Annotated in this window: 47 protein-coding genes, 1 tRNA gene and 1 pseudogene (1 of these 49 only partly in view); 26 read left to right on the top strand and 23 right to left on the bottom strand. The window is 73.1% G+C overall.

Annotated elements, in window-relative coordinates:
• Positions 1-184 precede the first annotated feature (184 nt).
• On the bottom strand, positions 185-1,720 hold the full coding sequence (locus ACFWMZ_RS13860) for an ankyrin repeat domain-containing protein (protein WP_383175264.1): 1,536 nt from the start codon (positions 1,718-1,720) through the stop codon (positions 185-187).
• 132 nt (positions 1,721-1,852) lie between these two features.
• Here ACFWMZ_RS13860 and ACFWMZ_RS13865 point away from each other — a divergent pair, with 132 nt between their 5' ends.
• On the top strand, positions 1,853-2,233 hold the full coding sequence (locus ACFWMZ_RS13865; protein ID WP_383175267.1) for a chorismate mutase: 381 nt from the start codon (positions 1,853-1,855) through the stop codon (positions 2,231-2,233).
• A gap of 73 nt (positions 2,234-2,306) precedes the next feature.
• On the opposite strand, the gene ACFWMZ_RS13870 is transcribed toward ACFWMZ_RS13865, so the two are convergent.
• Positions 2,307-2,495 (bottom strand): CsbD family protein, encoded by a 189-nt coding sequence (locus ACFWMZ_RS13870; RefSeq protein WP_383175270.1) that lies wholly within the window; start codon positions 2,493-2,495, stop codon positions 2,307-2,309.
• A gap of 323 nt (positions 2,496-2,818) precedes the next feature.
• Here ACFWMZ_RS13870 and ACFWMZ_RS13875 point away from each other — a divergent pair, with 323 nt between their 5' ends.
• The 5 genes from ACFWMZ_RS13875 to ACFWMZ_RS13895 all read left to right on the top strand — a co-directional run bounded on the left by ACFWMZ_RS13875 (position 2,819) and on the right by ACFWMZ_RS13895 (position 9,490).
• Positions 2,819-2,944, top strand: coding sequence for a hypothetical protein (locus ACFWMZ_RS13875; RefSeq protein ID WP_383175273.1), 126 nt, complete (start codon positions 2,819-2,821; stop codon positions 2,942-2,944).
• Between the two features lie 50 nt (positions 2,945-2,994).
• Entirely contained in the window at positions 2,995-3,735 is a 741-nt protein-coding gene (locus ACFWMZ_RS13880; protein WP_383175276.1) for a Clp protease N-terminal domain-containing protein, read from the top strand.
• 113 nt (positions 3,736-3,848) lie between these two features.
• Positions 3,849-6,437, top strand: coding sequence for an aminopeptidase N (gene pepN, locus ACFWMZ_RS13885; protein ID WP_383201610.1), 2,589 nt, complete (start codon positions 3,849-3,851; stop codon positions 6,435-6,437).
• A gap of 258 nt (positions 6,438-6,695) precedes the next feature.
• Complete coding sequence (locus tag ACFWMZ_RS13890; protein WP_383201611.1) at positions 6,696-8,078, top strand: pyridoxal phosphate-dependent decarboxylase family protein; 1,383 nt, start codon at positions 6,696-6,698, stop codon at positions 8,076-8,078.
• Entirely contained in the window at positions 8,075-9,490 is a 1,416-nt protein-coding gene (locus ACFWMZ_RS13895; RefSeq protein WP_383201613.1) for a lysine N(6)-hydroxylase/L-ornithine N(5)-oxygenase family protein, read from the top strand. Before ACFWMZ_RS13890 ends, ACFWMZ_RS13895 begins: the two co-directional genes overlap by 4 nt.
• A gap of 76 nt (positions 9,491-9,566) precedes the next feature.
• Here the strand turns inward: ACFWMZ_RS13895 and ACFWMZ_RS13900 are convergent, their stop codons facing one another.
• Complete coding sequence (locus ACFWMZ_RS13900) at positions 9,567-11,384, bottom strand: bifunctional metallophosphatase/5'-nucleotidase (RefSeq protein WP_383175490.1); 1,818 nt, start codon at positions 11,382-11,384, stop codon at positions 9,567-9,569.
• 327 nt (positions 11,385-11,711) lie between these two features.
• Between ACFWMZ_RS13900 and pyk the strand changes: the two genes are divergently transcribed.
• Positions 11,712-13,160: a pyruvate kinase gene (pyk, locus tag ACFWMZ_RS13905; protein WP_383201616.1), complete on the top strand. Its 1,449-nt coding sequence runs from the start codon at positions 11,712-11,714 to the stop codon at positions 13,158-13,160.
• 46 nt (positions 13,161-13,206) lie between these two features.
• On the opposite strand, the gene ACFWMZ_RS13910 is transcribed toward pyk, so the two are convergent.
• On the bottom strand, positions 13,207-13,995 hold the full coding sequence (locus ACFWMZ_RS13910) for a helix-turn-helix domain-containing protein (RefSeq protein ID WP_383201619.1): 789 nt from the start codon (positions 13,993-13,995) through the stop codon (positions 13,207-13,209).
• A gap of 81 nt (positions 13,996-14,076) precedes the next feature.
• A tRNA-Leu gene (locus ACFWMZ_RS13915) sits at positions 14,077-14,160 on the bottom strand.
• 102 nt (positions 14,161-14,262) lie between these two features.
• Between ACFWMZ_RS13915 and ACFWMZ_RS13920 the strand changes: the two genes are divergently transcribed.
• Positions 14,263-14,916 carry an ANTAR domain-containing response regulator gene (locus tag ACFWMZ_RS13920; RefSeq protein WP_383175294.1) on the top strand — a complete coding sequence of 218 codons (654 nt, stop codon included), beginning with the start codon at positions 14,263-14,265 and terminating at the stop codon, positions 14,914-14,916.
• Between the two features lie 84 nt (positions 14,917-15,000).
• Here ACFWMZ_RS13920 and ACFWMZ_RS13925 read toward each other — a convergent pair whose 3' ends face one another.
• The 7 genes from ACFWMZ_RS13925 to ACFWMZ_RS13955 all read right to left on the bottom strand — a co-directional run bounded on the left by ACFWMZ_RS13925 (position 15,001) and on the right by ACFWMZ_RS13955 (position 24,727).
• Entirely contained in the window at positions 15,001-15,717 is a 717-nt protein-coding gene (locus ACFWMZ_RS13925; protein ID WP_383175297.1) for an ABC transporter ATP-binding protein, read from the bottom strand.
• The gene (locus tag ACFWMZ_RS13930) at positions 15,714-16,637 is read right to left on the bottom strand and encodes an ABC transporter ATP-binding protein (RefSeq protein ID WP_383201622.1); all 924 of its coding nucleotides are present in this window, start codon (positions 16,635-16,637) and stop codon (positions 15,714-15,716) included. The genes ACFWMZ_RS13925 and ACFWMZ_RS13930 overlap by 4 nt, the downstream gene beginning before the upstream one ends.
• A 5-nt stretch (positions 16,638-16,642) precedes the next feature.
• Positions 16,643-18,403, bottom strand: a complete 1,761-nt coding sequence (locus tag ACFWMZ_RS13935; protein ID WP_383175303.1) for a branched-chain amino acid ABC transporter permease — start codon at positions 18,401-18,403, stop codon at positions 16,643-16,645.
• 5 nt (positions 18,404-18,408) lie between these two features.
• A complete protein-coding gene (locus ACFWMZ_RS13940; RefSeq protein WP_383175306.1) occupies positions 18,409-19,338 on the bottom strand; it encodes a branched-chain amino acid ABC transporter permease in 930 nt (309 codons plus the stop codon).
• Positions 19,339-19,442: 104 nt separating this feature from the next.
• Complete coding sequence (locus tag ACFWMZ_RS13945) at positions 19,443-20,687, bottom strand: branched-chain amino acid ABC transporter substrate-binding protein (protein ID WP_383175309.1); 1,245 nt, start codon at positions 20,685-20,687, stop codon at positions 19,443-19,445.
• Positions 20,688-21,838: 1,151 nt separating this feature from the next.
• Positions 21,839-22,312: a PaaI family thioesterase gene (locus ACFWMZ_RS13950; RefSeq protein WP_383175312.1), complete on the bottom strand. Its 474-nt coding sequence runs from the start codon at positions 22,310-22,312 to the stop codon at positions 21,839-21,841.
• A gap of 138 nt (positions 22,313-22,450) precedes the next feature.
• Complete coding sequence (locus tag ACFWMZ_RS13955) at positions 22,451-24,727, bottom strand: FdhF/YdeP family oxidoreductase (protein ID WP_383175315.1); 2,277 nt, start codon at positions 24,725-24,727, stop codon at positions 22,451-22,453.
• 183 nt (positions 24,728-24,910) lie between these two features.
• Between ACFWMZ_RS13955 and polA the strand changes: the two genes are divergently transcribed.
• Both polA and ACFWMZ_RS13965 read left to right on the top strand, forming a co-directional pair.
• On the top strand, positions 24,911-27,637 hold the full coding sequence (gene polA / locus ACFWMZ_RS13960) for a DNA polymerase I (RefSeq protein ID WP_383175318.1): 2,727 nt from the start codon (positions 24,911-24,913) through the stop codon (positions 27,635-27,637).
• A 484-nt stretch (positions 27,638-28,121) separates the two neighbouring features.
• Complete coding sequence (locus ACFWMZ_RS13965) at positions 28,122-29,855, top strand: lytic transglycosylase domain-containing protein (protein WP_383201625.1); 1,734 nt, start codon at positions 28,122-28,124, stop codon at positions 29,853-29,855.
• 558 nt (positions 29,856-30,413) lie between these two features.
• Here ACFWMZ_RS13965 and hrpB read toward each other — a convergent pair.
• Entirely contained in the window at positions 30,414-32,951 is a 2,538-nt protein-coding gene (gene hrpB, locus ACFWMZ_RS13970; RefSeq protein ID WP_383201628.1) for an ATP-dependent helicase HrpB, read from the bottom strand.
• 46 nt (positions 32,952-32,997) lie between these two features.
• A complete protein-coding gene (locus tag ACFWMZ_RS13975; protein WP_383201689.1) occupies positions 32,998-33,834 on the bottom strand; it encodes a class I SAM-dependent methyltransferase in 837 nt (278 codons plus the stop codon).
• Between the two features lie 384 nt (positions 33,835-34,218).
• Here ACFWMZ_RS13975 and rpsA point away from each other — a divergent pair, with 384 nt between their 5' ends.
• Positions 34,219-35,739 carry a 30S ribosomal protein S1 gene (gene rpsA / locus ACFWMZ_RS13980; protein WP_383175327.1) on the top strand — a complete coding sequence of 507 codons (1,521 nt, stop codon included), beginning with the start codon at positions 34,219-34,221 and terminating at the stop codon, positions 35,737-35,739.
• Positions 35,740-35,855: 116 nt separating this feature from the next.
• Here the strand turns inward: rpsA and ACFWMZ_RS13985 are convergent.
• Positions 35,856-36,152 (bottom strand): annotated as a pseudogene (locus tag ACFWMZ_RS13985) (sheath polysaccharide-degrading enzyme); the annotation flags it as partial.
• Positions 36,153-36,585: 433 nt separating this feature from the next.
• Here ACFWMZ_RS13985 and ACFWMZ_RS13990 point away from each other — a divergent pair.
• The 3 genes from ACFWMZ_RS13990 (at position 36,586) to ACFWMZ_RS14000 (ending at position 38,936) form a co-directional block, all read left to right on the top strand.
• The gene (locus tag ACFWMZ_RS13990; protein ID WP_383175497.1) at positions 36,586-37,503 is read left to right on the top strand and encodes a PAC2 family protein; all 918 of its coding nucleotides are present in this window, start codon (positions 36,586-36,588) and stop codon (positions 37,501-37,503) included.
• 156 nt (positions 37,504-37,659) lie between these two features.
• Positions 37,660-38,265, top strand: coding sequence for a dephospho-CoA kinase (coaE, locus tag ACFWMZ_RS13995; RefSeq protein ID WP_383201631.1), 606 nt, complete (start codon positions 37,660-37,662; stop codon positions 38,263-38,265).
• 308 nt (positions 38,266-38,573) lie between these two features.
• Positions 38,574-38,936 (top strand): tetratricopeptide repeat protein, encoded by a 363-nt coding sequence (locus ACFWMZ_RS14000; RefSeq protein WP_383175333.1) that lies wholly within the window; start codon positions 38,574-38,576, stop codon positions 38,934-38,936.
• Positions 38,937-38,988: 52 nt separating this feature from the next.
• Here ACFWMZ_RS14000 and ACFWMZ_RS14005 read toward each other — a convergent pair whose 3' ends face one another.
• On the bottom strand, positions 38,989-39,258 hold the full coding sequence (locus ACFWMZ_RS14005; RefSeq protein ID WP_383201634.1) for a DUF6343 family protein: 270 nt from the start codon (positions 39,256-39,258) through the stop codon (positions 38,989-38,991).
• A 59-nt stretch (positions 39,259-39,317) separates the two neighbouring features.
• The gene (locus ACFWMZ_RS14010) at positions 39,318-39,857 is read right to left on the bottom strand and encodes an RNA-binding S4 domain-containing protein (protein ID WP_383201692.1); all 540 of its coding nucleotides are present in this window, start codon (positions 39,855-39,857) and stop codon (positions 39,318-39,320) included.
• Between the two features lie 32 nt (positions 39,858-39,889).
• Here ACFWMZ_RS14010 and ACFWMZ_RS14015 point away from each other — a divergent pair, with 32 nt between their 5' ends.
• Complete coding sequence (locus ACFWMZ_RS14015; protein WP_383201637.1) at positions 39,890-41,245, top strand: M20/M25/M40 family metallo-hydrolase; 1,356 nt, start codon at positions 39,890-39,892, stop codon at positions 41,243-41,245.
• The gene (locus tag ACFWMZ_RS14020; protein ID WP_383201640.1) at positions 41,242-42,780 is read left to right on the top strand and encodes a YfcC family protein; all 1,539 of its coding nucleotides are present in this window, start codon (positions 41,242-41,244) and stop codon (positions 42,778-42,780) included. The genes ACFWMZ_RS14015 and ACFWMZ_RS14020 overlap by 4 nt, the downstream gene beginning before the upstream one ends.
• Here ACFWMZ_RS14020 and ACFWMZ_RS14025 read toward each other — a convergent pair.
• Positions 42,773-43,342, bottom strand: coding sequence for a 2'-5' RNA ligase family protein (locus ACFWMZ_RS14025; RefSeq protein ID WP_383201643.1), 570 nt, complete (start codon positions 43,340-43,342; stop codon positions 42,773-42,775). The genes ACFWMZ_RS14020 and ACFWMZ_RS14025 overlap by 8 nt on opposite strands.
• Before the next feature lie 126 nt (positions 43,343-43,468).
• Here ACFWMZ_RS14025 and ACFWMZ_RS14030 point away from each other — a divergent pair, with 126 nt between their 5' ends.
• Positions 43,469-43,654: a hypothetical protein gene (locus ACFWMZ_RS14030; protein WP_383201646.1), complete on the top strand. Its 186-nt coding sequence runs from the start codon at positions 43,469-43,471 to the stop codon at positions 43,652-43,654.
• 31 nt (positions 43,655-43,685) lie between these two features.
• Here ACFWMZ_RS14030 and ACFWMZ_RS14035 read toward each other — a convergent pair whose 3' ends face one another.
• Positions 43,686-44,120: a hypothetical protein gene (locus ACFWMZ_RS14035; RefSeq protein WP_383175351.1), complete on the bottom strand. Its 435-nt coding sequence runs from the start codon at positions 44,118-44,120 to the stop codon at positions 43,686-43,688.
• A gap of 32 nt (positions 44,121-44,152) precedes the next feature.
• Positions 44,153-44,626 (bottom strand): ATP-binding protein, encoded by a 474-nt coding sequence (locus ACFWMZ_RS14040; RefSeq protein ID WP_383175354.1) that lies wholly within the window; start codon positions 44,624-44,626, stop codon positions 44,153-44,155.
• Between the two features lie 125 nt (positions 44,627-44,751).
• Between ACFWMZ_RS14040 and ACFWMZ_RS14045 the strand changes: the two genes are divergently transcribed.
• The 5 genes from ACFWMZ_RS14045 to ACFWMZ_RS14065 all read left to right on the top strand — a co-directional run bounded on the left by ACFWMZ_RS14045 (position 44,752) and on the right by ACFWMZ_RS14065 (position 48,306).
• Positions 44,752-45,612 carry a helix-turn-helix domain-containing protein gene (locus tag ACFWMZ_RS14045; RefSeq protein WP_383175357.1) on the top strand — a complete coding sequence of 287 codons (861 nt, stop codon included), beginning with the start codon at positions 44,752-44,754 and terminating at the stop codon, positions 45,610-45,612.
• A complete protein-coding gene (locus ACFWMZ_RS14050; protein ID WP_383175360.1) occupies positions 45,612-45,854 on the top strand; it encodes a DUF397 domain-containing protein in 243 nt (80 codons plus the stop codon). The genes ACFWMZ_RS14045 and ACFWMZ_RS14050 overlap by 1 nt, the downstream gene beginning before the upstream one ends.
• Before the next feature lie 174 nt (positions 45,855-46,028).
• Entirely contained in the window at positions 46,029-46,841 is an 813-nt protein-coding gene (locus ACFWMZ_RS14055; protein ID WP_383175363.1) for an SAM-dependent methyltransferase, read from the top strand.
• A gap of 212 nt (positions 46,842-47,053) precedes the next feature.
• Positions 47,054-47,686, top strand: a complete 633-nt coding sequence (locus ACFWMZ_RS14060) for a uridine kinase (protein WP_383175366.1) — start codon at positions 47,054-47,056, stop codon at positions 47,684-47,686.
• A gap of 122 nt (positions 47,687-47,808) precedes the next feature.
• The gene (locus ACFWMZ_RS14065) at positions 47,809-48,306 is read left to right on the top strand and encodes a VOC family protein (RefSeq protein WP_383201649.1); all 498 of its coding nucleotides are present in this window, start codon (positions 47,809-47,811) and stop codon (positions 48,304-48,306) included.
• On the opposite strand, the gene ACFWMZ_RS14070 is transcribed toward ACFWMZ_RS14065, so the two are convergent.
• From ACFWMZ_RS14070 to ACFWMZ_RS14080, 3 genes are all read right to left on the bottom strand, one after another.
• Positions 48,252-49,685 carry an MFS transporter gene (locus ACFWMZ_RS14070; RefSeq protein ID WP_383201695.1) on the bottom strand — a complete coding sequence of 478 codons (1,434 nt, stop codon included), beginning with the start codon at positions 49,683-49,685 and terminating at the stop codon, positions 48,252-48,254. The genes ACFWMZ_RS14065 and ACFWMZ_RS14070 overlap by 55 nt on opposite strands.
• 108 nt (positions 49,686-49,793) lie before the next feature.
• The gene (locus ACFWMZ_RS14075; protein WP_383201652.1) at positions 49,794-50,354 is read right to left on the bottom strand and encodes a methylated-DNA--[protein]-cysteine S-methyltransferase; all 561 of its coding nucleotides are present in this window, start codon (positions 50,352-50,354) and stop codon (positions 49,794-49,796) included.
• A gap of 68 nt (positions 50,355-50,422) precedes the next feature.
• Entirely contained in the window at positions 50,423-51,361 is a 939-nt protein-coding gene (locus ACFWMZ_RS14080; RefSeq protein ID WP_383175374.1) for a glycerophosphodiester phosphodiesterase, read from the bottom strand.
• A gap of 371 nt (positions 51,362-51,732) precedes the next feature.
• Here ACFWMZ_RS14080 and ACFWMZ_RS14085 point away from each other — a divergent pair, with 371 nt between their 5' ends.
• From ACFWMZ_RS14085 to ACFWMZ_RS14100, 4 genes are all read left to right on the top strand, one after another.
• Positions 51,733-52,668 (top strand): MHYT domain-containing protein, encoded by a 936-nt coding sequence (locus ACFWMZ_RS14085; RefSeq protein WP_383175377.1) that lies wholly within the window; start codon positions 51,733-51,735, stop codon positions 52,666-52,668.
• Positions 52,669-52,707: 39 nt separating this feature from the next.
• Complete coding sequence (gene uvrB, locus ACFWMZ_RS14090) at positions 52,708-54,852, top strand: excinuclease ABC subunit UvrB (RefSeq protein ID WP_383201654.1); 2,145 nt, start codon at positions 52,708-52,710, stop codon at positions 54,850-54,852.
• 207 nt (positions 54,853-55,059) lie between these two features.
• Entirely contained in the window at positions 55,060-55,638 is a 579-nt protein-coding gene (locus ACFWMZ_RS14095) for a TerD family protein (RefSeq protein ID WP_383175383.1), read from the top strand.
• Positions 55,639-55,901: 263 nt separating this feature from the next.
• Positions 55,902-57,201 carry the 5' portion of a TerD family protein gene (locus ACFWMZ_RS14100; protein ID WP_383201657.1) on the top strand. The gene runs 593 nt beyond the window's last position, so only the first 1,300 of its 1,893 coding nucleotides appear in the window; its start codon is at positions 55,902-55,904; its stop codon lies off the right edge, out of view.

A 57,201-nucleotide genomic window follows, 5' to 3' on the forward strand; every position in this document is an offset into this window, starting at 1 on the left:
CCGCCACCACCAGGGGCGCCGCCTCCGGCGGGGGCGCCCGCCGTGCCCGCGGCTCCGGCCGCGGCTCCGGCGCGGCGGCCTGACGTAGCCGAAGTGCCCGGAACACCGTGAGGGGCCCGGTCACCACCAGCAGGTGGCGGCCGGGCCCCGCTCCCGTGTCCGGGCCGCCCAGGCGCCCGGCGGCTCACCCCAGCGGGAGGACCCCGTCCAGCCGTCGCCGTACCGCCGGGTCGGTGAGCTGCTCCACCGCCTGCAGGGCGGTCTCCCGCACCGCCGACCCCTCCGGTTCCGTCGTGAGCAGCAGGGCCAGCGCCTCCTCGGCCCGGGCGCCCGCGCCGCGCCGGGCCAGGCCCGCGGCGGCCTCGGCGACCGTCGCCGGGTCCTCGTCGGCCAGCCGGGCCGCCAGCGCCTCGCGTACCTCGCCGGTGTCCGAGGCCAGGGCCGCCAGCGCGGTCACCGCCCACTCGCGGACCCGGGGCCAGGCGTCGGCCGAGAGGGCCGCCAGGACACCCACGCCCTGCGCGTCGTCGGCCGGGACCAGCCCGAACAGGGCCCGGGCCACCGCCTCGCGGACCTCCGCCGAGGGGTGCCCGGCCGCGCCGTACAGCTCCGGCAGGGCCCCGGGGTCGCCGTGGTGCCCGAGCCCCGACACCACCGCCGCCAGCAACTGGGCGTCCTCCGCCTCGCGCGCCAGCTCCCGCAGCAGCGGCACGACCCGGGGCGTCAGCCGCCCGACGCCGAGCCGCCCCAGCACCTCCACCGCGAAGAGCGCCTCCGGGGAGTCCGCCGCCTCCCCGAGCCGCGCGGCGGCCGCCGAGAAGGTCTCCTCGTCGCCCCGCCCGCTCAGGACGCGGACCGGCTCCCGCCAGTCGTCGTGCCACGGCTCGCCGCGCCGCAGCGCCCGGGCGCTCAGCTCCTCGTACGAGGCCGCCCGCCCCAGCTCCTCCTCCAGCACGGTGGCGACGGCCGCGTGCGAGGTGAACCGCTCGGTGCCCGCGCCCGGGTCGCCGTCCCGCAGCAGGACCACCGCCAGCAGCGTCGTCGACCCGCGCCGCACCTCCCGGACGACCACCTCCACCTCGCCCGCGGGCTCGTCCTCGGTGCCGCCGGCCAGCAGCTCGTCCCGTAGCCGGCCGGCGAGCCCCACCGCCCCCTCCAGCGCCTCCTCCAGCGCCTCCTCGCGGCCGCCCGCCCCGTGCTCCAGCAGCACCCGGACCGTCTCCAGGGAACCCTGCCGGGCGGCCCGCACCAGGGGCGGGTCACCCCGCTCGGCCACCGGTTCGGCGCCCGCCTCCAGCAGCGCCGCCGCCGTCGCCGCGTGCCCGCCCTCCGCCGCCCACACCAGCGCGGTGGGCCCCGGCTCGTCGGCGGCGCCCGGGTCGGCGCCCGCCGCGATCAGCGCCCGCACCACCTCGGTGCGGCCCCAGCAGGCCGCGCCGCAGAGCGGGATCTCGCCCTCCGCCGTACGCCGGTCCGGGTCGGCGCCCGCCGCCAGCAGCAGCCGCACGACCGGGGCCTGCCCGGCGACCGCGGCGCTGTGCAGCACCGTGCCGCCCCCGGCGTCGGCCGCCTCCGGGCTCACCCCGGCGCCGAGCAGCGCGGCCACCAGGTCCTCGTCGGCCTCGAAGACCGCCGAGAACAACTCCTCGGCGGCACCGCTCGCCCCCGTTCCCGTGCGTCCCGCCTCGTCCGTCCCGTGTTCCGCGTACGTCTCGCCCATACGCCGACGATCCCCGCAGCGGGCCCGCGCCGCAACGCCAATGTCCGGGAGCCACCCGGTTACGGATGACGGGCCGTCCCACTCCTCGGGCGGACCGTCCTGACCGGTGCCGTCCGCGTAGGGTGACCCACCATGACCACCAGCAACACCGGAACGAGCCGCTCCGGCGCGGGCGACGTGGCCGTCCTCGCCGAACTCCAGCGGCTGCGCGAGAGCATCGACAACATCGACGCCGCCGTCGTGCACATGCTCGCCGAGCGGTTCAAGTGCACCCAGCAGGTCGGCCATCTCAAGGCGGAGCACCAGCTGCCCCCGGCCGACCCGGACCGCGAGACCCAGCAGATCGCCCGGCTGCGCAGCCTCGCCGAGAGCGCCCACCTGGACCCGGCGTTCGCCGAGAAGCTGCTCACCTTCATCATCGCCGAGGTCATCCGCCACCACGAGCGGATCGCGGACGAGGCGGTGACCGGCGAGGGCGCCGACCCGGCCGAGGTGTCGCCGACAACCGGCTGACCCCGCCAGGCCCGCACGCACCGGTGAGGCCGGTCCCCGTCCGGGGGCCGGCCTCACCGTCTGCGCCAGGGCGTCAGTGGTCGTCGCGCTTGAGGGAGTCGCCGACTCCCTTGCCGCGCTCGCGGACCTGGTCCGCAGCGTCCTTGGCGCCGCCCTTCGCCTGGTCCGTCTTGCCCTCGGACTGGGCGCGGCGGTCACCGGTGACCTTGCCGACGGCCTCCTTGGCCTTGCCCTTCATCTTGTCCATAGCGGACTCGCCCATGGCGGACTTCCTCTCGTCAAGCGGGACATTCCACCTCCAGGGTGCGGCCGCCGGACGCGCTCCGCACGGCGGGCGGGCCGCCCGGTGGACGGCCGGGCCCGGCGGGGCGCGGTCCCCGCCCACCTGCCGGGCCCGCCCCTGTGCCCGGCCCCACGGTGCGCGCGGTGGTCCTCGACGTCGGTGAGTGCCTGGTGGACGAGACCGCTGGCGGGGGCGTTGCCGTTCGCGCCCGGGCAGATCCTGTACGTCGGCGACCGGTGGGCCCACGACGTCCGGCCCGCCGCCGAGGCCGGGCTGCGCACCCCGCCGGTGCGGCGCGGGCCGTGGGGGTGCTCCCGTGGGAGTCCGAGGAGGCCCGCACCCTGCCGGAGTTCCGGGTCGGCGGGCTGCTGGAACTCTCCGGGCTGATCCTCGACGCCAACGCGGGGAGCACCGGAGCACGTCCGTGATCGTCAACCGGAGGTTGACGATTGGAGGGGCGTCAACTTAGGGTTGACGCATGCCGGAAACTCACAGGCCCATCCAGTCCGTACGCCTCGACGACCTCATCGAGGCCATCAAGACCCACCACGCCGACCCCCTGGAACGCCTCTCCGGAGCCGTCGTCGTCGCCGAACACCTCGGCGACGTCGCCGACCACCTCATCGGCCACTTCGTCGACCAGGCCCGCCGCTCCGGCGCCTCCTGGACCGAGATCGGCACCGGACTCGGCGTCACCAAGCAGGCCGCCCAGAAGCGATTCGTCCCCAAGGGCAGCGGCGACCTCGACCCCAAGGACGGCTTCAACCGCTTCACCCCGCGCGCCCGCAACGCCGTCGTCGCCGCCCAGGAAGCCGCCCGCGGCGCCGGCCAGCCCCTCATCGGCCCCGGCCACCTCGCCCTCGGCCTCCTCGCCGAACCCGACTCCGTCGCCGCCCACCTCCTCACCGGCCAGGGCATCACCGCCGACGCCCTGCGCACCGCCGTCGCCGCCGGCCAACAGCCACCCGCCGACACCCTCCCCGACCTCATCCCCTACGACGCCGGAGCCCGCAAGGCCCTCGAACTCACCTTCCGCGTCGCCCTGCGCCTCGGCCACAACTTCATCGGCACCGAACACCTCCTCCTCGCCCTCCTCGAACACGAGAACCTCAGCGGCGGCGGCCCCCTCACCACCCTCGGCGCCGACGCCGAAGCCGCCGAGGCCGAGATCGTCCGCACCATCAGCGCCCTGCTCGACGCCCACACCGACGAGTCCTGACCGCACGGCCACCCCGCCCGCACCACCCACGCCCCCGGAGGGCCCGTCCCCCGGGGGCACACCCCCGCCCCCGTCACCAACCCCCCTGTGCCCGCCCGCCCCCATCGGGCAGCATGGCCCGCATGTCCCTCCTGACGCGCGACGAAGCGCAGACCCGATCCCAGCTCCTCGACGTCCAGCGCTACGCCGTCGACCTGGACCTCACCACCGGCGAGGACACCTTCGCCTCCCGCACCCGCGTCCACTTCACCGCGCGCACCGCCGGGGACACCTTCATCGACCTGCACCCCGCCCGCCTCCACACCGTCACCCTCGACGGCACCCCCCTCGACCCCGCCGCCCTCGACGGCCGCCGCCTCCCCCTGACCGGCCTCACCCCCGGCCCCCACGAACTCACCGTCGAGGCCGACATGGCCTACTCCCGCACCGGCGAAGGCATGCACCGCTTCACCGACCCCGCCGACGGCGAGACGTACCTCTACACCCAGCTCTTCCTCGACGACGCCCGCCGCGTTTTCGCCGCCTTCGACCAACCCGACCTCAAAGCCCACTTCGACGTCACCGTCACCGCCCCACCCCACTGGACCGTCCTCGCCAACGGCACCACCACCCCCCACGGCGACGGCCGCTGGAGCGCCGCCACCACCCCCCTCATCTCCCCCTACCTCGTCGCCGTCGCCGCCGGACCCTGGCACACCGTCCGCACCGAACACCGCGGCCTGCCCTTCGGCCTCCACTGCCGCCGCTCCCTCGCCCCCCACCTCGACACCGACGCGGCCGAACTCCTCGACACCACCACCGCCCTCTTCGACCGCTACCACGAGAAGTTCGACGAGCCCTACCCCTTCGACTCCTACGACCAGGCGTTCGTCCCCGAGTTCAACGCCGGCGCCATGGAGAACCCCGGCCTCGTCACCCTCCGCGACGCCTACGTCTTCCGCTCCGCCGTCACCGACGCCGAACGCTGCTCCCGCGCCGTCACCGTCGCCCACGAGATGGCCCACATGTGGTTCGGCGACCTCGTCACCCTCACCTGGTGGGACGACATCTGGCTCAACGAGTCCTTCGCCGAGTACATGGGCTACCAGACCGTCGCCGAAGCCACCCGCTGGACCCACGTCTGGACCGACTTCACCACCGGCCGCAAGGACTGGGGCTACGACGCCGACCAGCGCCCCACCACCCACCCCGTCGCCCCCGACCCCGACGCCGTCCCCGACACCGCCTCCGCCCTCCTCAACTTCGACGGCATCTCCTACGCCAAGGGCGCCGCCGCCCTGCGCCAACTCACCGCCTGGCTCGGCGAGAAGGACTTCCTCGCCGGAATCAACCGGCACTTCACCCGGCACCGCTTCTCCAACGCCACCCTCGCCGACTTCCTCGACAACCTCGCCTCCGCCACCGACCGCCCCGTCCACACCTGGGCCGACGCCTGGCTGCGCACCAGCGGCGTCGACACCCTCACCGCCCACGCCACCGACACCGAACCCCCCACCGGCACCCCCGCCGCCGCCCCCACCTGGCAGCTCACCGTCGACCGCGACGGCCACCGCCCCCACCGCGTCACCGTCACCACCTGGGACCACACCGCCGAGACCGGCCCGCCCACCCGCCGCGACCACCTCGACCTCGACCTCCCCCAGGACCAGCCCCTCACCCTCCCCGGCCACCGCCCCGACCTCGTCGTCCTCAACGACCAGGACCTCACCTACGCCAAACTCCGCCTCGACCCCACCTCCTGGACCACCGCACTCGCCACCCTCTCCACCCTCCCCGACCCCCTCACCCGCGCGGTCCTGTGGAACACCGCCCGCGACCTCGTCCGCGACGGCCATCTCGCCCCCGCCGCCTACCTCGACGCCGCCCGCACCCACCTCCCGCACGAGAACGACCTCGCCGTCGTCACCGGCGTCCTCGGCTTCGCCTCCCGCCACGTCGCCGCGATCTACACCCACCCCGACGACCGGCCCGCCGCCCTCGCCACCCTCACCTCCCTCTGCCGCGACCTGCTGCGCCGCACTGAAGGACTCAGCACCGAGGACTGGACCCGCGGCCAAGGCGGCGCCCACCGCACCGGCGCCCACCCCGGCCTGCGCCTCGTCGCCGTCCGCCACTTCATCGACAGCGCCACCCAGCCCGCCTCCCTCACCGCCTGGCTCGACGACGGCCTCGTCCCCGGCGGCCCCACCCTCGACCCCGCCCTGCGCTGGCGCATCCTCAACCGCCTCGCCGTCCTCGGCGCCGTCGACGAAGCCGCCATCGACGCCGAACTCGCCGCCGACCCCAGCGCCACCGGCCAGGAAGGCGCCGCCCGCTGCCGCGCCGCCCTCCCCGACCTCGACGCCAAACGCCGCGCCTGGGACGCCCTGTTCGAGGACGACACCCTCTCCAACTACCTCTTCACCGCCACCGCCCAGGGCTTCTGGCAACCCGAGCAGACCGCCCTCGTTCGCCCCTACGTCCACCGCTATCACCAGGAAGCCCCCGCCCTCGCCCGCCGCCGCGGCGCCGCCATCGCCACCGCCCTCGGCGCCGCCGCCTTCCCCGTTCACGCCGTGGACGACGAAGCCCTCGCCCTCGGCCGCGCCGCCCTCGCCCGGGACGACCTCGTCCCCGCCCTCCGCCGCCGCCTCGCCGACCAGACCGACGACCTCGCCCGCGCCCTGCGCGTACGCGAGCGGCAGAGCCGAAACGCCGGATGAGACGGCCCGGCCGCACCGGCCGGGCCCCAGGCAGACCCGGCCCGGCCGGCTGACCGCGGACGGCGGCGGGCTAGCGACCCCGCCGCCGTCCCCCGCTCCCGCCCGGCCCGCCCTACCAGACCCACCCCGTACCCCGCCCGCCAACCGGCGGGAATCCCCCTTTCGGACCCACTTGCCCCACTCCCCGCCCCCCGCGCACCACCCCCCAACAAGCTGGAACCTCCTGCCCGCGCGCGCATGAAGGACCAGCAGAAACCCATGAACACCCCGCCCCTCGCCGGAGGCACCGCCGGACCCGACGCGCTCGCGCCCCTCCTCGCCGCCGTCCTCGACGCCCTGCGCACCGGCGCCCTCGACCGAGGCGGCCCCCTCCCCGCCGGCGGCCCCGCCACCACCGCCCGCCGCGTCCGCGCCGCCACCCACCCCCTCCTCCCCGACCACGGCACCGGCGCCGAACACGCACTCGGCCCCCTCGTCCACGCCCTCACCCAAGGCGCCGCCGACCCCGCCGACCCCCTCTGCGCCGCCCACCTGCACGCCCCGCCCCTCGCCCTCGCCGCCGCCGCCGACCTCGCCGCCTCCGTCCTCAACCCCTCCCTCGACTCCTGGGACCAGGCCCCCGCCGCCTCCGCCCTCGAAGCCGAACTCACCCACACCCTCGCCCGCGAGACGTACCCCGCCGCCGACCACCCCGACGCCCTCCTCACCACCGGCGGCACCGAAGCCAACCAACTCGCCCTCCTCCTCGCCCGCGAACGCCGCCCCGACACCCCCCTCCACGTCGTCCACGGCGCCAACGCCCACCACAGCGTCCCCCGCGCCGCCTGGCTCCTCGGCCTCCCCACCACCCACACCGTGCCCACCCCCACCGGCACCCTCGAACCCCAAGCGCTCCACCACACCCTCACCACCCTCTCCGGCCACCACGTCCTCGTCACCGCCACCGCCGGTACCACCGACGCCGGACACATCGACCCCCTCCCCGCCCTCGCCGACGTCTGCGCCGCCCACGGCGCCGAACTCCACGTCGACGCCGCCTACGGCGGCCCCCTCCTCTTCAGCGACCGCCGCAAAGCCGCCCTCCACGGCCTCGACCGCGCCCACTCCGTCACCCTCGACCTGCACAAACTCGGCTGGCAACCCGTCGCCGCCGGCATCCTCGCCGTCCACCACACGACCCGCCTCGACCCGCTCCAGCACACCGCCGACTACCTCAACAGCCACGACGACACCGAAGCAGGACTCCCCGACCTCCTCGGCCGCAGCCTGCGCACCACCCGCCGCCCCGACGCCTTCAAAATGGCCGTCACCCTCCGCGCCCTCGGCCGCGACGGACTCGGCGCCCTCGTCGACCAGGTCTGCGACCTCGCCACCACCCTCGCCGACAAGATCCGCCACCACCCCGGCCTCACCCTCCACGCACGGCCCGCCCTCAGCACCGTGCTGTTCCGCCCCACCCACGCCCACGACGACCAGGTCGCCGCCGTCCGCCGCACCCTCCTCGACGACGGCCACGCCGTCCTCGGCCGCGCCCGCGCCGACGGCCGCCTCTGGCTCAAAGCCACCCTCCTCAACCCGCACACCCGACCCGGCGACCTCGACCGGATGCTGAAACTGGTGGAAGGACACACCCCCCGATGACCGCGCAGCACACCCCCGACCACGACCAGCCCCACGACCTGGTCGGCATCGGCATCGGCCCCTTCAACCTCTCCCTCGCCGCCCTCGCCCACGGCATCCCCCACCCCCCGCGCACCGCCTTCTTCGAACAACGCCCCGCCTTCCACTGGCACCCCGACATGCTCATCGAAGGCGCCACCCTCCAAGTCCCCTTCCTCGCCGACCTCGTCACCCTCGCCGACCCCGCCAGCCCCTGGAGCTTCCTCAGCTACCTCCGCCACCGCCAGCGGCTCTTCCCCTTCTACTTCGCCGAGCGCTTCCACATCCACCGCGCCGAGTACGACGCCTACTGCCGCTGGGTCGCCGAAAACCTCCCCGGCCTCCACTTCGGCCACCAGGTCGACGCCGTCCGCTGGAACCCCGAACGCTCCCTCTTCGAAGTCGACTACACCCAGACCGGAGCCGACGGCGAAGCCGAAGCCCTCGGCCGCGTCCACACCCGCAACCTCGTCCTCGGCGTCGGCACCGCCCCCCACATCCCCGAACCCCTCAAACCCCTCGCCGACGCACCCGTCGTCCCCGTCATCCACTCCGGCGACTACCTCACCCACCGCGAACGGCTCCTCGGCGCCGACCACATCACCGTCATCGGCTCAGGCCAGTCCGGCGCCGAGATCTTCCTCGACCTCCTCCGCCACCGCCCCGAAGGCCACGAGAAGATCCACTGGCTCACCCGCACCGAGGCCTTCACCCCCATGGAGTACTCCAAACTCGGCCTCGAACACTTCACCCCCGACTACACCCGCTACTTCCACTCCCTCCCCCAGACCACCCGCGACCACCTCCTGCCCCGCCAATGGCAGCTCCACAAAGGCATCGACACCGAGACCATCGCCGCCATCCACGACGAGCTCTACCGCCGCACCCTCCACGGCGGCTGGCCCGACGCCACCCTCACCCCCGGCGTCGCCGTCCGCACCGCCGGACGCGTCGCCACCACCCAGGTCGAACTCCACCTCGAACACCTCACCCAAGGCACCCGCAGCCGCCTCACCACCGACGCCGTCGTCCTCGCCACCGGCTACCGCGAACGCCCCCTCGACCGCCTCCTCGCCGCCCTCGACCCCTACCTCCGCCGCGACCACGCCGAACGCCCCCGCATCGACGACCGCTACCGCCTCCACCTCGACCCCGCCATCAGCCGCACCGGCAGCGCCGTCTACGTCCAGAACGCCGAACGCCACACCCACGGCGTCGGCGCCCCCGACCTCGGCCTCGCCGCCTGGCGCTCCGCCACCATCCTCAACACCCTCACCGGCACCCAGCCCTACCCCCTCCCCGACCGCACCGCCTTCACCACCTTCGGCCTCGAACGCCCCGACACCACCACCCACCCCCAGCACACCCTCACCCCCCTCGCCGAACCCCGCTGAACCCCACCACCCAGCAGAAGAACGGCCAGGGCCGGGAGGCACCCCGCCTCCCGGCCCCGCACCACACCCGCGGACCTCAGAACACCGGCTCACCCTCCCGCGTCAGCCGCCACCCCACCGACGCGAACTCCGCCGGATCCACCGTCCCCGTCTCCCGCACCCACTCGATGATCGTGTTCCGGATCTCCTCCGGATCCGCCCACACCTGCTCCGCCGCCGCCACGTGCGGAAACGCCCCGCCCCCGCTCGCCCGGTAGTTGTTCACCGCCAGCACGAACCGCGCCTCCGCCGCCACCGGCTCACCCTCGAACGCCAGCCCCACGATCCGCGACCCCACCGGCTGCGCCACATCCACCTCGTACGTCACCCCCGACAACGCGTCGTAGTTGTAGTCCGGAATCCCGTCCGCGTTGGTCAGCGCCGCCGGATCCACCGGAGCCCCCGGCGCCGTCCGCACGTAGTACCGCGCCGAGAACTCCAGGTACTCCTTCAGCTGCGCACCCGTCAGCACCCGCGCCTCCAGCGTGTTCTCGAACGGGTACAGCCCCGCCGCGTCCTTGATCGTCACCTCACCCGCCGGCATCCGCGCCGTCCGCGAGAAACACGACGCCTGCGAGACCAACGGCAGCTCCGCGTACTCACCGCCCGCCAGACCGGCCCGCACCGTCTCCGTCTGCACATGGTTGATCAGATCGATGATCGGCACATCCTTCACCGGCCCCTCGGCCGCCGACATCTCCTCCACCGACGTCCCGATCACCTGATTCACATAGGCGACCACCTTCCTGTGCTCCTCGGCGAGCAGCCGCACGATCCGCGGATCCTCCTTGGCCGCGTTCGAGTTCCGCACCTGCGAAGCCACCTTCTCCACCACCCAACGGCCCCGCTCCCACACCACCTCGATGTCGAACAACGTCAGCCGCTGCCCCCACTTCAACGGCTCCGACAGCACCACCGGCCGCCCCGACTCCTTGTTCTCCACCACGTACTCGGCGATCTCCTCGTGCGCGTGACCCACCAGGATCGCGTCGATCCCCGGCACTTCCTCGGCCACCTGCGCCGCCGCGTTCTCCACGTACGGCAACTGATCACCCCACGACGACGTGCCACTCGTCCCCGAGTGCGCCGACACCAGCACCACGTCCGCCCCCATCGACCGTAGCTTCGGCACCCACTTCGCCGCCTGCTCCACCAGCCCCGGGAAGACCATCCGGCCCTGCACGTTCACCTTGTCCCAGATCGCCACCCCCGGATTGGTCAGCCCCAGCACCGCCACCCGCACATCCCGCCCGAACGGCGTCCGCATCCGCTTCATCACGTACGGCGCGAACGCCGGCCGCAGCGACTTCGCGTCCAGCGCGTTCGCCCCCAGCAACGGGAAACGGCACTGCTCCTCGAACTTCCGCAGCACCTCGATCCCGTAATTGAACTCGTGGTTGCCGAGCGCCGCCGCGTCGTACCCGATCGCGTTCATCGCCCGCGCCATCGGATGGACCGGACCGCGCCGCTCCGTGATCGGGTCGACCTTCGCGTAGTAGTACGACAACTGGGTGCCCTGGATGGTGTCGCCCGCGTCGATCAGCAGCGTGTTCCGGTGACCGCGCTCCTCCCGCACCTCGCTCACCATCGTGGAGATCTTGGCCAGCCCCACGTCGTTGTGGTCCGCGTCGTCGAACTCCGCGTCCGTGAAATAGTCCCAGTTCAGGACGTTGCCGTGCAGGTCGGTCGTCCCCATCACGGTGAAGGCGTACCGCCGCTCGCGGCCGTGAGGGCCGTGCCCGGACCCCCGCGCCGCCGGGCCGGCCGCCGCGGCCTGGCCCGTCCCCGCGCCGAGCGCCAACCCCGCGCTCACCGCCGCCGAACCACCCACGAAACCCCTGCGGTTGACCGCCATCATCCACTCCTCGCTCGCTGAGACAACGCGCGTAGATTCTGGCGCAGGGATCACTCCGGCAACACCCCCGGCAGGTTTCCATCCGGTGACACCACGGACCGCCGGACGTGGCGCGATCCCGCCCCGCGGCCCCCGCGGGCTCCTCGAAAACCGATTCGCTCGAACCCTCGGCCATTCGCTCGAAAGGGGGTGCGGAACGCCCCGCGAGCGCTCATCGGAGCGAGCCTGCGCACAATTCAACACTTGTCAATACCCTGTTATCAAAAGGACGTTGACCAGTCATGCGCGGCCAATCGCCTACCCATCGGTAGGGCCTAGGGTCGACCCATGCGCCGAGCAAAAATCGTCTGCACCCTGGGACCGGCCACCGACTCGTACGGGCAGATCAAAGCCCTCGTCGAAGCCGGAATGGACATCGCCCGCCTCAACCTCAGCCACGGCCTCCACGCCGAACACGAAGAACGTTACGCACGCGTCCGCAAAGCCTCCGACGAGACCGGCCGCAGCGTCGGCGTCCTCGCCGACCTTCAAGGACCGAAGATCCGCCTCGGCCGATTCACCGAAGGCCCCGTACTCCTTGAACGCGGCGACGACTTCGCCATCACCGTCGAAGCAGGCGCCGAAGGCGACCGCCAGAGCTGCGGCACCACCTACCCCGGCCTCGCCGCCGACGTCACCCCCGGCGAACGCATCCTCGTGGACGACGGCAAGGTCACCCTCGAGGTGACCGCCGTCGACGGCCCCCGGGTCCGCACCACCGTCGTCGAAGGCGGCATGGTCTCCGACCACAAGGGACTCAACCTCCCCGGCGTCGCCGTCTCCGTCCCCGCACTCTCCGACAAGGACATCGAGGACCTGCGCTGGGCCCTGCGCACCGGCGCCGACATCATCGCCCTCTCCTTCGTCCGCAGCGGCCGTGACATCGAGGACGTCCACCGCGTCATGGACGAGGAAGGCCGCCGCCTCCCCGTCATCGCCAAGATCGAGAAGCCCCAGGCCGTCGAGAACATCGAATCCATCGTCGCCGCCTTCGACGGCATCATGGTCGCCCGCGGCGACCTCGGCGTGGAGATGCCCCTCGAACAGGTGCCGATCGTCCAGAAGCGCGCCGTGAAACTGGCCAAGCGCAACGCCAAGCCGGTCATCGTCGCCACCCAGATGCTCGACTCGATGATCGACAACTCCCGGCCCACCCGCGCCGAGGCCTCCGACGTCGCCAACGCCGTCATCGACGGCACCGACGCCGTGATGCTCTCCGGCGAGACCAGCGTCGGCAAGTACCCGATCGAGACCGTCCGCACCATGGGCCGCATCGTCGAGGCCGCCGAGAGCGACATCCTCGCCAAGGGGCTCCCGCCGCTGACCGAGCTCAACAAGCCGCGCACCCAGGGCGGCGCCGTGGCCCGGGCCGCCGCCGAGATGGGCGACTTCCTCGGCGCCAAGTTCCTGGTGGCCTTCACCCAGAGCGGCGACACCGTCCGCCGCCTCTCGCGCTACCGCTCGCCGATCCCGCTGCTCGCCTTCACGCCGGACCCGGCCACCCGCTCCCAGCTCAACCTCACCTGGGGCGTCGAGACCTTCCTCGGCCCGCACGTCGACTCCACCGACGCGATGGTCGACCAGGTCGACGAGTACCTGCTGAAGGTCGGCCGCTGCCAGCGCGGCGACACGGTCGTCATCACCGCCGGCTCGCCCCCCGGCGTCTCCGGCTCGACCAACCTGGTCCGCGTCCACCACATCGGCGAGGACGACACCGCCCCCGCCACCCGCCCCTGACCCCACCCGGGTCCGCCGCCGCACGGGCCGGGGTGCTGGGGACAGGTCAGTACTTCGGCCCCACGTGGGCGTCCATGAGGGCGACGGAGGGTTTGCGGGCTACGGAGATGTTGTACGGAACACCTTTGCGCGGGCAGGACGTCCACATGACGCCCACCTTGTCCAAGGTGTCCGTGAACAGCTCGCGGATGTCGTCCGAGGTGTTGGTGAACCAGTAGCGAGGGTATTCGTACCGCTTCTTTTCTCCGCCGACGGTGCGCACGGTCCAGTTGGTGAGGCGGCAGCCGTCGGAATGGATGAGTCCGCGAATGAGTTTCCAGGGGTGGGCGTCGACCAGTTCCCGTTGCCATTCCGCCAGGACGATGTTCCGTGAGTTCTTCGGTCCGGGTCCGTGCTGGGGAAAGAGGCAGGGAAGGTGATTGGAATAGACCTTGATGTCGCGGCAGCCGATTCTCGTGACCCGGTGCACGCTGTTGTCGGGAAGCACGGCGCGCATGACCGTCTCGCACTCGTCCTGGATGCCGGGCCAGGCGTCGTCCATGGTGATCGACAGGCTGGGGGAGCCGTGTTTGGCACGACAGACGATGTGCCCGTCGCCCAGGTAGAGGCCGAGGAGCTGGACGTATGCGGGGCCGTCCAGCTCGCGCCCGTCGCAGCGCGGGCACAGCGGCGACCTCCGTCCCGGGCATTCGCCGCGCCTGGCGAGGTCCTTGTGTTTCCAGTAACCGACGGTGCCTTTCGCTATGCCGAGGCGGCGCGCCACCTCGCTGTTGGGTATTCCGTCCCGCAGAAGGGTCAGTGCCTTCTGGCGGACTTCGAGAGAGTGGAAGATCATGACTCCGACTTTAGGGAGTGGGTCTCCGGAATGGGAATAAAAAAAATGGAACTCCACCCGAAGGTGAAATTCCATTTCGTGTGCCGGGTGCGGGACTCGAACCCGCATGTCCTTTCGGACAGATGTGTTTGAGACATCCGCGTATGCCTATTCCGCCAACCCGGCGAGCGCACTAGAGGGACTATACCCGCCGAAGGTTCCCGCGCGCAGCTAGGTACCCTGAATCCAGCAGCAGCACGACCCCGCCCTGAGCCAAGGAGCACCCCCGTGAGCGTCCCCGAGCCCGAGTCCCAGCCCGTCTCAGACGGCGACGCCTCGCACGTCCCTCCGCTGACGACCCGCGTGGTGATCGCCGAAGACGAGGCGCTGATCCGGCTGGATCTGAAGGAGATGCTGGAGGAGGAGGGGTACTCCGTCGTCGGTGAGGCCGGGGACGGGGCCAAGGCGGTCGAGCTGGCCCGCGAGCACCGCCCTGACCTGGTCATCCTCGATGTGAAGATGCCGGTGCTGGACGGGATCTCGGCGGCCGAGAAGATCGCCGAGGAGTCCATCGCCCCGGTGCTGATGCTCACCGCCTTCTCCCAGCGCGACCTGGTCGAGCGGGCCCGGGACGCCGGAGCCATGGCGTACCTGGTCAAGCCGTTCAGCAAGAGCGACGTCGTCCCGGCGATCGAGATGGCCGTCTCGCGCTTCACCGAGCTGCGGACGCTGGAGAAGGAGGTCGAGGACCTCTCCCAGCGCCTGGAGACCCGCAAGCTGGTCGACCGCGCCAAGTCCGTCCTCCAGACCCAGTACGGCCTGACCGAGCCGGCCGCCTTCCGGTGGATCCAGAAGACCTCGATGGACCGCCGCATGTCGATGCGGCAGGTCGCCGAGGCCGTCATCGAGGACGACGAGGAGAAGCGCGCCGCCAAGGGCTGAGCCCGGCACCGTACAGCCGTACGTACGCGAGCGGGCCCGCACCCCCCCCCAGGGGAGTGCGGGCCCGCTCGCGCGTGGGCGGGGTCAGTCCTCGCCGAGGTACGCCTTGCGGACGGACTCGTCGTGGAGGAGGTCGCTGCCCGTCCCGGAGAGGACGATCTTGCCGATCTCCATCACATGGCCCTGGTCCGCGAGAGAGAGCGCAGCCTGGGCGTTCTGCTCGACCAGCAGGATGGTGGTGCCCTGGGCCTTCAGCTCCGCGATGGTCTCCATGATCTTCTGCATCATGATCGGGGAGAGGCCCATCGATGGCTCATCCAGCATCAGCAGCTTGGGGCGCGACATCAGGGCGCGGCCCATGGCGAGCATCTGCTGCTCACCGCCGGAGAGGGTGCCGGCGGCCTGCCTGCGGCGTTCCCCGAGGATGGGGAAGCGCTCGTAGGAGCTCTGGATGTCCTGCTCGATGCCCTCGGCGTCCTTGCGGAGGAAGGCGCCGAGCTTCAGGTTCTCCTCGATGGTGAGGTTCGGGAAGATCCTGCGGCCCTCGGGGGAGTGGGCGAGGCCCATGGCGACCACCTTGTGGGCGCCGGTCCCGGTGATCTCCTCGCCGTCGAAGACGACGGAGCCGGAGACCGGCTTGAGGAGCCCGGAGAGGGTGCGCAGGGTGGTGGTCTTCCCGGCGCCGTTGGTGCCGATGAGGGTGACGATCTCCCCGGCGTGGACGGAGAAGGAGATGCCCTTGACGGCCTCGATCTTGCCGTAGGCGACCTTGAGGTCCTTGACCTCCAGCAGGGCGGTCATTCGGTCTCCCCCTCTTCTTCCGTGCGGGGCTTGCTCGTGGTGCCGGCGCCGTCGGCGGGCGCGGGGGTGTCGGTGGCCTTGGCCTCGGCGGCGCGGACCTCGGCCACCTCCTCGTCGCCGGGGGCGCCCTCGAAGGGGGTGCCGAGGTAGGCGGCGACGACGCGTTCGTCGGCCTGGACGACCTCGGGGGTGCCTTCGACGAGCTTCTCGCCGCGGACGAGGACGGCGACGCGGTCGCAGAGGTTGAAGATGAACCGCATGTCGTGCTCGATGACGAGGACGGCGATGCCCTGGTCGCGGATGGCGAAGACCAGTTCCTGGGCGGCCTGGGTCTCCTGGGGGTTCATGCCCGCGGTGGGCTCGTCCAGGAGGAGCAGGCCCGGCTGGCTGGCCAGGGCGCGGGCGATCTCCAGCTTGCGCTGCTCGCCGTAGGGGAGGTTGCGGGCGAGGTGGTCGCGCTTGCCGGCGAGGCCGGTGAACTCCAGGAGTTCCATCGCCGCGTCGTGGGACTCGCGTTCGGCCTTCTTGAAGCCGGGGCCGCGCAGGAGGGCCGACCAGAGGCCTTCCTTGGTGCGGGTGTGGCGGCCGACGAGGACGTTCTCCAGGACGGTCATGTTGGCGAAGAGCCGGATGTTCTGGAAGGTCCGCGCGATGCCCGCCTGGGTGACGAGGTGGGAGCGGGACGGGAGCACCTTCTCCTTGTAGGAGACGGTGCCCTCGGTGGGGACGTAGAGGCCGGTGAGGCAGTTGAAGAAGGTGGTCTTCCCCGCGCCGTTGGGGCCGATGAGGCCGACGATCTCGCCGGCGTTGACGGTGAGGGAGACGTCGTTGACGGCGGTGAGGCCGCCGAACCGCATGATGACGCCGCTCGCGTCGAGGACCGGGGTGGTGGCCGGTGCCGGGTTGGTGCTGGTGGTCATGGTGGTTACACCCCCGCCTTGCTGAGGCCGATATCGCCCTTGGGTGTGTCTAGTTGGCCGGTCTCCTTGAACTCCAGCTGCTTGCGCCGGTCGGCGACGAGGCCTTCGGGGCGGAAGCGCATGAGGAGGACGAGCGCGATGCCGAAGAGGAGCAGCTGGTAGTCGGCCATGAACTGGAGCTTGGCCGGGATGAGGTAGAGGAGGGCGGCGCCGATGAGGGGGCCGCTGACCGTTCCCATGCCGCCGAGGATGACGGCGGCGAGGAGGAAGGCGGAGTTGGGCGGTACGGCCTCGACGAACTTGTACTGCGCCGGGGTCACGGTGTAGGTGACGTGGGCCTGTACGGTGCCGGCGAGGCCTGCCAGGGTGGCGCCGAGGGCGAAGGCGAGGAGCTTGAGCCGGAAGGCGTTGATGCCCATGGCGCGGGCGGCGGTCTCGTCCTCGCGGATGGCGACCCAGGCGCGGCCGATGCGGGACTGGTCGCTGCGGCGGAAGACGAGGACGACGACGATGGTGAAGAGGAGCATCAGCAGGTAGTAGTTGGAGAACCTGCCTAGTTCGACTCCGAGGATCGTGTGTGACTCGCCGAAGTCGAATCCGAACATCTCCAGGTCGGGGATGTTGGGGATGCCGTTGGAGCCGTTGGTGATGTCGGGGCCGGAGGTGCCGTCCATGTTCTGCATGGCGATGCGGAAGATCTCACCGAAGCCGAGGGTGACGATGGCGAGGTAGTCGCCGTGCAGCCGCAGGGTCGGGGCGCCGATGATGACGCCGAAGATCAGGGAGGCGAGGGCGCCGACCAGGACCGCTGCCCAGAAGGGCAGGTGGAGTCCGATGGTGGAGTTGGGGGAGCCGGAGACGAGGGCCGCGGTGTACGCGCCGACGCCGAGGAAGGCGACGTAGCCGAGGTCGAGGAGGCCGGCGAGGCCGACGACGACGTTGAGTCCGAGGGCCACCGTGGCGAAGATCAGGATGTTGGTGCCGATGGTTGCGTAGGCGTCGTTGGTCTGGGTGAACGGAAAGGCGAAGGCGGCGACGAAGGCCGCGGTGACCGTGACGTTCTTGTGCTTGCCGGTGAGGGCGGCCAGGCGCCGGTTGAGGCCCGCGCGGGCGATGGCGGTGGCGCCGAAGGCGACGAGGAGGAGGAAGCCGACGAAGAGTTCGGCGTAGGCGGTGTCGATGCCGTAGGTGAAGACGGCGAGCCCGAGGCCGAAGGAGGCGGCGATGATGAGGATCTCGGCCCAGGAGGGGAGTTCCTGGGCGGGGCTCGCGGTGGGGGCCTTGAAGGCCCGGGCGAACCGCTGCCATGCGCTTCCGGTGTCCTCGCCGCCGATGTCGGTGGGCAGGCTGAGGGCCCCGAGGGCGAGGGCGAGGGAGGCGACGGCGGCGACGAAGCCGCCGGGTTCGAGGTTGACGATGCCGCCGAGGGTGACCGCGATGGAGACGACGGTGTACCAGGTGACGGCGAAGGTGCCGAGGGCGAGGAGGAGGACGGGGCTGGTCCTGCCGCCGGGGGTGAGCCAGCCGAGTCCGCGGACGCCCTGTCCGGAGAGGGCGAACAGCAGGGTGAGGATGGCGCCGGTGAGGGTGAGGGTCTGGAGGCCGCCGGGGTACCCGGTGACGGTGAGGTTGCCGGGGAACTCGGTGGTCCAGGTCCAGGCGAGGAAGGTGCTCGCGAGGGTGGCGACGGCGGCGGCGAGGGTGAGGACCTTCGCGAAGGGGCCGGGCAGCGGGATGAGGCTGGTGTGGTGGGTGCTGGTGGTCATGGATATCACGCCCTGTCCGCGACGCGTGCGCCGAGAATGCCTTGGGGCCTCAGCAGGAGGACGAGGATGAGGAGGACGAACGCCCAGACGTCCTTCCACGCGCCACCGCCGAACTGCTCCATGCCGGGGATGTTCTCGATGTAGGCGGTGGCGAGGGTCTCCGTGAGGCCGAGGACGAGGCCGCCGATCATGGCGCCGTAGATGTTGCCGATGCCCCCGAGGACGGCCGCGGTGAAGGCCTTGAGGCCGGCGATGAAGCCCATCTTGAAGTTGACTTCGCCGTACTTGAGCCCGTGGGCGATGGCGGCGATGGCGGCGAAGGCGGCGCCGATCGCGAAGGCCGTGACGATGATGCGGTCGGTGTTGATGCCCATGAGCTTGGCGGTGTCGGGGTCCTGCGAGGTGGCCTGCATGGCGCGGCCGGTGCGGGTCTTGGCGACGAAGAGGCCGAGGGCGATCATGCAGACGGGGGCGGCGATGAGGAGGAAGAGGTCGCCGCGGCCGATGGCGAAGGCGCCGAAGTCGATGCGGCCGCCTTCGAACTCGGGGAAGGGGCGGGCCTTCTTCGCCTCGGGGTAGAAGGCCCAGATCGCTTGCTGGAGAGCGATGGAGAGGCCGATCGCGGTGATCAGCGGAGCCAGCCTGGGGGCGCCTCGCAGGGGCCGGTAGGCGAAGCGCTCCGCGCCGACGGCGACGGTGACGGAGAAGATCATCGCCATGAGGATCATGAGGGGCAGGGCGAGGAGCAGGCTCGTGCCGGTGGGCAGTATGAGCCAGGCGGTCAGTGCTCCGAACCCGCCGATCATGAATATCTCGCCGTGGGCGAAGTTGATGAGCTGGACGATGCCATAGACCATCGTGTAACCGATTGCGATGAGTCCGTACAGCGCGCCGAGTAGCAGGCCGTTGGCAAGTTGCTGCGGCAGATCGTTCACCGCGGGGCCTCCGAGTAAGTGTGGTCAGATACGGCCGCGCGGGGGCGCTGGTGGCGCCCCCGCGCGGTCAAAGGATGTGAGGGTCGGGGCGGTGGGCCCAGGGATCAGCCTTCGTACTCACCGCTGGTGACGGGCTTGTGGGCGCCGTCGACGACCTCGTAGAGGGAGAGCTGGCGGTTGGTGGTGTCGCCGTACTCGTCGAAGCCGACGTCGCCGGTGACGCCGCTGAACTTGACGTCCTGCATGGCCTCGACGACTTGCTTGCGGGATTCCTTGGAGTCGGAGGGCAGCTTGCCGTCGTTCTTCTCGACGGTGGCCTTGACGGCCTGGATGATGGCCCACGCGGAGTCGTAGGAGTAGCCGCCGTACGCCTCCCACGGGTCCTTGTAGCCGGCCTCCTTGTAGTTCTTCATGAACTCCTTGGCGGTGTCCAGGGTGTCGAGCGGGGCGCCGACGGAGCTGGCGAGGTCGCCCTCGGCGTTCTTCTTGCCGAGCTTGATGTAGTCGCCGCTGAAGAGGGCGTCGCCGCCGACGGTCGGGACCTTGGCGCCGGCGTTCTTGATCTGGCTGGAGAGCGGGGCGCCCGCGGGGTATTCGCCGCCGTAGTAGACGAAGTCGGGCTTGGCCTTGGCGACCTTGCTGGCCACCGAGGAGAAGTCGCGGTCCTCGGGGTTGATGTGGTCGGTGCCGACGACCTTGCCGCCGAGGCGCTGGAAGTCCTTGGCGAAGGTGCCGGCGAGGCCGGCGCCGTAGGTCTTCTTGTCGTCGATGACGAAGACGGTCTTGAGCTTCTTCTCGTTGTACATGTACTGCGCGGCGTACGGGCCCTGGATGGCGTCCGTGGTCGACGTGCGGAAGTACGTGTCGAAGAGGCGGGACTTCTTGCCGGACTGCCAGTCCTTGCCCTGGGTGAGCTCGGGGTTGGTGTTGGCCGGCGAGATGAGCACCATGCCGGCGTCGTCGAAGACCTTCTGCATGGACTGGCCGACGTCGGAGTTGAGCGGTCCGACGACGCCGACGACCTGCTCGTTGCCGACGAGCTTGGTGGCGTTCTGCTGGCCGGTGGCGGCCTGGCCGACGTCGTCGAGGGCTTCGAGCTTGAAGGTGATGCCGTCGACTTCGTTGTTCTTGTTGGCCGTCTTGACGGCGAGCTCGGCGGAGTTCTTGATGCCCTGGCCGAGCGCGGACAGGTCGCCGGTCAGCGGGGCGTCGAGGCCGATGACGACGGTCTGCTTGCCACCGCCACCGCCTCCTCCTCCGGCGCTGTCGTCGCGGGACCCGCAGGCGGACAGGGTCAGAGCCCCGGCGGTGACGGCGGTGGTGATGACGAGCAAGGAACGGTGGCGCACGATCAGTCCTCTCCCCTAACACGGCGATTCCGTCGTGGAACGCCGGTCCTGCGCAGACCGAAGCGAATGGAAATCCGGTGGCGCGGTGACTGGCCGTGACTCTAAGCGCGCAGGTGGGCGTGGTGGAGAGGTCAGGCCAATGATGTGACTCTCTTGTTATGACGGGGCCGGAATGCGGAGAGGTCCGGGGAGGGCGGTAAAGGGCCAAATCCCCCGTTCCGTTTGTCCGGATGGTGAGAATGGGCTGAGTGGGGCGGGTGACTGCCTTGCAGGGGAGGCGAGTTGGGGTGGGCGGCCCTGGGGTGGTCCGCGAAAGGGGCGTTTCGGTCCTGCCGGGCCGGGTGGATCCGGGGCGTTTGATTGCGTGAAGGTTACCTAGTGTTACGCCCAGGAAATGGACGCTCGTATTCCGGGCGGCTGTGTCGCAATTGCGCTCCTGTGTGCCTATGGGGAGTGCGCGGGGCTTTTCCTCCGTCGGAGAAAAGGGGCAGCGGGGTGAAGAGGGGCGGATAGGGGTTTGGCAGATGGCGAGGCGGGGTGTCCGGTATTCGGATATCCGCATTCGGAATCCGGCATTCCTGCGGGTTCGCGGCCGGGTGGGGCTCGGCGGAGGTGGTTCGCGGCCTCACGGTGAGGCGGGACGCGGCCGGTGTGCGGGCAGCCGGCGGCGGAGGCGGGGATGGCGCCGGCCGCGGGGGAGACGCGGGGCCGGGTGCGCCCACGACGCCCCGGGCCATCGGGGGCTCCCGCTCGGAGTCGGCGCGAGCGCGGTGCGTCCCTCGTCGCTGATGAGGCGTCGCTCGCAGGGGCCCGGCGGCGGTCGTGGGCGGTCGTGGCGGCGTACGTGTTGGTGGCCGCGCGCCTCGGTTCGTAGCTCCGGCGCACGGCCGTGATGGTGGCGCGGATGGCGGGCCGCCATGTCTCGCCTACGGGAACGCCTCGCCGGGCGTACGCCCCGGGCAGGGCCGGGGCGAGGGTGTCGCGGGTGCTGAGGGGCCCGGCCGGTGTGCGGGGGACGGCGTGCCCGGGGAGTCTGCGCGGCGGTGCGCCGGGGGGGGGCGTCGGCTTGCGCGTACGCCGCCCGTGCCGGGCGGCGTACGCCCGCGGCGGCGGTGCCCCGCTGCTGGGGCCCGCCGCCGTCCTCGTACGGGTCAGCTCTGCGGTGCGGCGCCGCCGGCGTCGCGGAGCATGCAGGTCAGCCGGGCCGAGCAGACGCGCTTGTCCTGCTCGTCGGTGATGACGATCTCGTAGGTGGCGGAGGAGCGGCCGCGGTGCACGGGGGTGGCGGTCCCGGTGACGAGACCGGAGCGGACGCCGCGGTGGTGGGTGCAGTTCAGGTCGACGCCGACGGCGAGCTTGTGGGGGCCGCCGTGGAGCATCGCGCCGACGGAGCCGAGGGTCTCGGCGAGGACGGCGGAGGCGCCGCCGTGCAGCAGGCCGTACGGCTGGGTGTTGCCCTCGACGGGCATGGTGCCGACGACGCGGTCGGCGGAGGCCTCCAGGATCTTAACGCCCATGCGGGTGCCGAGGTGCCCGGCGGAGAAGAGCGCGGCGAGGTCGACGCCGAGCGAGGCGTACTCGTCGAGAACCTCCTGCGGGAACGTGACGGTCTGCTGTTCACCCATGGTCCGGCTCCGTTCGTGAAAGCTCGATGAGCAAGCGCTCAGTCGGGGCTTACGGTAACCGGCGGACGGCCGCCGCGGCAGGGGGGCCCGCCCCAGATGTGCCGCCGGTCCCGTACGCGGTACGCGGCGCGGGTCAGGTCAGCGGTCGGTCGGCTCCAGCCGGATGACCACGGACTTGCTGGCCGGGGTGTTGGAGGTGTCGGCGGTGGAGTCGAGCGGCACCAGGACGTTGGTCTCCGGGTAGTAGGCGGCCGCGCAGCCGCGCGCCGTCGGGTAGTGCACGACGCGGAAACCGGGTGCGCGCCGCTCCACCCCGTCGCGCCACTCACCGACCAGGTCCGCGTACGCGCCGTCGGCGAAACCCAGCTCGCGGGCGTCGTCCGGGTTGACCAGGACGACGCGGCGGCCGCCCCGGATGCCGCGGTAGCGGTCGTCGAGGCCGTAGACCGTGGTGTTGTACTGGTCGTGCGAGCGGATCGTCTGGAGCAGCAGGCGGCCCGGCGGCAGGTGCGGGTACTCGACCGGGGCCGCGGTGAAGTGGGCCTTGCCGCTGGGGGTGGGGAAGCGCCGCTCGTCGCGCGGAGCGTGCGGCAGGGCGAAGCCGGACGGGTCGGCGACCTTGGCGTTGAAATCCTCGAAGCCGGGGACGACCCGGCCGATCCGCTCGCGGATCAGCGCGTACTCCCCCTCGAACTCCTCCCAGGGGGTGGCCGAGCCCTCGCCGAGGACGGCGCGGGCGAGGCGGCAGACGATCGCGGTCTCGGAGAGCAGCGCGGGTCCGGCGGGCTCCAGGCGGCCGCGCGAGGCGTGCACCATGCCCATCGAGTCCTCGACGGTGACGAACTGCTCGCCGCTCGCCTGGACGTCCCGCTCGGTGCGGCCGAGCGTCGGCAGGATCAGGGCGTGGGCACCGGTGACCGCGTGCGACCTGTTCAGCTTGGTCGAGACGTGGACGGTGAGGCGGGCCTTGCGCATCGCCGCCTCGGTGACCTCCGTGTCGGGGGAGGCGGCGACGAAGTTGCCGCCCATGGCGAGGAAGACCTTGGCCTCGCCGTCACGCAGCGCGCGGATGGCGCGGACCACGTCGAGGCCGTGGTGGCGGGGCGGAGTGAAGGCGAACTCGCGCTCCAGCGCGTCGAGGAAGGCGGGAGCGGGGCGCTCGAAGATGCCCATGGTGCGGTCGCCCTGGACGTTGGAGTGGCCGCGGACCGGGCAGACTCCGGCGCCCGGACGTCCTATGTTGCCGCGCAGCAGGAGGAAGTTGACCACTTCCCGGATGGTGGGGACGGAGTGCTTGTGCTGCGTGAGGCCCATCGCCCAGCAGACGACGGTGCGCTCGGAGGCCAGCACCATCCGCAGCGCCTCCTCGACCTCGGCGCGCTCCAGCCCGGTGGCGGTGAGCGCCTCCTCCCAGTCGGCCTTCGCCGCGGCGGCGGCGAACTCCTCGTACCCCTGGGTGTGGGCGGCGACGAACTCCTCGTCGACGGCGCCCGGCGTCTTCAGGACGAGGGAGTTGAGCAGGCGGAAGAGGGCCTGGTCGCCGCCGAGGCGGATCTGGAGGAAGAGGTCGGTCAGCGCGGTGCCGCGGGCCATGCCCTTGACGGTCTGCGGGTTCTTGAACCGCTCCATCCCGGCCTCGGGCAGCGGGTTGACCGTGATGATCCGCGCGCCGCCCTGCTTCGCCTTCTCCAGCGCCGAGAGCATCCGGGGGTGGTTGGTGCCCGGGTTCTGACCGGCGACGATGATCAGGTCCGCCTGGTACAGGTCCTCCAGCAGGACGCTGCCCTTGCCGACGCCGAGGGTCTCGGTGAGGGCGGAGCCCGACGACTCGTGGCACATGTTCGAGCAGTCGGGGAGGTTGTTGGTGCCGAACTCGCGGGCGAAGAGCTGGTAGAGGAAGGCGGCCTCGTTGCTGGTGCGGCCCGAGGTGTAGAAGACGGCCTCGTCGGGGGAGGAGAGGGCGCGCAGCTCGTCGGCGATCAGCTCGAAGGCCCGCTCCCAGCTGACCGGCGTGTAGTGGTCGGCGCCCTCGGCCAGGTGCATCGGCTCGGTGATCCGGCCCTGCTGGCCCAGCCAGTAGCCACTGCGCCCCGCGAGGTCGCGGACGGGGTGCTCGGCGAAGAAGGCGGGGGTGACCCGGCGCAGCGTCGCCTCCTCGGCGACGGCCTTCGCGCCGTTCTCGCAGAACTCCGCCGCGTGCCGCTTGTCCGGCTCGGGCCAGGCGCAGCCCGGGCAGTCGAAGCCGTCCTTCTGATTGACCCGCAGCAGGGTCAGGGCGGTGCGGCGCACGCCCATCTGCCGGGCGGACATCCGCAGGGAGTGGGCGACCGCGGGCAGGCCCGCCGCGGCGTGCTGGACCTCCCCGACGTCGGGGGCGTCCTGGACGGGGTCACCGGTGGGCGGCTTGGCTGCCATGCTGCGCTCCCCTTCGAGCCTGTCCGGCCGGCGCGAGCCGGGCCGGACACCTTCTGTGCTGGACCGCCTCCGATCCTCCCACGTGCCGGTGACAGCCGGCCGTGACGTGAGGTGTCCTTCCTGTGAGGGCGTCGCGCGGCGGCGCGGAGCCGACTGTCGCAGCGGCGTGGCAGGATCGGGGGCGTGGCAGAGACAGCATCGAAGAAGAAGTCCGCAGTGGTCGCCGATCCGGCAGCCGACCGCCCCCGCCTCATGCTCATGGACGGGCACTCCCTGGCGTACCGGGCGTTCTTCGCGCTGCCCGCGGAGAACTTCACGACCGTGACCGGCCAGCCGACCAACGCGATCTACGGCTTCGCGTCCATGCTGGCGAACACCCTGCGTGACGAGCGGCCGACGCACTTCGCCGTCGCCTTCGACGTCTCCCGCAAGACCTGGCGGTCCGAGGAGTTCACCGAGTACAAGGCGAACCGCTCCAAGACCCCCGACGAGTTCAAGGGCCAGGTCGAGCTGATCGGCGAGCTGCTCGACGCGATGCACGCCGAGCGGTTCGCGGTCGACGGTTTCGAGGCCGACGACGTCATCGCCACCCTCGCCACCCAGGCCGAGGCGGCGGGCTTCGAGGTCCTGATCGTCACCGGCGACCGCGACTCCTTCCAGCTGATCAGCGACCACACCACGGTGCTGTACCCGACCAAGGGCGTCTCCGAGCTGACCCGCTTCACCCCGGAGAAGGTCCGGGAGAAGTACGGCCTGACCCCCGCCCAGTACCCGGACTTCGCCGCCCTGCGCGGCGACCCGTCGGACAACCTCCCGGGCATCCCCGGCGTCGGCGAGAAGACCGCCGCCAAGTGGATCAACCAGTTCGGTTCCTTCGCCGAGCTGGTGGAGCGGGCCGACGAGGTCAAGGGCAAGGCCGGGCAGAACTTCCGCGACCACCTGGAGGCGGTGAAGCTCAACCGCCGCCTCACCGAGATGATCCGCGACGTCGAGCTGGACCGCGCCGTCACCGACCTGGAGCGCGCCCCGTACGACCGCAAGGCGCTCACCCTGGTGCTGGACACCCTGGAGATCCGCAACCCGTCGCTGCGCGAGCGGCTGCTCGCCGTCGACCCGGGCGCGGCCGAGGAGGAGACCGTCGCGGAGCCCGCCGTCGAGATCGACGGCACGGTCCTCGGCGCGGGCGAGCTGGAGCCGTGGCTCGGCGAGCACGGCGCCGCGCTGCTCGGCATGGCAACCGTCGACACCTGGAAGCTCGGCGAGGGCTCGGTCACCGAGGTGGCGCTGGCCGCGCCGGGCGGGGCCGCCGCCTGGTTCGACCCGTCGCGGCTGGACGAGGCCGACGAGAAGGCCTTCGCGCAGTGGCTGGCCGCCGCCGACCGGCCGAAGATCCTGCACAACGCCAAGGGCGTCATGCGGGTCTTCGCCGAGCACGGCTGGCGCGTGGCCGGGGTCACCATGGACACCGCGCTCGCCGCCTACCTGGTCAAGCCCGGTCGCCGCTCCTTCGCGCTGGACGCCCTCTCCCTGGAGTACCTGGGCCGCGAGCTGGCCCCCGCCGCCGCCGACGGGCAGCTCACGCTCGGCGCCGACGACGAGGCGGAGGCGCACGGCCTGATGGTGCAGGCCCGGACCGTCCTCGACCTCGGCGCGGCCTTCGGCGAGCGGCTGGAGCAGGTCGGCGCGACGGGGCTGCTGGCCGACATCGAGCTGCCCACCTCGATCCTGCTGGCCACCCTGGAGCGTGCCGGCATCGCCGCCGACCGCGCCCACCTGGAGGCGATGGAGCAGCAGTTCGCCGCCGCGGTCCAGCAGGCCGTGAAGGAGGCGCACGACGCGGTCGGCCGGGAGTTCAACCTCGGCTCGCCCAAGCAGCTCCAGGAAGTCCTCTTCGGCGAGCTGAACCTCCCCAAGACCAAGAAGACCAAGACCGGGTACACCACCGACGCCGACGCCCTCGCCTGGCTCGCCGCCCAGACCGACCACGAGCTTCCCGTGATCATGCTGCGCCACCGCGAGCAGGCCAAGCTCCGCGTCACCGTCGAGGGGCTGATCAAGTCGATCGCCACCGACGGCCGCATCCACACCACGTTCAACCAGACGGTCGCGGCCACCGGCCGGCTCTCCTCCACCGACCCGAACCTCCAGAACATCCCCGTCCGCACCGACGAGGGCCGCGCCATCCGCCGCGGCTTCGTGGTCGGCGAGGGGTACGAGTCGCTGATGACGGCCGACTACAGCCAGATCGAGCTGCGCGTCATGGCCCACCTCTCCGAGGACGCGGGCCTCATCGAGGCGTTCACTTCCGGCGAGGACCTGCACACCACGGTCGCCTCCCAGGTCTTCGGCGTCGAGCGGGACGCCGTCGACCCCGAGATGCGCCGCAAGATCAAGGCCATGTCCTACGGACTGGCGTACGGCCTCTCCGCGTTCGGCCTCTCCCAGCAGCTGGGCATCGACGCGGGCGAGGCGCGGGCGCTGATGGACACCTACTTCGAGCGGTTCGGCGGCGTCCGCGACTACCTGCGCCACGCCGTGGACGAGGCCCGCGCCACGGGGTACACGGAGACGATGCTCGGCCGCCGCCGGTATCTCCCGGACCTCAACAGCGACAACCGCCAGCGCCGCGAGACCGCCGAGCGGATGGCGCTCAACGCCCCCATCCAGGGCACCGCCGCCGACATCGTCAAGATCGCCATGCTCCGGGTCCACCGCGCCCTCACCGAGGCGAAGCTGACCAGCCGGATGCTGCTCCAGGTGCACGACGAAATCGTCCTGGAGATCGCGCCCGGCGAGCGCGAGCGCGTCGAGGAGATCGTCCGCCGCGAGATGGCGGACGCGGTCCAGCTGCGCGCCCCGCTGGACGTCTCTGTCGGCGTCGGGCAGAACTGGGAGGCGGCCGCGCACTGACTGGGCCGCCCGCCTCGGCAGGCAGCCGAGAGCGAGCGCCGACGCGTATGGACGTGGCCGACGGGCCGTCCACCCGGGAGGGATGCCGGGTGGACGGCCCGTCGGCGTTCGCAAGGCCGGCCACGGCAGGGGCGGGCACCTGGCCTGGGGCCAAGTGGGGCGAGGGGAGGCCTAGTTCGCGGCCGCGGGCCCTGCGTGCCGGCGGACGCGGACGGACGGTGCCGGGCGCACGGTGCCGCGGCTCCGGCCGCGTGAAGGAATCGTGCCCGTGCCTCGGCGGAGTACAACCCTCCGGTGTGCTGCTGGGTCGTAAGGGGCGGCCGGTGCGTACAGACGTGCCGACCACGCGCATGTGGCCAAGTGGTGAATACCGGTCAGCGACGGGTGCCCGTGCGCGGCAGGGTCCCGTAGGGTCGCCAGAGCCGTCCGACCGGGCGCCGGCGCCCACGGGGACGGCTCGTCGACGCGGGAGGGGTTGCACACAATGGCGGCACTGTTCGGACGGCGGATGCGGCGGGGAGCGGCCAGTACGGCCGTCGCGGCGGCGGCGATGGCGGCGCTCTCCGCCTCCGGAGCCCCCACGGCCGCGGACGAGCAGAGGGCGGCGGCCTCCGACCGCCCCTCGGCGAGCGCGCCCGACCGCGACGACCCCTCGGTCAGCGGCGACTCCCCGTACTACACCGAGCTGCCGCCGCTGAAGGGACCCGGACGGAACGATCCGCCGGACGAGACCCCCGGCGTCGGCTCCGCCGAGTCCGGGATACCCGCGACCGTCCTCGCCGCCTACCGCAAGGCGGAAGCCTCTCTCGCCGCCAGCAACCCCCGCTGCCGCGTGCCGTGGGAACTCCTCGCCGCCATCGGCAAGGTGGAGTCCGGCCACGCCCGCGGCGGCCGCCTCGCCGCCGACGGCACCACGCCGTCCCCGATCCTCGGCCCCGTCCTCAACGGTGTCGGATTCGCCGACATCTCCGACACCGACGGCGGCGCCTACGACGGCGACACCCTCCACGACCGCGCCGTCGGCCCGATGCAGTTCATCCCGCAGACCTGGGAGAGCTGGGGCCGCGACGGCAACGGCGACGGCAGGCGCGACCCCAACAACATCTACGACGCCGCCCTCGCCGCCGGCAGCTACCTCTGCGCCCACGACCGCGACCTGACCGTGGAACGCGATCTCCACCAGGCGATCCTCGGCTACAACCGCTCGCAGGAGTACCTGCGCACGGTCCTGCACTGGTACGACTTCTACCGCAAGGGCGCCCACGAGGTCCCCGACGGCAGCCAGCCCTCCCCGGGCGCCCCCGCCGGCACCACCCCGTCACCGGACCCGGTCCGCCCCGGCCGCCCGGGCACCCCGAGCCCGTCGCCCACTCCGCCCGGCAACGGCAACGGCGGCTCACCCAAGCCCACCCCGCCGCCCACGACGACTCCGCCGCCGACCACTCCGCCCCCGACCACCCCGCCGCCGACCACCCCGCCCCCGACCACCCCGCCGCCCACCACGCCCGCGCCCCCCGCCCGCCTCGTCGACCTCGGCGACGGCACGCTCAGCGCCCCGGCGGGCGAGCGGTTCGCGGAGCGCCCGGCCGTGCGGGCCGAACGCGCCGACAAGAAGCCCGCCGCCGAGGCCAAGGTCCGCTTCACCCTCACCGGGGAGACCGGCACCACCTTCGAGGACGGCGCCACCACCGCCACCGTCACCACCGGCGCCGACGGTGTCGCCAAGGCGCCCACCCTGCTCGCCGGTGGCAAGCCGGGGGCCCTCACCGTCAAGGCCACCCTCCTCGGCACCGCCGAGCCCGTCTCCCTCGGGCTGCGCGGCGAGGTCACCGCGCCCCGCGCCGACAAGCTGGTCCGCACCGACGAGACCCCCCTCACCTGCGAAGCGGGCGCCACCTTCGACGGACGGATCGCCCTGGCGGCCACCCGCGACGGCAAGGCGGCCCCCGGCGCCGCGGTCACCGCCACCGTGCTCACCGGTGCTGAACCCACCGACGGCGAGAAGGCCGCCGAACAGGGCCCCTACTTCCTCACCCCCGGCGACGAGCCCGCCGAGGAGCGCCGGGTCCGCGAACTCGCCCTCACCACCGACGAGCAGGGCCGCCTGGTCCTCCCCGAACTCCACGCCGACGACACCGCCGGCACCTTCCGCCTCCGCGTGGAGACGACCGGCGGGGCGGTCGTGGTCCTGGAACTGAAGGTCACTGAGGCCTCCTGACGGGCCATCCGTCACCGGGGCGCAGGCGTTTCGCCGGGCCCCGGTGACGGACGGGCCGGGCCGGCACCGGGTGACGTAACGGGATCAGTCTGCCGCCGCCGGATCGACGCCCAGGCGTCCAGGTAGGCCCCGGAGTCGGCGGACATCTCGGTGCACACGTCCTCCGCGAGGTACCCGGCGAGCGGGATCTCGTGCTGTACCAAGGCGTGCAGCCACGCGTGGCCGACCGGTCCAGGCCCGGCAGCGGGGTGTCACCGCCGCCGTTCCGGGCTACCGGCACCGGGCCTGGAGCGCCCGCGGGCGGTCCGCCGGGTGCCCCTGGTGGGGCGGTTCGCGCCCAGCAGGATGACCCAGCCGTACCGGCGTGGGCGTCCGCCCGAGCCGGTACGGGAGCCGAAGCTCCGGAGCGGCTCGGGTCCGCACTCCGGCAGGTGGACCGCGTACGCCGGAGGCACCCCGCCCACCGTCAGGGGCCTCCGGGGGAGGGGTGCCCGAGACACGGGCCTCCCTCGGACACGGCCGCACCGGTGCAACGGGCCGGACCGGCGCGCAGCCGCCCTATCCCTTGCCGGGCCCCCGCCCCTCCCGTTCCGCCCTCGCCTTGGTGTGCCGGGTCGCCGTCGCCGTCGCCGGGTCCTCCGGCCACGGGTGCTTCGGGTAGCGCCCGCGCAGTTCCGCGCGGACCGCGCGGTAGCCGTCCTTCCAGAAGGACTCCAGGTCGGCGGTGACCGCCGCCGGGCGGTCCGCCGGGGAGAGGAGGTGGACGAGGACGGGGACGCCCGCGACCTGGGGTGTGCCGGTGAGGCCGAACAACTCCTGGAGCTTGACGGCGAGCACCGGCCGCTCCGGGTCGGCGTAGTCGAGGCGGACGCGGGAGCCGCTCGGCACCTCCAGTCGCTCCGGGGCCAGTTCGTCCAGCCTCGCCGCCTCACCGCCCGCCCACGGCAGCAGGCGGCGCAGGCAGGCGCCCGCCTCGATCCGGGCCAGGTCGGCGCGGCGCCGGGCCCGCCCCAGCTCCGGCTCCAGCCATTCCTCGGCGCGGGCCAGCAGGGCCTCGTCGGAGACGTCCGGCCAGGTGCCGCCCACGGCCCGGTGCAGGAAGGCGAGGCGCTGTCGCAGCTCGGCGGCATCCCGCGTCCAGCGCAGCAGCCCCAGACCCTCCCGTTCCAGGCCCGCCAGCAGCGCGGCCCGGACCTGCTCGGCGCCGGTCGCGCCGTCCAGCGGCCGTACCGCCAGTTCCACCGCGCCCAGCCGCTCCACCCGCCGGGCCACCACGTCGCCGCCGGTCCAGCCGATCTCCTCGCCCTCCCGGCGCAGCGGCGCCGCCGCCCACCGGGCCGTCGCCTCGTCCACCGGCGCCGCCAGCCGCACTCGGGCCCGCGCCCGGTCCACCGGCCGGTCCGCGACCGCCACCGCCAGCCACGGGCTCTCCCGCAGGGCCGAACCCGGCGCCAGCTCGGCGCCGGTGCCGGAGACCATCAGGTAGCCGTCACCGCCCCGGGCCCGCGCCAGCCGCTCGGGGAAGGCGAGCGCGGCGACCAGACCGGCCGCCGCGTCGTCGCCGGCGGTGCCGTCGCGCGGGCCCGCGGGGGCCTCGCGGGCGGACGACGCCAGCCGCTTCGCCTCGCGCCGCCAGCGGGCCGCGTACGCGTCCTGGCCCCGGCGCGCGGTCCGCCAGGCGGCGGCCAGGTCGTCGCCGTAGCCGCGCGGCGGCTCCTCGCTCAGCAGGGCGACGATCTCCGCCGCCCGCGCCCCGCCCACCTCGGGCGCCCCGTCGAGCAGCGCCCGCGCCAGCCGCGGGTGGACCCCCACGCCGGAGAACCGCTCGCCGCGGGGGGTGACGGCGCCGTCCGGGGCGAGCGCGCCGAGGGCGGAGAGCACCTCGCGGGCGGCGGCCATCGCGCCGGCCGGCGGCGGATCGAGCAGCGCCAGGCCCGAGGCGTCCGGATCGCCCCAGCAGGCGGCCTGGAGGGCGAAGGCGGTGAGGTCGGCGACCTTGATCTCCGGCGGCGGGAACCGCGGCAGCCGGGCGTCCTCCGCCTCGGCCCAGCACCGGTACACCGCACCCGGCGCCTGACGGCCCGCCCGTCCCGCGCGCTGGCGGCCCGACGCCTGCGAGGCGCGCACCGTGGTCAGCGCGCTGAGCCCGCGCGCGTGGTCGGTACGCGGCTCGCGGGCCAGCCCCGAGTCGACCACCACCCGCACCCCGGGCACCGTCAGGCTCGACTCGGCGACCGAGGTGGCCAGCACCACCCGGCGCCCGGACGACCCGGCGAGCGCCGCGTCCTGCACGGCGGCCGGGGCCCGCCCGTGCACCTGGAGCACCTCCACGCCCGGCAGCGCGCCCAGCTCCCCGGCCACCCGCCCGATCTCCCCGACCCCGGGCAGGAAGCACAGCACGTCCCCCTCCCGCTCGGTGAGAGCGCGGCGCACGGTCGCGGCCACATGGGTCAGGAGCGCCGGGTCGACCCGCATCCCGTGCGGCGGGCGGACCGGCGCGGGCGGCGGCGCCCACACCGTCTCCACCGGGTGGCTCACGCCCTCGGCGGTCACCACCGGCGCCCCGTCCAGCAGCCGCGCCCACCCTTCCGCGTCGGTGGTCGCCGAGGCCGCCACCAGCCGCAGCTCCGGCCGCAGCGTCGCCCGTACGTCCAGCAGGAAGGCGGCGGCGGTGTCCGCGTCGAGATGCCGTTCGTGGCACTCGTCGATGATCACCACGTCGACGCCGGGCAGCTCCTGGTCCCGCTGGAGGCGGCGGACAAGCACCCCGGTGGTGACCACCTCGACGCGGGTCCGCGGGCCGACCACCCGCTCCCCGCGCACCGTGTGCCCGACACTGCGCCCCGGCTCCTCGCCGAGCAGCCACGCCATCCGGCGGGCGGCGGCCCGCGCGGCGATCCGGCGGGGCTCGGCCACCACCACCCGGCGCGGCGGGCCGTCCCCGAGCAGCCCGGCGAGGGCGAGCGGGACCAGCGTCGTCTTGCCGGTGCCGGGCGGCGCGCACAGCACCGCCGTACCCGGCCCCTCCAGCGCCTCGCGGAGCGCGGGCAGCACGGAGCGGACGGGCAACTGGGCCAGGGCGTCGGTACGGATCATGCCCCCAGTCTCGTACGCAGGCGCGCCCCGGCCGCCGGGCTCCCGGTCAGTCCCGGACGCAGACGAAGATCGCGGTGCCCGGGAAGAGGTTGCCGCGCAGCGGGGACCAGCCGCCCCACTCCTGGGTGTTCCAGGCCGGCCACTCCGGCTCGACCAGGTCCACCAGGCGCAATCCGGCGCCGACCACGTCCCGGACCCGGTCGCCGAGGGTGCGGTGGTGCTCGACGTAGACGGCGCGGCCCCGCTCGTCCTGCTCGACGTAAGGGGTGCGGTCGAAGTAGGAGGCGGCGACGGTCAGCCCCTCGGGGCCGGGCTCGTCGGGGAAGGCCCAGCGGATCGGGTGGGTCACCGAGAAGACGAACCGCCCGCCGGGCCGCAGCACCCGGCGCACCTCGCGCAGCACCCGGGCGGGCTCGGCGACGAAGGGGAGCGCGCCGTAGGCGGAGCAGGCCAGGTCGAAGGAGGTGTCGGCGAAGGGCAGGGCCGCGGCGTCGGCCTCGACCAGCGGCACCTCGCCGCCGATCCGCAGGGCGTGCTGGAGCTGGCGGTGGGAGAGGTCCAGGGCGACCGGGCGGGCGCCCTCGGCGGCGAGCCAGCGGGAGCACTGGGCGGCGCCGGCGCCGATCTCCAGCACGTCGCGCCCCTTCAGGCTCCCCTCGGGACCGAGCAGGCGGGCCTCGGCCTCGTCGATCCCCTCGGGGCCCCAGACGAAGCGGTCGTCGCCGAGGAAGGCGCCGTGCTCGCGCTGGTACGCGTCGGCGTTGCCGTCCCACCAGCCGCGGCTGGCCCGGCTGCTCTCGGCGGGGGAGGCGGTGCGGCGGGTCGCCTCGGGTTCCGGGGCCTCGTCGGCGGCGGACCGGGGCGGTACGGGCTCTTGGATGATCGGCTCCCTCGTCGTACTCTCCGTACTTCACCGGAGCCGTGCCCCGGTGGGGCAGCCGGTGTCCGCGCGGTCCCGGTGCGGGCCGTGTGGCCTCAGGCAACGGGAATTGTGCCGGGTTCGCGGCTTGTGTCCCGGGTGTGCGCCTTCGCGCATTGACCCTGTCCGGCTGCCCCCGTATGCTACAAGTTGCGCTGCGAGCCTGCGCTCCTCAGACCTAGCAGGATGTGCTCGCTTCTGTTGTGTGTCCCCTCGGTTGTACGAGGCGAGGGCCCCCGGGACTCCGGAGGCTGTGCCTCTGAAGGCTGTTCGACTGCTGCAGAGTGAAACCGGCTCCGTGCGCGGCAGTACCTACGACTTCATGTCCGTACCGGAGCCCTTTCCCACATGACGAGCAGCACCGAGACCACCGCCACCACCCCGCAGGTTGCGGTCAACGACATCGGTAACGAGGAAGCTTTCCTCGCCGCGATCGACGAGACGATCAAGTACTTCAACGACGGCGACATCGTCGACGGCGTCATCGTGAAGGTCGACCGGGACGAGGTCCTGCTCGACATTGGTTACAAGACCGAAGGCGTGATCCCGAGCCGCGAGCTCTCGATCAAGCACGACGTCGACCCCAACGAGGTCGTCGCCGTCGGCGACGAGATCGAGGCCCTGGTCCTCCAGAAGGAGGACAAGGAAGGCCGCCTGATCCTGTCCAAGAAGCGCGCTCAGTACGAGCGTGCCTGGGGCACGATCGAGAAGATCAAGGAAGAAGACGGCATCGTCACCGGTACCGTCATCGAGGTCGTCAAGGGTGGTCTCATCCTCGACATCGGCCTCCGTGGCTTCCTGCCTGCCTCCCTCGTCGAGATGCGCCGCGTCCGCGACCTCCAGCCCTACGTGGGCAAGGAGCTCGAGGCCAAGATCATCGAGCTGGACAAGAACCGCAACAACGTGGTCCTGTCCCGCCGCGCCTGGCTGGAGCAGACCCAGTCCGAGGTCCGCCAGACCTTCCTCACGACCCTCCAGAAGGGTCAGGTCCGTTCCGGCGTCGTCTCCTCGATCGTCAACTTCGGTGCCTTCGTGGACCTGGGTGGCGTCGACGGTCTGGTCCACGTCTCCGAGCTGTCCTGGAAGCACATCGACCACCCGTCCGAGGTTGTCGAGGTCGGCCAGGAAGTCACCGTCGAGGTCCTCGACGTCGACATGGACCGCGAGCGCGTCTCCCTGTCGCTGAAGGCGACCCAGGAAGACCCGTGGCAGCAGTTCGCCCGGACGCACCAGATCGGCCAGGTCGTTCCCGGCAAGGTCACCAAGCTCGTTCCCTTCGGCGCGTTCGTCCGCGTCGACGAGGGCATCGAGGGTCTGGTCCACATCTCCGAGCTGGCCGAGCGCCACGTGGAGATCCCGGAGCAGGTCGTCCAGGTCAACGACGAGATCTTCGTCAAGGTCATCGACATCGACCTCGAGCGCCGCCGCATCAGCCTCTCGCTGAAGCAGGCCAACGAGGCCTTCGGCGCCGACCCGTCGGTCGTCGAGTTCGACCCGACCCTGTACGGCATGGCCGCGTCCTACGACGACCAGGGCAACTACATCTACCCCGAGGGCTTCGACCCCGAGACCAACGACTGGCTCGAGGGGTACGAGACGCAGCGCGAGGCCTGGGAGACCCAGTACGCCGAGGCTCAGCAGCGTTTCGAGCAGCACCAGGCCCAGGTCATCAAGTCCCGCGAGGCGGACGCCCAGGCGGCCGCCGAGGGCACCGACACCGCTGGTGCGGCCCCGGCCGCTTCCGGTGGCACCGGTGGTGGCGGCGGCGGCGGTTCGTACTCCTCGGAGTCCGCGGACAACTCCGGCGCCCTGGCGTCGGACGAGGCCCTGGCCGCCCTGCGCGAGAAGCTGGCCGGCGGCCAGAGCTGAAGCACCATGCTCTGACCGGCTGACAAGCCCGCACGGAAGGCCCGCTCCCCTTGGGGGGCGGGCCTTCCGCCGTTTCCTGGTGCGGCCGGGCGTTACGGCGTGACGGGGATGTTGGTGAGTCCCTTCCCGCCGGTCACCGTGTTGGAGGCGTGCACGGTGGTGGGGCAGTCGGCCGAGCGGTGGGTGATGCGGGCACCGGCGGTCGCGGGAACGGTCGCCTTGAAGTTGCCGGTGTACGTCCCGTCGGCGAGGTGGACGGTGTCGCCGGGGCGAACGGCGGTGAGCGCGGCCTTCAGCTCCTTGGCGGTGGTCACCTCGGTCACGGTGGCGGGGGCCGGGGCGGCGGCCGCGGTGCCGGGGAGGAGGGCCGCCGAGGCGAGGGCGGTGGCCAGCAGGGGAGGGGCGGTGCGCATGGGGGATGCCTTCCGTCGGACCTGTCATGGGGAGGTACGGGCCGGTGGTCGCGCCGGGCGGTGACGCTAGGGACGGGCCGCGCCCCTGTCAAGGTCTGGACCAATGCTGGGGAGGTGGTGATGGCCGTCCGGCGGGGGCCGCGTACGGCAACGGGCCCTCGGCGTACGGACGCCACGGCCCTCTGCCGCCAACCCGGCCTCCTCATCGAGGTGTTCACCCACGCCCGTCCCTTCGGAGAGAAGGCCGAGCCGGCCCCGGCGGAGGCCCGGGAGGGGCACGCCGCCACCCGGGTGGGAAGGCTTGTCGCCAGAAACGTCGAGCCACGGGACGCCGGGAAAGGGGTGCGGGCGGGAATGCCCGTGGGCCTGGGGGTGTTCTGCAGTACGGACACGAGGAGGAACGGTCACAGTGCAGGATCGAGACCCGCAGGATCTGTACGCATGGGAGCCGAAGGGCCTCGCAGCGGTGGACACCGCGCTGGCCCAGGAGTCGGCCGGGCTCGTCATGCTCTACCACTTCGAGGGATACATCGACGCCGGGCAGACCGGGGAGCAGATCGTCGACGAACTGCTGGACGACCTGCCCCACCAGCCCGTCGCCCGCTTCGACCACGACCGGCTCATCGACTACCGGGCCCGCCGCCCGCTGCTCACCTTCCAGCGCGACCGCTACACCGACTACGAGGTCCCCGCGCTCGAACTCCACCTGGTGCAGGACGCCACCGGCGCCCCCTTCCTGCTGCTCGCCGGTCCCGAGCCGGACGTGGAGTGGGAGCGGTTCGCGGCCGCCGTCCAGCAGGTCGTCGAGCGGCTCGGCGTACGGCTGACCGTCAGCGTCCACGGCATCCCGATGGGCGTCCCGCACACCCGCCCGGTCGGCCTCACCCCGCACGGCAACCGCACCGACCTGGTCCCCGGACACCCGACCCCCTTCGACCAGGCGCAGGTCCCCGGCAGCGTCGAGGCGCTCATCGAGTACCGCCTCATCCAGACCGGCCACGACGTCCTCGGCGTCGGCGCCCACGTCCCGCACTACATCGCCCGCTCCGCCTACCCGGACGCCGCGCTGACCGCGCTGGAGGCGATCACCGCCGCCACCGGCCTGGTGCTGCCCTCCGTCGCGCACACCCTGCGCACCGAGGCCCAGCGCACCCAGACCGAGATCGAGCGCCAGGTCGGCGAGGGCGACGAGGAACTGGTCGCGCTGGTGCGGGGGTTGGAGCACCAGTACGACGCGGTCGCCGGGGCCGGCGCCCGCGGCAACATGCTGGCCGAGCCCGCCGACCTGCCGTCCGCCGACGAGATCGGGCGCGAGTTCGAGAAGTTCCTCGCGGAGCGCGAGGGGGAGTAGCCCGGGGGCGGGGGTGGCCGGAGGTTAGGCTGCCCACGCCCTGCCCGGGCCGGTCGTGTGACCGGCCCGCCTCCGTGCCGGCCTCGGCCCGGCGGCCGGCGGGGCGTCCGGGGTCCGCGGGCGCGGACCCGTCGAGCGGAGCGAGGAGGGCGCGGCGTGCTGACCGTGGGGCTGACGGGCGGGATCGGGGCAGGGAAGAGTGAGGTGTCCCGGCTGCTGGTGGAGCATGGGGCCCATCTGGTGGACGCGGACAAGATCGCCCGCGAGGTGGTGGAGCCCGGGACGCCGGGGCTGGCCGCCGTGGTCGAGGCGTTCGGGGAGTCCGTGCTCGCGGACGACGGGTCGCTGGACCGGGCCAGGCTGGGGGAGATCGTCTTCGCCGACCCTGAGCGGCGGGCCGTGCTGAACGGGATCATTCATCCGCTGGTGGGGGAGCGGTCCGCCGAGCTCCAGCGGGAGGCTCCCGCGGACGGGGTCGTCGTCCACGATGTGCCGCTGCTCGCGGAGAACGGGCTTGCCGAGCTCTACGATCTGGTGATCGTGGTGGATGTGGCGCCCGAGACGCAGGTCGACCGGCTGGTGCGGTTGCGGGGGATGGGGGAGGAGGAGGCTCGGGCGCGGATGGGGGCGCAGGCCGGGCGGGAGGAGAGGTTGGCTGTCGCCGACCTGGTGATCGACAACGATGTGCCGCTCGATGTGTTGCGGGCGCGGGTGGGTGAGGTGTGGGGCGAGCTTGAGGCTCGGGCCGCTCGGGGGTACTGATTGGCTTCTGGTCGGCCGGGCTGTCTTCTGTGGTCCTGTCCGCCTTGAGCGTGCCGGTCAATGATGGCCTCAAGTGCCGGCCCGGCTGATGTGTGGCCGTGCCGGTCAATGATGGCCTCAGGTGCCGGGCGGGCTGGTTTTGTGGCCGTGCCGGTCGGGGATGGCCTCAGGTGCCGGCCGGGCTGGTTTTGTGGCCGTGTCGGTCGGAGAGGGCCTCGCGCGTCGGCCGGGTGGGTTTCGGGTGGGCTGGGGTGGAACATTCTGGGGGTGGGGTGTGTTCGCGGGGAGGGACGAGGAAAGGGGCTGGGGTGGCTGGGAGTACTCCGGAGACGGATGTCATCGACTATCGGGCGGCTGAGCAGTTGCTCGCCGCGCGGGATCCGCGGGGGGCCGTCAAGCTGCTGGACTCGGTGATCGCGCGTCACCCTGAGCACACGGCGGCCCGGTTGCTGCGGGCCCGGGCGTTCTTCCTCTCGGCGCAGCTCAGGGCGGCCGAGCTGGAGTTCACCGTGGTGCTGGAGCGGGAGCCGGACAACGCTTTCGCGCACTTCGCGCTGGCCCGGACCTACGAGCGGGCCAACCGGCCCGAGCAGGCGCGGCGCCACTTCCGGCTCGCCGCCGCCCTCGACCCGAGGCCCGAGTACCTGGCCGCGGCGCGGTTCGACGACTAGGGGGTCTCAGACAAGTCCCGCACTGCGAAGGCACCCCCTGACCCGGCCGGGCTCAGCGTTCGGGGGGCCGGGTCGAGCGGCCGGGCGGGATGACCTGGGGCGGCTGGGTGTGGCGGCGGATGCGGCGGGTGACCGCCATCAGGTCCAGGACCGCGACCAGCCAGAGGATCGCGCAGAGCGCTGCCCAGCGGGGCTCGTCGATCAGGGCGAAGGCGACAGCTCCGGCCAGGGCCCAGACGACGCCGAAGACGCCCAACGCCCTGCGCATCCGCAGCGGGCTGCGTGCTGTCGCCGGTTCGGTGCCGGAACGGCCTGGGCGCATCGGCTCCACCTCCGCTCCCTCCCCATGGTGCACCCAGGGGAGGGAGTGACGGGAGCGGCTCAGTCGGCCATGCCGCGCAGCCGCTCCATCTCGCGGCGGTCCCGCTTGGTCGGGCGGCCCGCGCCCCGGTCGCGTACGCCCGCGGGGGCGACGGCCTCGCGGGGTGGCGGGGGCGGGCTGTTGTCGACGTAGGCGGTGACGGCGACGGGGGCGCCGACCCGCTTGCGCAGGACGGTGCTCACCTTCACCAGGCGGTCGCGGCCGCCGTGGCGCAGCGCGACCTCGTCGCCGACACGGACCGGCTGGGCGGGCTTGGCGCGCTCGCCGTTGACGCGGACGTGCCCGGCGCGGCACGCGGCCGCCCCCGCCGACCGGGTCTTGACCAGCCGTACCGCCCAGATCCAGGCGTCCACCCGTACCGAACCGCCGCCCTGCGAAACCTCCGTAGCCATGGGTCGAGCATAGAACGGCGGCCCCGGTCGGCGGTCTCCCCGGGCGCGGGGGCCGACGGGGAGCGTGCCGCTTCCTCCGGCGTGCCGCCGCGCCGTTGCCGGCGACGCCTGCGGATAATGCGGGCTGTTCCGGACAAAGCAGGCGATCCCGTTTGGGTGGCGGGCGACGAGGGGGCGGTATGGACCCGCAGAGCAGGGCCGACGAAGTGATGGACGGGGTCTGGGCCGATCTGGCGCGGCTGGCCGCCATCGACTCCGTCGCCTTTCCCGGCCACCCCGAGGCGCCGGTGCGGCGCGCCTGCGACCTCGTCGCGGAACTGTTCCAGGAGGCCGGAGTTCCGCACGTGGAGCTGCTCGACCTGCCGGACACCGCGCCGGTCGTCTACGGGGAGATCCTGCCGCCCTCCCCGCACGCCCCCACCGTGCTGCTCTACGCCCACTACGACGTCCAGCCGCCCGGCGACCCGGCGGCCTGGCTCTCACCGCCCTTCGAGCCGACGCCCGTCGAGGGCGGGCTACGGGCGCGGGGCGTCGCCGACGACAAGTCCAACATCGCCGCCCACCTGGGCATGGTGCGGGCGTACGAGGGCAGGCCGCCGGTCGGCGTCAAGATCGTCGTGGAGGGGCAGGAGGAGTACGGCAGCGCCTTCGACGTCTATCCGCCGACCGACCCCGAGCGGTTCGCCTGCGACGCCATGGTCATCGCCGACCTCGGCAACCTCCGCCCCGGCACCCCGACCCTCACCACGGGGCTGCGCGGCGCGAGCGAGGTGGAGGTCGAGGTCCGCACGCTGGCCGAGCCCCGGCACAGCGGGGAGTTCGGCGGGGCCGCCCCCGACGCGCTGCTCGCCCTCGTCCAGGCGCTCGGCACGCTCCACGACGCCCACGGCGACGTGGCCGTGCCCGGGCTGCGCCGCGAGGCGTGGAGCGGGGCCTCGTACACGGAGGAGGAGTTCCGCGAGCTGGCCGGGGTGGAGCCGGGGCTGCCGCTGCTCGGCTCGGGCAGCCTCGGTGAGCGGCTGTGGAGCGGTCCCGCGATCACCGTCATCGGCCTTGACGCGCCGCCCGTGGACCACGCCGCCTCGGCGGTCGTCCCCTGGGCCCGGGCCAAACTGAACCTGCGGTTCCATCCGCTCCAGGATCCCGCGGAGGCGCAGGACGCCCTGGTCCGGCACCTGCGCTCGCTCCGGCCGTTCGGGGTGCCGCTGACCGTGACACCCCTCGACACCGGGGCCGGATACCGGGCGGCCACCGACGGACCCGCCTACCGCGCCGCCCGCGAGGCGCTGCGCGACGGTTGGGGCGAGCAGGCCCAGGAGGCCGCCACCGGTGGTTCGATCCCGCTGGTCAACGGGCTGGCCGCGGCGGCACCCGGTGCCGAGGTGCTGCTCTTCGGCGCTCAGGACTCCCTCTGCAACCTGCACGCCCCCAACGAACGCGTCCTCCGCGACGAGGTGCGGGGCACCGTCGTCGCGCTCATCTCCTTCGTTCAGCGGTTCGCCGACGCCCACGGCCCGGCCGGGGAGGCCCGGTGAGCAGCCCCGCGCCCGCCGAGGAGAAGGGGCCGGAGGGAGACGGCCCCGAGGGGAAGCGGAAGTTCACTTTCCCCAACGCGATCACCATCCTCGCCGCCGTCACCCTCGCCGTCTGGCTGCTCGCCTTCCTGATCCCCTCCGGCCAGTACGAGCGCGACGCCGACGGCGCACCCGTCGAGGGGACGTACCAGCGGGTCGAGACGGAGCAGAGCCTCACCGACCGGTTCAACGATCTCTTCCTCGCCCCGGTCAACGGCCTCTACGGCATCCAGGACGCCGACTCCGGCGAGGTGGGACCCGACTTCAGCGGCGAGCTCTACGGCAGCGCCGGGGTCTTCCTCTTCGTCCTGGCCATCGGCGCCTTCATCACCGTCGTCTTCGCCACGGGCGCCCTCGACCGGGGCATCAGCCGCCTCGCCCACCGGCTGCGCCGGCGCGGGACGCTGCTGATCGCCGGGATCATGGGGGTCTTCTCGCTGCTGGGCACCGTCGAGGGGTGGGCCGAGGAGACCCTCGGCTTCTACGGCCTGGTGGTCCCGCTGATGCTGGCCCTCGGCTACGACCGGATGGTGGCCACCGGCACCATCATCCTCGGCTCCGGCATCGGCGTGCTCTGCTCCACCGTCAACCCCTTCGCCACCGGCGTGGCCTCCTCCGCCGCCGACATCTCCCTCGGCGACGGCATCGTGCTGCGCGCCGCGATGTGGGTGGTGCTCACCGGCGTCACCATCGCCTACGTCGCGCGGTACGCGAGCCGGGTGCGCCGCGATCCGGCCCGCTCGCTCAGCGGCTTCCTCCCCGGCGACCGCGAACAGGCGGCCGAGGCGGCGGGGGAGCCGCCGGAGCTGACCGGGCTGCACCGGGCCGTGCTGATCGTGGTCGCCCTGGTCTTCGCCTTCATGATCTTCTCCGTGGTGCCCTGGTCCAACGCGCTGACCGGCGACGCCGACGCCGAGCCGTACGGCTTCGAACTCGGCTGGTCCTTCCCGCAGCTGGCCGCGTTCTTTCTGGTGGCCGCGGTGCTGGTGGGGCTGGTGGGGCGGATGGGGGAGCAGCGGATCAGCTCCACCCTGGTGCAGGGCGCCGCCGACTTCATCTCCCCGGCCATGGTCATCGTGCTGGCCCGCGGTGTCACAGTGATCATGAACAACTCGCAGGTCACCGACACCGTGCTGCACTCGGTGGAGAGCGTGGTGCGCGGCACGTCCTCGGCGCTCTTCGCGGTCATCGTCTTCCTGGTCAACCTCCCGCTGGCCTTCCTGATCCCCTCCACCTCGGGCCACGCCACGCTCTCCATGCCGGTCCTCGCCCCGCTCGCCGACTTCGCCGGGGTCTCCCGGGCCCTGGTCGTCACCGCCTGGCAGTCGGCCAGCGGCTGGATGAACCTCTGGGTGCCCACCACCGCCGTCACCATCGGCGGGGTCGCGCTGGCCAAGGTCGGCTACAACCGCTACCTGCGCTTCGTCGCGCCCCTGCTAGCCGTCCTCGCCGTGTTGATCTGCGGGTTCCTGGCGCTGGGGGCCGCGCTCACCTGACCTGGGGCCCGGGCCCGAGCGGGTAGGTGAGCCGGTCCTGCCAGGTGTGCCCGTCGTGGACGATCAGGCGGACGCCGGTGACCCGGCAGGTGACCGGCAGGGCCGGGGCCAGCCGCTCGCGGGCGGCGCCGAACTCCTCGCCGTGGGCCACCGTGACGTGCGGGGCGAGGCCCTCCGGCCCGAAGACCCCCCGGTACGGCACGGCCTCGGGCCACCGGGCGCGTACGGCGCCGGTCAGGGCCGTCAGCGGTTCGGGGGGCTCCGGCGCGAGGAACAGCACGCCCGGCTCACCGCGGAAAGTGGCGAACCGGAGCGTGAAGGGAGCGTGCGAGGCGAACAGGGCGCGCAGGGCCGCGTCCGCACCGTCCGGGTCGTCGGAGCCGGGCCGTACGCGGGCGACGGGGAGGAACGGGTACAGGACCGTGGCGTGCGCCCGGATGCCGGTGGTCACCAGCGGGTCCAGCGCCGGGAGGGCAAGGGTGAGCGCGGTGTCCCCGGCGCGGTCGCCCCAGCCGTCGTCGGCGGCGGGCCCGTCGTGGCGGGCGGAGAGCTGGTCGGTCACGAGGAGCCATGCTCGCATCCGTACGGCCGCACGCCGGGGGCGGGTTCCGTGACCTGGCACGGCCGGACTCGTTGCCCGGTGCGAGGCGGCCCGGTGCCGCACGGGCGAGCGGACGGGGGAGCACGGATGGGCGAATCCCGGCAGGCGGAGGCCGAGCGGGTGGAGCGTTTCCCGGCGGGCGGGCCGCGCGGATCCTGGCCGGCCGAGGAGTACGCGAGGGTCTGCCGATCCCGCGGGCAGGCGGCGGAAGTCGTCATGGACCTGCCGAGCGACGCCTACTGGGTGATCGTGCGGCAGCCAACCGGAGGCTGACGGGGCCGCGGACCCCCGCCGGGTCCGGCGTTCAGTCCTCGCCGCGCCGGGGCGGCGGGAGGTGGCCCGCGCCGACCGTCCGCGACCAGGCGGGGGTCGTGCCGGTGAGTCGGCAGAGCGCCAGGTAGAGCGGGATGGGCGGGGTGTACGGCGCGTCACCGTCGGGGCAGTGCAGCAGGGTCGGCGCGGAGTCCGTCTCGGGGAGCAGCGCGCCCGGCGAGTAGTACGACGGCATCGGCCACTCCAGAGCGATGTCCGAGCCGGCCGGGACCACCCACCACCACAGGCCCTCGTCGGCGTAGACGCAGCCGACGCGGGGGAGCCGGGTCATGATCCGGTGCGAGAAGTTCTCCGGGATGCCGACCGCGTCGCAGCCCAACTGGGTGCGCATGCCCGGCGGCAGCTCCAGGCGCCGGGGCGGCGGCACGCTCTGCCGGGACCGGGAGAGCCGTGTCAGCGTGTCCATGCTCAGCCGTCGCGATGTGAGTGTGCGCAAGTTCAGGCCCCGCTTCCCAGGTCGTGCGACGTCCGCGCCGGAAGTTCCGCCCAGACGGTGAGTCCGGTGCCGGTCTCCGCCTCCAGCGCTCCCCACGCGGTGGAGAGGGCGGCGACGAGCAGCAGGCCCCTGCCGTGCTCCTCGGCGGGCCGCCCCTCGGCCGGGCACGGAGCGGCGCCGGCGTGCCCCTCGTCCCGTACGGCTATCCGCAGGCAGTCGCCGTCGCGGAGGCTGCGCAGCTCGCAGGTGATGCTGCGGCTCGTGGTGTGCACGATCGCGTTGGTCACCAGCTCGGAGACGACCAGGTCGGCCGCCTCGCGGGTGTCCGCGCACACCGGCCAGCCCGCCAGCCGCTCGCGGGTCAGTCTGCGGGCCTCGGAGGCCGAGCGGGGGTGGGCTGCCAGGTCGAAGCTGCAACAGCGTTCGACGGCGGCGTCCAGCGGGGCGGCGGGAGCTAAGGGGGCGGGCGGAGTCACGACAGCCACTATCGTCCTGCCGCAGACACTTGGCAAGGGTCACTCTGAAAAGTTCACAGTGCAGTGTCCTCCGGACGTCGCGCATGGCACACTGCTCGCTAACAGCTCGTCAGCGGGAGGTCGACGTGAGCGAACCGCGGTCCGCACCGACCGTCGGCCAGGTAGTGCTGGGCAGACGCCTGCAGGACCTGCGCGAGGGCGCGGGACTGAAGAGGGAGGAGGCGGCGCGCGTACTGCGGGTCGCCCCCGCCACCGTGCGCCGCATGGAGACCGCCGAGGTCGCCCTCAAGATCCCGTACCTCCACCTCCTGCTGAAGGCGTACGGCGTCGGCGACGAGGAGGCGGAAGCCTTCATCGCCCTCGCCGAGGAGTCCAACCGCCCCGGCTGGTGGCAGCGCTACCACGACATCCTGCCCGGCTGGTTCAGCATGTACGTCAGCCTGGAGGGCGCCGCGACCCTCCTGCGCTCGTACGAACCGCACTTCGTCCCCGGACTCCTGCAGACCGAGGAGTACGCGCGGGCCGTCCTGGTCTCCGGAGCGGTCGGCCAGACCAGCCCGGACGACATCGAACGCCACGTCGCCCTGCGGATGCAGCGGCAGGAGCTGCTGGAGCGCGAGGACGCTCCCCGGCTCTGGGTGGTGATGGACGAGACGGCGGTGCGCAGGCCCGTCGCCGAATCAGCCGTGATGCGGGCCCAGATCGACAGGCTGCTGGAAGTCGCCGAACGGCCGCACATCACCCTGCAGATCTCCGAGTTCGCGTCCGGACCCCACCCGGGCACCTACGGGCCGTTCGTCCTCTTCCGGTTCGGCGAACCCGAACTCCCGGACATGGTCTACAGCGAGTACCTGACCGGCGCCGTCTACCTCGACGCCCGCGCCGAGGTGGTCACGTACCTGGAGGTCATGGACCGCATGGCGGCGCATGCGGCGACAGCACATCGCACAAAGGAAATCCTCAAGGATCTCCGCAAGGAGCACTAATGGACCGGTCCCCGATATACAGCGGTATGCCCGCCCGCGAACTCGGTACCGCCGGCTGGCGCAAGCCGTGGAGCGGCGGCAACGGCGGCAACTGCGTGGAGGCCATGAGGCTGGACGACGGGCGCGTCGCGGTGCGCCAGTCCGCCGACCCGGACGGGCCCGCGCTCATCTACACCCACGGCGAGATCAGCGCGTTCATCCAGGGCGCCAAGACCGGCAAGGCCGACTTCCTCATCTCCTGACCCCGCATCCTTCCCGCCCCCACGGGCCCTCGTGCGCCACCCACCGTCGTGAACCGGCCAGGTGCCCGAGGGCCCTTGCCGTCCCCGGGCCGAACACGTGTACTCGGCTCCCGCGGAACCGGCCCAGCCGTCGGCCCCGCTCCGACCTCCGATCCTCGTCCTCAGGGAGCGTGCATGACCGGGCAGGAACAGACCTCCTTCTACATCGACACCACGAAGCCGCACCCGGCCCGCATGTACGACTGGTTCCTCGGAGGCAAGGACAACTACCCCGTGGACGAGGAGATGGCCCGCCAGCTCCTCGCCGTCGACGCCCGCGGCCGGGACATGGCCAGAACCAACCGGGCGTTCATGCACCGCTCCACGCGGTGGCTGGCCGGGCCCGGCGGCATGCGCCAGTACCTCGACATCGGCACCGGCATCCCCACTGAGCCCAACCTCCACCAGCTCGCCCAGCAGACGGCGCCCGACTCGCGGATCGTCTACACCGACAACGACCCGATCGTCCTGCGCCACGCCGAGGCCCTGCTCCGCTCCACGCCCGAGGGCGTGACCGAGTACCTCCAGGCCGACGCCCGGGAGCCGCGGAGCATCATCGAACAGGCCGCCGAGGTCCTCGACTTCTCCCGCCCGATCGCCCTCTCCCTCAACGCCCTCCTCCACTTCGTCTCGGACGAGGACGGCGCCTACGAGCTGGTACGCGACCTCGTGGCGCCGCTCGCCCCCGGCAGCCACCTCGTCGTCTCGCACGTCGCCTCCGACTTCGACCCCGAGGGCGCCGAGAAGGCCCGCCTGCTCTACGCCCGGCGCGGCCTGACCCTCGCCCCGCGCGACCGCGAGCAGTTCAGCCGCTTCTTCGACGGGCTGGAGCTGGTCGAGCCGGGCATCTCCCTGGCCGCCGAATGGCGCCCGGAACTCGGCGAGGCCGTGCCGGTGACCGGCGACGCCCCGATCCCCGGCTGGGTCGCGGTGGCCCGCAAGCCCTGACGCGCCGTACGGGACGAGAAGGCGGGACCTCCTGCGCGGAAGCCCGCCTCCTCGCGGTCCCCCGTGGGCCTCAGCCCAGCGGGGCCGCGGCGAAGCAGGCGCAGGCGGCCGCGCAGGCGGCATCGCGCCCGGGCGCGGCCCGGGAAGGGCCGTACGGGCCCGTACCGGGCGCGCGCCCGCCGTGGGCCGGGCCGTGGGGGCAGGATGGACCCGTGCGCTTCGAACCGATCAGCCGGGACCGCCTCGCCGACCGCCTCGCCGCCCGCGTGGACACCCTGACCCCCGCCGAGGGCGCCACCCGCGCCCGGGTCGGCGTCGACGCCGCCGCGGCCGCCCGGCCCGGGGAGCTCGCCGCGGAACTCGCCGAACGGCTGCGCGCCCGAGGCCGGCCGGTCCTCACCGTCGACACCCACGGCTTCCTGCGCCCCGCCTCCCTGCGCTACGAGTACGGGCACCACGACCCGGACAGCTACCGCGAGAGCTGGTTCGACGAAGGCGCCCTGTGGCGCGAGGTGTTCGGCCCGCTCGACCCCGGCGGCAGCGGCGCGGTCCTGCCCGACCTCTGGGACCCCGCCACCGACCGGGCCACCCGCAGCCCGCGCCGCGAACTGCCCCCGGGCGGCGTCCTGCTGCTGCACGGGCCGATGCTGCTGGGCCGCTGGTTCCCCTTCGACCTCACCGTCCACCTCCACCTGACCCCCGCCGCCCTGCGCCGCCGCACCCCCGACGAGGAGCAGTGGACGCTGCCCGCCCTCGCCCGCTACGCCGAGGAGGCCGAGCCGGCGGCCACCGCCGACGTCGTGGTCCGGCTGGACGACCCGGCCCGCCCGGCCTGGACCGGCTGACCCGCCGCCGGGACCGGCCGCGGCCGCGGAGGCCGGCCGGGCGTCGCCGCGTACGTACGCCGACGCGCGGGAGCACGCCAATTCCCTTGCCGCGTCCGCCCGGGCGCCCCAGACTGAGAGCCATGACCCGGACCACCGAACCGCCCACCGCCAGGCAGCGCCCGCGCCTCGATCACCTGGTGCTGTGGGTGGCCGACCCGACCGCCTCGGCCCTCTTCTACGAGTCCACCCTCGCCGCCCAGCCCGTCCGCCTCGCCGAATTCACCGCGGGTGAGGTCCCCTTCCCCTCGGCACGCCTCAACGACGAGACCATCCTCGACCTGATGCCCCTCACCATGGCCCCGCGCACCGAGGTCTTCCCCGGCGCCCACGCCGGGTCGGGGCACCCCTTGAACCACTTCTGCGTCGCCCTCACCGGAACGGAGTTCGACGCGCTCGCGGCCCGGCTGGAGGAGCTCGGCGCGCCCGTCTCCAAGACCGGCCGCGGCTCGTTCGGCGCCCGGGGCGCGGCCACCCGCAGCTTCTACTTCGGCGACCCGGACGGCAACGTGATCGAGGCCCGTCACTACGACGGGGAGCCCGGCGCCGCCGGCCTCCCCGGCGAGGACGACGGCGCCTGAGCCTGGCCGGGGAGGCCGCTGGCCGGGGCCGGCACCGGCGGCGCGGCCTCCCCGGCGGGCCGCGCCCCGGCGGCCGGGGGCGTCGCGGCTCCGCCGCGGGCCCCGGTGAGCGCCGTGAACAGGGTGAGCGCGGTGAGCGGCAGCAGCAGGGCCGCCGCGAGCAGGTTGAGCACGCCGTACCCGGCTCCGGCCACCACCAGCCCGGCCGCCGCCCCGCCGATCCCGGCCGCCGCGTTCATCGTCAGGTCGGAGAGTCCCTGGACCGCCGGGCGTGCCGCCTGCGGGACGGCGTCGGTGAGCAGCGCGGAACCCGCCACCAGCCCGGCCGACCAGCCGAGCCCCAGCACGAACAGCCCGGCCGCCGTCCGCCCGTGACTCGCGCCCGCCGTCCCGGCGAGCAGGGCCGCGCAGCCCAGCAGGGCCACGCAGAGCCCGATCACCGGCAGCCGGCCCCGGTCCGCCAGCCGGCCCATCAGCGGCGAGAACGCGTACATCCCCGCGATGTGACCGCTGATCACCAGGCCGATCAGTTCGATCGCGGCGCCGTGGTGGCCGAGTGCCACCGGGGTCATCGACATCACCGAGACCATCACGGTGTGGCTGATCGCGATGGTGGCCAGTGCCAGCCGCGCCCGGGGCGAGGCCCGCACGGCGGCGGCCGCCGCCCGGAACGACCGGCCCTTCGGCGTCCGGTCGGCGTCCGGGTCCAGCGCACGCGCCGTCAGCAGCGGGTCGGGCCGCAGCAGGACCGCGACCAGCACGGCGGCGGCCAGGAAGACGATCCCCGCCCAGAGGAACGGGCCCGCCGCCTCCGGCACCCCAAGCCCGCGCACGCTGCGCCCCGCCGGTGCCGCCAGGTTGGGGCCGAGCACCGCGCCGATCGTGGTCGCCCAGACGACCAGGGAGATCGCCCTGCCCCGCCGCTCGGGCTCGGCGAGGTCGGCGGCGGCGAACCGGGACTGGAGATTGGCGCAGGAGGAGGCGCCGAAGGCCGCCATACCGACCAGCAGCAGCGCGAAGTGGTCCAGGACGGCGCCCGCCACCACCACTCCGGCACCGGCCGCGCCGACGAGATAGCCGAGCACCAGCCCCGGTCTGCGGCCGCGCGCGGTCATCAGCGCGGCCAGCGGGACGGAGAGCAGGGCGGTGCCCGCCACCGTGGCCGTCGGCGCCAGTCCCGCCACCGCCTCCGTACCGCCGACCTGGCGGGCTAGCAGCGGGGAGAGCGCCACCCCGACGGCGACCCCGAGCCCGCCGAGGATCTGCCCGGCCACCAGCACCCGGGCCACCCGGCGCCGCAGCGCCACCAGTTCCTCGGGGCGGACGGGAGGGGCGGCGGACTCAGGGCGGTGCGGCCCGGGAGCGGGCCGGTCGGATATCTCCACCGCAGCAGTGTGGCAGCGCCTTTGGCGGGCCGGAACGGGGTGTCCTCCAGCATTCCCCGGCCCTGCCGGGCGTCCCCGGCGGCGGACGCCCTGCTCGCGCTCTCAGAACAGCGGTGCCGGCAGCACCCCCTCCAGGGCGAGCAGGCGGCGCTTGGTCTCGGTGCCGCCGCTGAAACCGCCGAGGCCGCCGTCGCTCTCCACCACCCGGTGGCAGGGGACCACGACCGGCAGCGGGTTGGCGCCCATCGCCATGCCGACCGCCTGGGCCCCGCCCGGGCGGCCGCAGCGCCGGGCCAGCTCGCCGTACCCGGTGACGCTGCCGAAGGGGGCCGTGGTGGCGAGCAGCCGCAGGACCTCCTGGGTGAAGCCCTCGGTCAGCGACCAGTCGAGGTCGAGCCGGAAGGAGTGGGTCCGTCCGGCGAAGTACCCCGCCAGCTGCTCGCGCGCGGCCGCCAGCGACGGGGCGTCCGGCGCCTCGGTGGGAGCGGCGCCCAGGTGGGCGGCGAGGCGGTCGAGGGTCCGCCCGAGGGCGGCTCCCCGGGCGTGGAAGGCCACGTGGAGCAGGCCGCGGTCGGTCGCGGCGAGCAGGAGCGGGCCGACCGGGGTGTCGAGCACCGTCCAGTCGGCCCGCCGTGCGGTCGGGTCCCGGGAGTCGTCGGTCACGCGGCCCACCGTACGGGCGCCCGCCGACAGTCACCGTCCTTCCGGGAAGAAACCGGGAGGGAGCGCGGTCAGCCGATCGCGTCCTTCACGGTGTCCGGGAAGTTGGTGATGATCCCGTCCACCCCGGCGTCGTTCACCCGGCGGGCGGTGGCGGCGTCGTTGACGGTCCAGGTGTAGACCTGCAGCCGCTTGCCGTGCGGTCCCTTGAGGGCCTGGACGGCGTCCACGTAGGAGTCGGTGACGTCCGAGTGGGTGGGGTTGATCTGGTCGGCGAAGGCGGCGTACGCGGGCAGCTCGGACTGGGCCGGGGTGCCGAGGAAGCCCGTCTTCACGTCGGGCCGCAGCTGGTGGACGCGGCGGACCGCGTCGGCGCCGAAGCTCTGCACGACCAGGCGGTCCCGCACGTGGCCCCGGTCCAGCCAGCCCGCCCGCCGCAGCGCGGTCAGCGTCTGCCGCTCGATGCCCGGGTACAGCTCGGGTGCCTTCAGCTCCAGCAGGAGGTTCAGGCGGTGGCGGCTCATCCGCTTCAGGAACTGGTCGAGGGTGGGCACCTTGGCGCCCTCGAACTCCGGGCCGAACCAGCTGCCCGCGTCCAGCCGTGCGATCTCCCGGGAGGTGAAGTCCTTGACGTCCCACGGCGCGCGGTCGGGGAAGACCTCCTCGACGTCCGTGGTGCGGGCGAGGGTCGTGTCGTGCAGCACCACCAGGACCCCGTCCTTGGTGCGCTGCACGTCGTTCTCGACCCAGCGCACACCCAGCTCGCGCGCCTTGTCGACGCCCGCGAGCGTGTTCTCGGGGGCGTAGCCGGAGGCGCCGCGGTGGGCCACCAGCACGGGCCTGCCGTCCGTGCCGGCGACGGGGCGGACCGAGGAGCGGGGGCTCGCCGCGGCCTGGGAGGCGGCCTGGGCGCCGGCGGGGGTGGTGGCGGACGCGGCGCGGGCGGGGACGACGAGCGCGGTGCCTGCCAGCAGCAGAGCGGCCGTGAGGGAGAGGGGGCGAGCGAACACGGGGGGTCTCCTCACTCAAAGTGATCGTTGACCGCTCGAGAGTGACAGGCGGGGGCCAATTGCGGGCAGGTGCGGGATGGCCACACGTTGAACAAAGTTGTTCGTCTCGGTGCGGTGACGCGATGAAGGTGTGTCGGAGCTGCGTTTCTTTGCCGCAAAATCGGTCGTACGTTCGCGGTGCGTCATACTCTCTGCCGCAAGTACGGCACGGCCGCCGCCTGGGACTACGCGGGGGAACGCGCTCGACCGGGGGGTCGTGCCGGACGGTCGGGACCAGGGCGCATGATGGCGCGAACACTTCGCCGCGCAGCCGCCGCGCGGAGTGGACAGGAACCGGAAGGATCTCCACGGGGGAGGAAAGGCAGACCGGTATGCAGGGGACGGTCGACGAATTCAGCTACGGCCTGGTGACGCCGGTGGTGGCGTACCTGATGGCCTGCCTGGGCGGGGCGCTCGGGCTGCGCTGCACCACCAGGTCGCTGCTGGTGACCCGGACCTGGCGGCCGGGATGGCTCGCGCTGGGGACCGGAGCCATCGGCTCCGGTATATGGACCATGCACTTCATCGCCATGATGGGCTTCTCCGTCACCGGGACCCCGGTCCGCTACGACGTGCCGACGACCTTCGCCAGTCTGGGTGTCGCCATCGTCATGGTGGGGATCGGGATCTTCGTCGTGGGCTATCGAGGCGCCACCGGCTCCGCCCTGTTCACGGGCGGCACCATCACCGGTCTGGGCATTGCCTCCATGCACTATCTGGGAATGGCCGGAATGCGTCTCAACGGTAGCCTGGAGTACTCGATTCCGCTTGTGACGCTCTCCGTCCTCATCGCCGTGGTCGCCGCCACGGCCTCCCTCTGGGCGGCTGTCCAGGTCCGCGGATTCCGCTGGAGCATCGTCGCCTCCCTGCTCATGGGGGTGGGCGTGAGCGGCATGCACTACGTCGGGATGGCCGCCGCCTCGGTCCACCTGCACCCCGTCGCCGACACCGCGGGCGATCCGCCCGGACGGCTGATCGGCCCCCTCATGATCGGCCCGCTGCTCTTCCTGCTGCTGGCCGGCGTCGTGGTGGTGCTGGACCCCCGCATGGTCAGCGGCGCGACGGCCCCGGGCCCCCCGCCGCCGCCCGGCTACCGGGTCCCGGTCCGCGACAGCTACCGCCTCCCGCTCGAGGAGGACCACCGCGCGGTGCCGTGCGCCGGCTCCGGGCGCCCGGGCCGCGGCGCCCGCGACCGCCACCCCGCCCGGTCCCCGGCCCGCCTCGCGACCCGGCGCAGGACCGGTCCGCACGCCGGGCAGCGGCGCTGACGCCGACGGTTGTCGGTGGCTGGTCGTACGGTGGATTCCATGCGGCCTGTATCGAAGATCGAACGCACGGTGGCGCCCTTCGAGGTCGTCAGCCCCTACCAGCCCAGCGGCGACCAGCCCGCAGCCATCGCCGACCTGGACCGCCGGGTCCGGGCCGGTGAGCAGGACGTCGTCCTGCTCGGCGCCACCGGCACCGGCAAGTCCGCCACCACCGCCTGGATGATCGAGAAGCTCCAGCGCCCCACCCTGGTGATGGCCCCCAACAAGACCCTCGCCGCCCAGCTCGCCAACGAGTTCCGCGAACTCCTCCCGAACAACGCGGTCGAGTACTTCGTCTCCTACTACGACTACTACCAGCCCGAGGCGTACGTCCCGCAGTCGGACACCTACATCGAAAAGGACTCCTCGATCAACGAGGAGGTCGAGCGGCTGCGCCACTCCGCGACCAACTCCCTCCTCACCCGCCGGGACGTCGTGGTGGTCGCCTCCGTCTCCTGCATCTACGGCCTCGGCACGCCGCAGGAGTACGTCGACCGGATGGTCCCCCTCAAGGTCGGCGAGGAGATCGACCGGGACGCCCTGCTGCGCCGCTTCGTCGAGATCCAGTACGCCCGCAACGACCTCGCCTTCACCCGCGGCACCTTCCGCGTCCGCGGCGACACCATCGAGATCTTCCCGGTCTACGAGGAGCTCGCCGTCCGCATCGAGATGTTCGGCGACGAGATCGAGGCGCTCACCACCCTCCACCCGCTCACCGGCGAGATCATCAGCGACGAGCAGCAGCTCTACGTCTTCCCCGCCTCGCACTACGTCGCGGGCCCCGAGCGCATGGAGCGCGCGGTCAACGACATCGAGAAGGAGCTGGAGGAGCGCCTCGCCGTCCTGGAGAAGCAGGGCAAGCTGCTGGAGGCCCAGCGGCTGCGGATGCGCACCACCTACGACATCGAGATGCTCCGCCAGATCGGCTCCTGCTCCGGCGTGGAGAACTACTCGATGCACTTCGACGGCCGTGGGCCCGGCACCCCGCCGCACACCCTCCTCGACTACTTCCCCGAGGACTTCCTGCTGGTCATCGACGAGTCGCACGTCACCGTCCCGCAGATCGGCGCGATGCACGAGGGCGACGCCTCCCGGAAGCGGACCCTGGTCGACCACGGTTTCCGGCTGCCCTCCGCCCTGGACAACCGCCCCCTGAAGTGGGAGGAGTTCCAGGAGCGGGTCGGCCAGACGGTCTACCTCTCGGCGACCCCGGGGAACTACGAGCTCTCCCGCTCCGACGGCTTCGTCGAGCAGATCATCCGCCCGACCGGTCTCGTCGACCCGGAGGTCGTCGTCAAGCCCACCGAGGGCCAGATCGACGACCTGGTGCACGAGATCCGCACCCGCACCGAGAAGGACGAGCGGATCCTGGTCACCACCCTCACCAAGAAGATGGCCGAGGACCTCACCGACTACTTCCTCGAACTCGGCATCCAGGTCCGCTACCTCCACAGCGACGTCGACACCCTGCGCCGCGTCGAGCTCCTGCGCGAACTGCGCGCCGGCGAGTACGACGTCCTGGTCGGCATCAACCTCCTCCGCGAGGGCCTCGACCTGCCGGAGGTCTCCCTGGTCGCCATCCTCGACGCCGACAAGGAGGGCTTCCTGCGCTCGGGCACCTCCCTGATCCAGACCATCGGCCGCGCCGCGCGCAACGTCTCGGGCCAGGTCCACATGTACGCGGACCGGATCACCCCGGCGATGGAGAAGGCCATCGACGAGACCAACCGGCGCCGCGAGAAGCAGATCGCCTACAACACCGAGCGCGGCCTCGACCCTCAGCCGCTCCGCAAGAAGATCAACGACATCGTCGCCACCATCGCCCGCGAGGACGTCGACACCGAGGCCCTCCTCGGCACCGGCTACCGCCAGTCCAAGGACGGCAAGGCCAAGGCGCCGGTCCCGGAGCTCGGCGGCGGGTACCAGGCGCCGACGGCGGCCAAGGGCGGCAAGAAGGCGGCCAAGGGAGCAACCACGCCCACCGACCGCCCGGCGGCCGAGCTGGCCGGGCAGATCGAGGAGATGACCAACCGGATGCGGGCCGCCGCGGCCGACCTCCAGTTCGAGGTCGCCGCCCGGCTGCGCGACGAGGTCGGCGAGATGAAGAAGGAACTGCGGCAGATGAAGGAGGCCGGCCTCGCCTGAGGCGGGCCGCCCCCGCGACGGCCACGGTGTCGGGGGAGGAGTACGGGACGGGCGTGGCGCGCCTCGCCCGTCCCCGCCCGGCGGTGTGTTGCAAGACCGACACAATGCGTGGCCGGGGGGTGCGGGGGCCGCCTGCCCGGTGCGTAGGGTTCGACGTGGCGGCCGTCCGGACCGGCGGTCGGGGATTGCGTAGGAATGGGGACACGCGTGACGGTCAATCTGAACAAGGGCCAGGGCATCAGCCTGGAGAAGAAGGACGGGGGAGTCCTCTCCGCGGTGCGCATGGGACTCGGCTGGCAGGCGGCCCCCCGCCGCGGCCTGTTCGGCAGCCGCACCCGGGAGATCGATCTCGACGCCTCCGCGGTGCTCTTCGCCGACAAGCAGCCGGTCGACGTGGTGTTCTTCCGCCACCTCGTCAGCGACGACGGCTCGGTGCGCCACACGGGTGACAACCTCGTCGGCGGCGCCGGCCAGGGCGGCGACGACGAGTCGGTCCTGGTCGACCTCCAGCGGGTGCCGGTCCACATCGACCAGATCGTCTTCACGGTGAACTCCTTCACCGGGCAGACCTTCCAGGAGGTGCAGAACGCCTTCTGCCGCCTGGTGGACGAGACCAACGGCCAGGAGCTGGCCCGCTACACCCTCGACGGCGGCGGCCAGTACACCGCCCAGATCATGGCCAAGGTCCACCGGGCCGACGGCGGCTGGCGGATGACCGCCCTCGGCTCCCCGGCCAACGGCCGGACCTTCCAGGACCTGATGCCCTCGGTCCTGCCGCTCCTCTGACCCGAGGCACCACCGAGCGCGTCACGGCGGCTCCGGCCCGGCTCCCGCGGGGAGCGCCCGGCCGGCCGCCGCCGGGACGCGGGCGGAGGCGGAGCCCCACCGCGGGCTCCGCCTCTCGCGCCGTACCCGCATCGCCGGACGCCGCGCCGGACCTCGCGGCACCGCACTCCGTACCACCGCACACCCGCACCACAGGACACGCACCGCGCACACCGCACGGCCGAGGACCGGCAGCGCCCGGCACAGCAGGGGGACAGGGGACGATGACGGCTGAGCTGGCCCGAGGGCAGAACCAGGCCGTGCCGTGGACCCGGCTGGAGATCGCCGTGGCGGCCGACGGGGCGCTGGTACTCGGCGCGCTCCTGGTCGGCGAGGGGGAGACCGCTCTGGGCGGTACGGAGGCGGTCGCCCTGCCCGGCACACCGCCGCTGCCCGGCCTCGCCCCACCGGGACCGCCCGCCCCCGAGCACCGCCTCGCCGTCGACCTCGCCGCCCTGCCCGGCGCCGCGACCCGCGTCGAGCTGTTCCTCGCCCTGCCCGCCGGACCCGGCGCCCCGGCCCGGTTCGGCGCCCTTGCGGCCCCGCGCGTGCTCCTCATGGGGCCCGGGGGAGAGGCGACGGCCCGCTTCGAGGTCACCGGCCTCACCGAGGAGACGGCGGTCGTCGCGGTCGAGCTCTACCGCAGGAACGGCGCCTGGAAGATCCGCGCCGTCGGCCAGGGCCACCAGGGCGGCCTGCCCGCCCTCTTCGCCGACCGCGGGATCGCCCCGGAGGCCGCCCACCGCCTCGCCGCGACGCTCGGCCCCCGCCCCGCCGTCCCGGCGCCCGCCCCGCCCCGGGAGGCCCCGGCCGCGCCCGGCCCCGCGACGCCGCCCCCTCCCGCCCAGCCCGGCGCACCGGACCCCGCACCCTCCGCCGGCCCCGTGGACTACACCCACCCGCGCCGCGGCCGGCCCGCCGCCCCGGCCGGAGACCGTCCGCACCCGGCGCCCGGGCCTTCCGCCCCGGCGCCGCCCGCCGGGGGACCGGCCGCGCCGGTGGCCGGGGACGCCTCCGGCTGGAGCATGGAGGAGCGGCTCCACAACCAGGTCTGGGGCATGTTCGAGGACCTGGCCCGCGCCGTGGCGGCGTACCGCGGCGCCGTGGAGTTCGCCGAGGACCGCCGCGAGCGGGAGGTGGACGCCGTCCTGGACGACCCCCGAGCCCGTACCGGCCAGGGGGCGGCGGACGCCCGCGCGATGGCCTCCGAGCGATACGAGACGCTGGTCGCCCGCGCCCAGGAGGCGCTCGACCGCGACCTCGCCCAGCTCACCGCCGAGTCCCGCGTGGTCGAACCCGCGCTGCCCCGGGCCCTGGCCGGCTGGGACAGCCCGGTCTGGCACGCGTACCGGCCGCCGGCCCAGCCGCCGTTCGCCCTGCGCCTCGGTGAGCTGCGGCTGCCCGAGGCGCCGGAGCTGCGCATCCCGATGCTGGTACGGCTCCCGCTGGAGCGCGGGCTGTGGGTCGACGCCGGGCGGCTCCAGGACGGGGACGGCGAGTCCCGGCCCGCCGGGCTGCGTGCGC

It is taken from the genome of Streptomyces sp. NPDC058373 (genome assembly GCF_042723275.1).
Taxonomy (GTDB): domain Bacteria; phylum Actinomycetota; class Actinomycetes; order Streptomycetales; family Streptomycetaceae; genus Streptomyces.

What these genes read in the sequence shown, in the direction of transcription:
- ACFWMZ_RS13860 (WP_383175264.1), bottom strand. Translation starts at nt 1,720, where the DNA reads ATGGGCGAGACGTACGCGGAACACGGGACGGACGAGGCGGGACGCACG.
- ACFWMZ_RS13865 (WP_383175267.1), top strand. Translation starts at nt 1,853, where the DNA reads ATGACCACCAGCAACACCGGAACGAGCCGCTCCGGCGCGGGCGACGTG.
- ACFWMZ_RS13870 (WP_383175270.1), bottom strand. Translation starts at nt 2,495, where the DNA reads ATGGGCGAGTCCGCTATGGACAAGATGAAGGGCAAGGCCAAGGAGGCC.
- ACFWMZ_RS13880 (WP_383175276.1), top strand. Translation starts at nt 2,995, where the DNA reads ATGCCGGAAACTCACAGGCCCATCCAGTCCGTACGCCTCGACGACCTC.
- pepN (WP_383201610.1), top strand. Translation starts at nt 3,849, where the DNA reads ATGGCCCGCATGTCCCTCCTGACGCGCGACGAAGCGCAGACCCGATCC.
- ACFWMZ_RS13890 (WP_383201611.1), top strand. Translation starts at nt 6,696, where the DNA reads ATGAACACCCCGCCCCTCGCCGGAGGCACCGCCGGACCCGACGCGCTC.
- ACFWMZ_RS13895 (WP_383201613.1), top strand. Translation starts at nt 8,075, where the DNA reads ATGACCGCGCAGCACACCCCCGACCACGACCAGCCCCACGACCTGGTC.
- ACFWMZ_RS13900 (WP_383175490.1), bottom strand. Translation starts at nt 11,384, where the DNA reads ATGGCGGTCAACCGCAGGGGTTTCGTGGGTGGTTCGGCGGCGGTGAGC.
- pyk (WP_383201616.1), top strand. Translation starts at nt 11,712, where the DNA reads ATGCGCCGAGCAAAAATCGTCTGCACCCTGGGACCGGCCACCGACTCG.
- ACFWMZ_RS13910 (WP_383201619.1), bottom strand. Translation starts at nt 13,995, where the DNA reads ATGATCTTCCACTCTCTCGAAGTCCGCCAGAAGGCACTGACCCTTCTG.
- ACFWMZ_RS13925 (WP_383175297.1), bottom strand. Translation starts at nt 15,717, where the DNA reads ATGACCGCCCTGCTGGAGGTCAAGGACCTCAAGGTCGCCTACGGCAAG.
- ACFWMZ_RS13930 (WP_383201622.1), bottom strand. Translation starts at nt 16,637, where the DNA reads ATGACCACCAGCACCAACCCGGCACCGGCCACCACCCCGGTCCTCGAC.
- ACFWMZ_RS13935 (WP_383175303.1), bottom strand. Translation starts at nt 18,403, where the DNA reads ATGACCACCAGCACCCACCACACCAGCCTCATCCCGCTGCCCGGCCCC.
- ACFWMZ_RS13950 (WP_383175312.1), bottom strand. Translation starts at nt 22,312, where the DNA reads ATGGGTGAACAGCAGACCGTCACGTTCCCGCAGGAGGTTCTCGACGAG.
- ACFWMZ_RS13955 (WP_383175315.1), bottom strand. Translation starts at nt 24,727, where the DNA reads ATGGCAGCCAAGCCGCCCACCGGTGACCCCGTCCAGGACGCCCCCGAC.
- ACFWMZ_RS13965 (WP_383201625.1), top strand. Translation starts at nt 28,122, where the DNA reads ATGGCGGCACTGTTCGGACGGCGGATGCGGCGGGGAGCGGCCAGTACG.
- hrpB (WP_383201628.1), bottom strand. Translation starts at nt 32,951, where the DNA reads ATGATCCGTACCGACGCCCTGGCCCAGTTGCCCGTCCGCTCCGTGCTG.
- rpsA (WP_383175327.1), top strand. Translation starts at nt 34,219, where the DNA reads ATGACGAGCAGCACCGAGACCACCGCCACCACCCCGCAGGTTGCGGTC.
- ACFWMZ_RS14005 (WP_383201634.1), bottom strand. Translation starts at nt 39,258, where the DNA reads ATGCGCCCAGGCCGTTCCGGCACCGAACCGGCGACAGCACGCAGCCCG.
- ACFWMZ_RS14015 (WP_383201637.1), top strand. Translation starts at nt 39,890, where the DNA reads ATGGACCCGCAGAGCAGGGCCGACGAAGTGATGGACGGGGTCTGGGCC.
- ACFWMZ_RS14030 (WP_383201646.1), top strand. Translation starts at nt 43,469, where the DNA reads ATGGGCGAATCCCGGCAGGCGGAGGCCGAGCGGGTGGAGCGTTTCCCG.
- ACFWMZ_RS14035 (WP_383175351.1), bottom strand. Translation starts at nt 44,120, where the DNA reads ATGGACACGCTGACACGGCTCTCCCGGTCCCGGCAGAGCGTGCCGCCG.
- ACFWMZ_RS14050 (WP_383175360.1), top strand. Translation starts at nt 45,612, where the DNA reads ATGGACCGGTCCCCGATATACAGCGGTATGCCCGCCCGCGAACTCGGT.
- ACFWMZ_RS14055 (WP_383175363.1), top strand. Translation starts at nt 46,029, where the DNA reads ATGACCGGGCAGGAACAGACCTCCTTCTACATCGACACCACGAAGCCG.
- ACFWMZ_RS14065 (WP_383201649.1), top strand. Translation starts at nt 47,809, where the DNA reads ATGACCCGGACCACCGAACCGCCCACCGCCAGGCAGCGCCCGCGCCTC.
- ACFWMZ_RS14085 (WP_383175377.1), top strand. Translation starts at nt 51,733, where the DNA reads ATGCAGGGGACGGTCGACGAATTCAGCTACGGCCTGGTGACGCCGGTG.
- uvrB (WP_383201654.1), top strand. Translation starts at nt 52,708, where the DNA reads ATGCGGCCTGTATCGAAGATCGAACGCACGGTGGCGCCCTTCGAGGTC.